The following is a 47,015-nucleotide window of genomic DNA, read 5'->3' as shown; positions in this document are numbered from 1 at the left end:
TCGACGAAATACCACCGACCGGTACCGGCCCACCCCGAATGAGACCCGACCCGCGCGCGAGCGGCACAAGGCCCACGTCGGAACAGCCGCCCCAGTAGGGAACGCCCCACCCACAGGCGTGGCACTCCCGAACAGGAACTGGTCGGACGGCATCCCATCACGGGATGACTCTTAGGGGCAGTCCTCGCTTGCGGTCGCTGGGCTCGCGTACGACGTGTGCGCGCTGCAACACCACGAACCAGTACATGCTCCTACACACTCACACACGCTCCTGCACATCCGAAAACGAACAGTTCCCCACCCCGGATGAGGTCGCCGGAGCGATATGGGAGGAGGGCGGGGATCGCCCTGACCGGACGACCGTCACACCGCCCGCCCCCTGTCAGACCGCCCCGGCGCCCCATCGATGCACCCCGATCAGCAGGTTCGCCGCCCACGGCCCTTCCTGCTCAGCTGTGCCACTCCACCTTGAAGACCCAGACGTACCGGCCCGCCTTCCGGGCCGCCTCCGGTACGTCGATCACCAGAGAGCCACCCCGTGTGGTCCAGGTCAGTGGCCGGTCGTGGCCGAGCATGGTCACCTTGTCGCCGCTGCGGACCGGCACCGGCGCCTCGACGGTCAGGGTGCTGCCCGGTTCCGCCAGCGAGTGGATGTAGAACGCCTCGTTCTCCCGGACCGTGAAGCGCAGATCCTCGCCGAGCTGCGCCATGCGCGACCAGTAGGTCGTGTCGTAGACCGCCTCGCCGTTGGTCCGCAGCCAGCGGCCGGTCTCGCGGAGCCGGGTCTGCATGATCTCCGGAATGGTGCCGTCGGCGCGCGGGCCGATGTCGAGGAGGAAGTTGCCGTTCTTCGACACGATGTCGACCAGACTCTGCACGACCTCCTCGGCCGTCATGTAGCGATCGTCGGGGGTCGCCTTGTTGTAGCCGTAGCTGAAGGGATCGAGGCCCCGGCTCGCCTCCCACTTGGCGACGACGGTGTTGTCGTACGTCGTGTACTCGGGGGTCGTGAAGTCGTGGAAGGCGATGCCCGAGCGGTCGTTGACGGCCACCTCGTACGGCTTGGGCCGGTTCTTGCCGTGGTTGAAGAACTCGGCGAGGACGGTAAGGCTGTCGTTGGCGCCGCCGATGTCGCACCAAAGGACGGCCGGGTCGTAGCCGTGGATCAGCTCCAGCATCTGCCGGGCCTGGTAGTCCTTCACATAGTCCTTGCCCGCGGTGTATCCGGTGTACGGGAGCGGCTTCAGGGAGTACGGATTGCGCGGGCCGTGGCCCGTCCACGGGTTGTCGGGGTTGAACCACTCCGGCATCGAGAAGTACAGGCCGCGGTGCAGCTCGGGCGTGTACTTCCGGGACGCGTCGAATAGCTCGCGGACCAGGTCACGTCGCGGGCCCATCTTCACGGCGTTGCGGTCGGAGACCTTGGTGTCCCACAGGGCGAAGCCCTCGTGGTGCTTCGACGTCAGCACGTGGTACTGCGCCCCCGCGTCCCGGAACAGCTCCACCCAGGCCCGCGGGTCGAACCTCTCCGCCGTGAACATGGGGATGAAGTCGTCGTAGGCGAAGTCCTTGCCGTAGGTCTGCGCGTGGTACGCGTACACCGCGTTGTCCGGGCTCTGCATGTGGTTCCAGTACCACTCGGCGTACTGCGCGCCGACCGGCGACCAGGCGGGCACGGAGTAGACGCCCCAGTGGATGAAGATGCCGAACTTCGCGCGGTGGAACCAGTACGGCGCCTGGTGGCCGGCGAGCGACGCGTCGGTGGGCCGGTAGTCGGGCACCCCGAGGGTCAGTTCACGGGTGGCGGAGGTGACGCGCTGCCCTCGGCCGTGGACGGTCACCGTGCCGCTGTGTGCCGTGCCCGGCGTGGTGCTGGCGCGGTTGCGGATGCCGATGCGGACCCGGGCCTGTTCGCCGGGATCGAGGCGCCTGATCCGGGCCGGCTCGACAGTGCGGGCACCGGGTACGTCCACGCTCACGGCCACGTCGTCGTCGGCAAGGACGGGCAGGGTGCCCGCGTTGACCACCGTCGTCTCGACGCTCTGGGCGCCGCTGGACTCCAGGAGCGAAGGGGTCGAGTGTGCGTCGCGCAGGGCCAGCGCCCGTCCCTGGGCGGCGGGTTGCAGGGAGAGCGCGAAGATGTGCAGCGACGTCCTGCCGGCCTCGGCGGGGTTGGTGACGGGCAGCGTCAGGGCGACCGCCTCGCGCTGCGGGTCCATCCAGACCTCGGCCGTGCCGAGGCCCACAGGGTGCATGTCCTTGGTGCCGTCCGGTGTGTACCGGTACGGGACCGAGAGCGGGCCGCCCCCGCTGTACCAGTCGCTGCCGCCCAGACCGGCGGTCGCGGTGGAGCCGTCCGCGTAGTGCACGGTCGCCGTACCGGAGGCGTTGCCGTAGCTGCCCGCGGTGAGGAACAGCGCCGACAGGTAACGGCCTTTGGGCAGGTCGATGCGCTGGCCGAGGGCCACCACATTGTTCCGGGCGCCCGCGGCGGAGGACGCGAGGACGAAGGAGACGCCGTCCACGTCCACGCTCCCGGTGGGGAGTTCCTCGCCGGGGAAGGTGTAGCCGGAGCCGTCGAAGTCGCCGCCGCGGGCGGAGGCGGTGTCGATGCCATCGTTGTCGAAGTGGGCGTCGAGGGGGACGGGGACGGGTGCGGGGACGTGCACCCACTCGGGCCCGGGGCCTGCGGCTCCGCCGGACCGCGCGGCGGCGGGCGGGGCCGAGAGGGCGACGGTGGCGCCGGCGGCAGCCAGTGCGGCGGCACCGAGAACCTGACGTCTTGGATATGTGCTCATGAGCGCCTCCAATTCATCGGATGTCTGATGATTGAGCTGCCGCGGAAGACTGTCAATGGGGCCTGCAGCGACGGGATTTGAGGCAGTGATCGGATGTTCCCGCGTGGCGTGCCGACCGCGACGGCGACAGGCCTCGCCAGACTCTCGACGCGGTACCGCCCGGCAGTGCACAGTGCTCCTCGAACTCGCCAGTAAGTTCCCCCATCCACCACGCCGAGGACCGACAGGGAGCGCCCGTGACCACCTGGGCCGGCCGGACCGCCGCCGAGATCGCCGCCGCCGTACGCGAGAAGCGCGCCACGCCGCACGAGGTGGTGGCCGAACACCTGGCCCGGATCGAGCGGCTCGACGGCCGGGTCGGCGCCTTCCGCCGGCTGCGCGCGCAGGCCGCGCTCGCCGAGGCCGACGAGGTGGCCGCCCGCACCGATCTGGCCCAACTGCCCCTGGCCGGCGTGCCGGTGGCCGTCAAGGACAATCTGGCCGTACGCGGCGAGTCCACCCGCAACGGCTCGGCCGCGACCCCGGACACACCCGCGGACGACGACCACGTCACGGTGGCCCGGCTGCGCGCGGCGGGCGCGGTCGTCGTGGGCCTGACCAACGTGCCCGAACTGTGCGTGTTCGGCACCACGGAAGGGGTGCACGGGACCGCCCGCAACCCCTGGGACACCTCCCGTACGGCGGGCGGCTCCTCCGGCGGCAGCGCTGCGGCGGTGGCTGCCGGCATGGTGCCGATCGCGCTCGGCAACGACGGGATGGGCTCGCTGCGCATCCCGGCCGCCAACTGCGGACTCGTCACCCTCAAACCCGGCCACGGCACGGTCCCGGCGGGCATCGGCAACGGAGACTGGTTCGGCATGTCCGAGAACGGCCCGCTGGCGACGACGGTCGAGGACGCGCGGCTGATGTTCGAGATCCTGGCGGGCACGCAGGACACGGGCAAGCCGCGGAACGGTACGCACACGATCGCGCTCTCGCTCCGCAGTCCCCTGCCCGGCGTGACCGTGAGCCGGCCCTACGCGGACGCGACACGCGCGGCGGCCTCGCTGCTTGCGAAGGCGGGGCACGAGGTCCGGCCGGCCGACCCGCCGTACCCCTGGTGGCTCGGCACGACGTCACTGGCGCACTGGACGGCGGGGACCGCGGTCGACGCGGAGGACCTCGACGTACGGCGGCTGGCCCGGCGTACCCGGGTGCACGCGGCGGTGGGCCGCCGCTTCGTGGAGCGCGTGCGATCCGGCGACCGCCGCGAGCAGCTGCGCCGTGCCCTGGAGCCGTTCTTCGCTGCTCACGATGTGCTGCTCACTCCCGCACTCGCCCGCCGGGGTCCGGCAGCGGAGCCCTGGCACGAGCGGGGCTGGCTGCGCAACGTGCTGGCCAACACGCACTACTCCCCCATGACGCCTCCCTGGAACCTCACGGGCTGGCCCGCCATGTCGGTCCCCTTCGGCGCACTTCCGAGCGGCGCGCCCTGCGCCGTACAGCTGGTCGGGCAGCCGGGGTCGGAAGCGACACTCCTTGATGTGGCCGCACAGTTGGAGACGCTGCACCCCTGGCAGCGTACGGCGCCGCTGAGTTAGACCGGGTGCCCCGGGCCGGGCGCTGCCGGACTCACAAGGCCGCGCATCCCGCAGGCGTCCCAAGTGACGTTGCGCCGAGCCGCGGCTGTGGCGCCGGCGGGCCATCTCCTCTTCACCCGTTCCTCCCTGCATCGCGCAGTGCCGGCCGGCCTCGCATCGGCGCCGGAGACGGCGCGGGCCCCACCATCGCTGTTTCCGATCGCCGCCGGTGGGGACTCGGCCGGAAAGCTGGACGGACCGATGGCGGCGCAGCCCCGCCGCCATCGGATGCGGAAGGAAGATGAAGGTTCGTGAGTGCATACCTGAGTGAGAAACCCGTCGACCACCCGACCGAGTCGGGCTGGGCGCAGTCCCGCGACCAGCAGGAGGGCAGCCCTCGCACCTGCGTTTCGGCTGTCGGGGACGCGCCGGCACCCGAGATCTGCCGTGGCCCGGACTGGAACATCGTCAGGGGCGAGGACTGACGGACCACCGGGGGGTGTCGAACCGGTGCGCCAGGGGACTCGGAGGGCCGGTGCCGATCCCGGCACGCCAGACCTGAGGAGCGGGAGCATCAGGATGCGAGCACTGACCTGGCAGGGCCGGCGGGACGTGCGGGTGGAGACCGTCCCCGACCCCCGGATCGAGAAGCCCGACGACATCATCGTGCGGATCACGTCGAGCGGGATCTGCGGTTCGGACCTTCATCTGTACGAGATTCTGGGCCCCTATCTCGACCCGGGCGACATCCTGGGCCATGAGCCCATGGGCGTCGTCGAGGAAGTCGGACCGCAGGTGCACGCGCTCGCGCCGGGAGACCGTGTGGTCATCCCGTTCAACGTCTCCTGCCGTGACTGCTTCATGTGCGACCAGGGTCTGCACTCGCAGTGCGAGACGACGCAGGTCAAGGAGCGCGGAACGGGCGCCGCGCTGTTCGGGTACACGAAGCTGTACGGACAGGTGCCGGGCGGCCAGGCGGAATTCATGCGGGTGCCGTTCGGCAACAAGCTGCCCATCAAGGTGCCCGAGGGGCCGCCGGACGACCGCTACGTGTACCTGTCCGATGTCCTGCCCACAGCTTGGCAGGCGGTCGAGTACGCGGCGCTGCCGGAGGGCGGGAGCCTGGTCGTCCTGGGACTCGGTCCCATAGGCGACATGTGCACCCGGATCGCCCGGCACCGCGGCGCCGGACCGGTCATCGGGGTGGACCTGGTCGACGAGCGCCTGGAACGCGCGGCGGCGAACGGCGTCACCTGCTTCGATCTCCGGCGGCACGGAGGAAGCGACCTCACCGAGGCCGTACGGGACCTCACCGGCGGGCGGGGCGCGGACGCGGTGATCGACGCGGTCGGTATGGAGGCGCACGGAGCGCCGTTCGCCAAGGCGGCCCAGTGGCTGACCGGCCACCTGCCCGACGCCATGGCGCAGCCCCTGATGGAACACGCCGGTGTGGACCGGCTCGGGGCCCTGCACACGGCCGTCGACCTGGTGCGGCGCGGCGGCACACTGTCCGTCTCGGGGGTGTACGGCGGGGCCGCGAGCCCGATGCCGCTGCTGACGATGTTCGACAAGCAGATCCAGGTGCGCATGGGCCAGGCGAACGTCTGGAACTGGGTGGACCGGATCCTCCCGCTGCTCACGGACGACGATCCGCTCGGCGTGGACGGTTTCAAGACCCACGCCGTACCGCTGGAGGACGGTCCCAAGGCCTACGCGATGTTCCAGGCCAAGGAGGACGGGATGATCAAGACCCTCCTCAAGCCCTGACGACCCGCCTCGTGCGCGCCCGTCCCCGATCGCGCGCGAACCCACTACCGAGCTGGAGCACCCATGCCCACCACGCTGTCGGATCACGACCTCAGAGAGATCGCCGACCGGCTCACCGCCGAGGCGGACACGCTGCGCGTGGAGCTCTCGGCGGCCGAGGCGAAGATGCCCGCGCTGTACACGGACTGTGACCTCGACGCAGCCGACGTGGGCGCGCGGGTGACCGCGTTCGAGGCTCTGCGCGCGGACGCCGACCGTGCCCGGACCATGCTGGAGCGGGTGCTCGCCGCCCTGCACCAGGTGGGCACGCCCGGCTTCGGCCGGTGCACGGCCTGTGGTGCCGTGATCGACCGGGACCGGCTGCTGGCGGTACCACACACGCAGGTGTGCATCGACTGCGCCAGGGCCGGGGCGGGGGCGCGGGCCGAAGGGTCCTGAGCCCGCCGACGGGCAGCCGAGGCGATCGCGCCGTCACTTCTATGGAGGAGTGGCGGCGCCATCGGCTTCCCCGGGCCTTGGCCTTGGCCAGGGCCCGGTCCGCCGGTCGGCACGAGACGGCCTATCAGACCTCTCGTGGCTCCAGGGGGCGGGTGGCCGGGCCTTGCAGGACACGTCCGTCGAGTCCGAAGCGCGAGCCGTGGCAGGGGCACTCCCAGGCCTGTTCCGCACGGTTGAAGGCGACCAGACACCCCAGGTGGGTGCAGCGCGCCGACAGCGCGTGCAGCCTTCCGCCCTCGTCGCGGGAGACGGCACACACATGGGCACCGATGCGCGTGACCGCGCCCTCGCCCGGCGCGATGTCGTCGGCCGACGGTCCGGTCAGCGGCGGCAGCCGGTCCGCCACGAAGTGCTGGGCGACCTGTGCCTGGTGCCTGAGGAAGGCGGGCGCCTCCCGTACGACCGAGCCCACACGCCGCGGGTCGTAGAGCTTCGTCCACGGCGGCTCCCGTCCGTCGATCAAGGCGGACAGCAGCAGTCCCGCCATGATGCCCCCGCTGAGCCCCCAGCCACCGAAGCCGGTGGCCACATAGGTGTGGCGGCTCGCCGCGTGCAGGGGCCCCACCAGGGGCACCGTGTCCGTCGAGTCGTTGTCCTGGGTGGCCCAGCGGTAGGTGAAGTCGAGCGGCCCGAAGTGCTCGGTCGCCCAGTCGGCCAGTCGTGCGAAGTGCTCCTCGCTGTCCGTCGTTCCGGGTGTGAAGTGTTCGCCGGTGAGGATCAGCAGGCGTGAGCCGTCCCGGTACGGGGCGGTCCGGAGCGAGCGCGTGTTCTCCTCAGGCGTGAGGTACATGCCCCGGGGGGCGCTCCCGGTGTCGATCGGCGCTGTCAGCACGACCTCGCGGCGCGGGGAGAGGCGTGCGAAGAGCATCGCGCGGTCGAAGACCGGATAGTGCGTGGCCACCACCACGTCCCGCGCGGTCACCATGTGCCCGGCCTCGGTGCGCAGGCGGCAGGGTTCGCCCTCGTGCAGAGCGACCACACGGGTCCCTTCGTACAACTGTCCGCCGTGGCGCTCTAGCGCCTCGGCGAGTGCGAGCAGGTATGTGCGCGGATGGAACTGCGCCTGATCGGCCGCCCTGACGGCGCCCGCCACGGGGAAAGGCAGTTCGGTTTCGGTGACGAAGTCGGCGGCCAGCCCCGCCTCGCGCGCGGCCTCCGCCTCGGCGCGCAGCTGCGGAACGCGTTCCTGATCGAGCGCATAGGTGAAGGCCGGCGCGTCCTCCCAGTCGCAATCGATGCCGAGCTCGTCGACGAGTTCGGCCGCTCTGCCGATCGCCTCCGTCTGGGACCGGCCGTACAGTGCCGCGCCTTCGATGCCGCGGGTGCGGCGCAGGCGCTGGTACACGAGGGAGTGCAGGGCGGTGAGCTTCGCCGTGGTGTGGCCGGTGACGCCGGCGGCGAGACCGCCGGCCTCCAGCACGGCGACGCTGCGGCCGGCCCGCGCCACTTCCCAGGCGGTGCTGAGGCCCGCCATACCGCCTCCGACCACGGCCACGTCGACGGTGATGTCCTCCGTGAGGGCCGGTCGCGGCGTTCCGGGCGCCGTCTCGATCCAGTACGACGCCTGCCTGCCGGTGTACTCACTCATGGGGGCCGGGTTCCCCGAAGCGGATCTCCGATGCGCGGACCGCGTCAGGGCACCGCCAGTCGGGTGAACAGCACGTCGACGCACTCGCGGGCGCCACGGCGTGTCCGACGCGCGAGGCACCTCCCGCTCGGTACGCGTGTCGCCCTCAGAGCGCCCGGTACATGATGTGCAGCCCCACCCTGCCGAACCGGGGATGCTCGTAGGCCTCGGGAACGGTGCCGAGGATCGTGAAGCTGAGGGACTCCCACAGTCGTACCGCGGGGTTCGTCTCCACAACCGCGTTGAACACCATGCCGCGGTAGCCCTCGGCCCTCGCGACGGTCAGGACGTGTTCGGCGAGGGCACGCCCGACGCCGCGTCCCGCGCGGTCCGGGTCGACCATGAAGCCCGCGTTGGCGATGCGGGCGGCGGGGCCGGCGTAGTTGGGCGTGACGTAGGCGGAGCCCACGACCGCCCCGCTGTCGTCCTCCGCCACGTACACGTCCTTGCCCGGCGCCATCCACAGAGTGCGGGCCGCGTCCTCGGTGGTGTCCGGGTCCCAGGTGTAGGTCTCGCCCGAAGCGACGATCCGGTGCCAGAAAGGCCAGATCCGCGGCCAGTCGTCGGCCGCGGCTTGTCTGATCAGCATGGGCGCGAGTCTGGCACGCCCATGCTGTCAGCGATCACGACGGATCCAGCGAGCTCAGTCCACGCTCGGCAGGATGTGCGGTTCGGCCAGGTCGTCCTCGTAACCGGCCAGTCTGATGGGGGCCGAGCGGGCCCACACGTCCAGGCTGCCGAGCTTCTTCTCTGTTCGCCTGCCCCCGCGCTCCCCGCGTTCCTTGGGGCGCTGATCGTGATTCGTCTTCTCCGGTGTCACCGCGCACTCCTTATGTGTCGGGTAACCCTTGGGACGTACCGGCCCAGTCGGCCTGTGCTCTCGGCGTCCGCTCGGGTCTGAGTCAAGAACTGTTCGGACGCGGTGGCGCCGGCTACTCGTACGAGAGCAGGCCATGGTGATCGGCTTGTCCCGGGGCGGACCGTGGGGTGTGGGTAGCACCCCAATGGCTGTCCGCACCGTCCAGATTAACCAAATGAGCGGACGTCCGCTCGATGGGGCTGAAACAACCAGGTAACTGTCTTGGGTCATCCGGCACTCATTCGGCCGTGTTCTCGGGCGATTGGATGGCAATCGCCCCTTTTGCAATCCACCCATTCGGCGCAATTCTCGAACTGCTCACCGGTACGGCAAGTGTACGGACCGTGCTCAGTTCAAGTCCCGTTGGCCGCGTCGCAAGCTCGCCATGATCTGCTGCAGTCCGGCAACGGCTTTTCTCGCGGGAGGACTGACGCATGGAGCTGCGCAGCGTCGAGGAGCTGATGGATCTGCTGCACGCCTGCCGGGGTGCGTGGGACACGCCGGATCGCAGTGGCGACCCGGTCGATCTTCACGACCACGCCCTGCAGACCGCCGCACTGCTGCGCCGGAGTCACCCCGCCGACAAGGAACTCCAGGTGGCGGGTCTGGTGCACGACATAGGCCACCTCCTGCGGCCGGGCGACGACGCCGGGCACGCGGACCACGCGGCCGACGCGGTACGGACGCTGCTCGGCGAGCGTGTCTCCCGCCTGGTACGCCTGCATGTGGCCGCCAAGCGCTATCTGGCCACGGTCTCGCCGGGGCGCGGGCTGTCCCCGCAGAGTGCACTCACCATGGCCAGGCAGGGCGGGCCCATGTCGCGTGCGGAGGCGATGGCGTTCGAACACGACCCGCTGGCGGAGGACGCGGTCACCCTGCGTCAGGCGGACGACGCGGCCAAGGTGACGGGCCTGGACGCCGGGGTGATGGAGGACTGGCGGACGGTACTGGAGCTGGTGGCGGCCAGGCACGCCCGGCTGGGGGCCGTGGACTGAGCACGAGCACGGCCCGTTTGACGGCTGTGGACTGAGAAGCGCGCCGACACGCCGCGTGCTGGGCTCCCGAGCCCAGGCAGGCACGTCCGTGGAGCGCGCGGCGGCCCGGGGCGAGTCACCCCACCGGACAGGGTGCGACACGCTGCCGTCGGCCCAATCGGCCGCGTGGAGCGTCCGGCCGTTCACACTGTGCGAGGTGCGCCGCCGACACGGAATCGCCCTGGCATATGGCCGCGTGATCGGCAGGTGGATTACGGGCCATGCCGGCTGGTGTCTGGGCGCGTCCCTGGTCCTGCATCTTCTGGCCACCGTCCTCTTCTCCCCCGAACCGCTGGATCTGCGGGTCTACCGGGAGGCCTCGCCCCTGGTGCTCTCCGGCGGTCTGTACGACTACCGGCTGCACACAAGTCCGCCGATCCCCGTGCTGCCCTTCACCTATCCGCCGTTCGCGGCCCTGGTGTTCCTGCCGCTCGCGCTCCCGCCCTGGGCGGCTTTGGTCGTCCTGTGGCAGGCGGCCTCGGTGGCGGCTGTGGGCGTGATCTGCCTCTGCGCCGACCGGCTCCTGCACCCGGACCGCGACAGCTCCGCGAGGTCCCGTGTCCTGGTGTGGACGGCGGCGGGCCTGTGGCTGGAACCCGTGCGGCACACCCTGGACCAGGGCCAGGTCAATCTACTGCTGGCCGCCCTGGTCCTGGCGGCGCTGGCGGTGTCCCGCACCGCGAGGACCCGGGGAACGGTTCTCGGCCTGGCGACCGCGGTGAAACTGACTCCGGTCTTCGGCGGCCTCTACCTGCTGGCGACGCGACAATGGCGGGCGGCCCTCTGGGCACTCGTCGCCGCGGGCGGCGCCACGGCCCTGGGCTGGGTGATCGCCCCACGGGAGTCGGCCCGCTACTGGTTCCGTCTGGCGAAGGAAACCCAGCGCATCGGCCCGGCGTGGTCCGTGCGCAACCAGTCGCTGCGGGGCGCACTCGACCGGCTCCTCGGGCACGACACCGCGGCCTCCGGCGCATGGTGGGCGGTCCTCGCGCTGGTGACCGTGCTCACGGCGTGCGTCCTGTGGAAGGCCGGGCGACGCGGGGACCTGCTCGGCGTCCTGGTCACCGCCGAGTTGTACGGGCTACTCGTGTCCCCCATCTCGTGGAGCCACCACTGGGTCTGGTGCCTGCCGGCCATGATGTGGCTCACCCACGGACCCGCCCGGCGCCGGCCCCTCAGCCGCGTGGCGCTGGCGGCGTGGACCGTCGCCACCGCCACACGACTGGTTCCGCTGCTGATCCGCGTGGAGGACCGCCTGCCGCAGCACAGCCCGTACCCGGCACTTCTGGCCTGGCCGGGCACGGCCTACGCCGCGTGCGCGCTGCTGACCATCCTCGCCGTCGCCACCACCCGCGAAGAGGCCTCCGGCAGACGGGCGGATCAGCGGGAGCCCGCGGCCTTCGGTGCGTAGAACCGGTCGCGGACGCGCCGCAGCCAGCCCTCGGCCGCCGACTCGTCGGGCCGCAGCGGCAGCGCGCTGCGCGTGTCGTCGAAGGCGTTCTCGTAGTACCGGAGCAGAGACCGCGCGGCCGCGGCGTCCGCGGCGACGCGCTCACCGAAGTCGTGGTACGCCTGCGGGTTCTCGACGCGAATGGTCAGACGTCCGGTCGCGTACAGTTCCAGACCCTGGTGGCACAGCCGCTTCAGGTGACGGGCGTGTTTGGCGGTGCGTCTGCGCGTCTCCGCCGAGACGGGTCCGGCGCCGCGCGCCTCGAGCCTCCTGAATTGCTGCCCGGCGTAGCCGAGATAGGCGTCCCGGACCCGCTGGGCGCACAGCAACGACGTACGGATGCCGGTCAGCTCGTCACCGAGCGGGGTGCGCACCTCGTACAACTCGGCAGGCAGCCAGACCAGTTCCATCACAGTCGGATTGCCACCGAGAGCGAGCCGGCACCACTTCGCCGCCTCGTGGAAGGTGCGGTCGGGGGCCGTGCCGACATGGGACTCCTTCGGCCGGTGCAGGCCGTGCAACTGTTCCGTGGGTGCGGCGAACACGCCGAGCCGGTCCACGTCGGACCCCGCATGGGCGAGTCCGTACGCGGTCGAGCCGACGATGCCGGACAGCAGGACGTTGGGGACGGTCACGTTCGGCCGCCTTCCTCGGTTCGAGCGATCGCGACGGCTCCGGGCCGGGCCCGGAGGCGCGAGCCGCCCCCTCCGGCATCCGGACGAACTCCGCGGAACGCGGCTCATGCGCGAGAGGCTATGCGCCGACGGTCGGGCGGTGCCAATGATTTTCGCACTCACATACGCCATCGCCGCCGGTCGACGGCGGAACCAGCGGCAGAACGTCGTACGTCCCGGAGACCTCTCCGGGACGTACGACGTTTACGACCGGCTGCGGTCACCCGCGCCACATCACATATGACGTCACGCGCACCACCTCACTCGTGACCGCGACCTCGACCTGATTCCCTCACGGGAACAGCGCGATCCCCACGGCGATCAACAGGACGATGCAGGCGATCAGGCCTACCGTGGCCCAGGTCCCGCGGTGCTTCACCGGGGCGGGCCGGCTCCCGCCGCGCGGCCGGTCCTCCGGCAGTGCGGCATTCACCGGACGGTCGGACGAATAGAACTGCTCGTCGCTCGGATACACGTTGCGCGGGTCTCCGGCGGCGCGTGGATCGATCTCGTGCGGCATGGCCATGAGAACTCACTCCTTGCGCGGTGCTCACGAGAGTCCGAGTTCCCGCCCGGCGCCGGGTCATGCCCCACGGATGGCGCATCGCCGCCCTCGGGAGCCCGCCCGGTGTCACCACTTGCCGGGCGCGTAGTCCTTCAGGAAGACGCCGTACAGGTCCTCGCCCTGCTCGCCGCGCACAATCGGATCGTATACCCGTGCCGCTCCGTCGACGAGATCGAGCGGAGCGTGGAAACCCTCGTCTGCCAGGCGCATCTTGTCAGGATGCGGGCGCTCGTCGGTGATCCATCCGGTGTCGACGGCGGTCATCAGGATCCGGTCCCGCTCGAACATCTCCGCGGCGCTGGTGCGCGTGAGCATGTTCAGGGCGGCCTTGGCCATGTTGGTGTGCGGGTGACCGGCGCCCTTGTAACCGCGACTGAAGACGCCCTCCATCGCGGAGACGTTCACGATGTACGTGCGCCGGGCAGGGGAGGCGGCCAGTGCCGTCCGCAGACGGCTGATCAGGATGAAGGGCGCCGTCGAGTTGCACAGCTGCACCTCCAGCAGCTCGACCGGCGTGACCTCCTCCACCGGCTGGATCCAGGTGTTGGTGTCGTGCAGATCGGGGACGAGGCCGCCGGCGTCGATCGCCGTACCGGCCGCGATCCGCTCCAGGGAGGCGGAGCCGGAGACCAGGGCGAGGTCGGTCACGTCCTGCGCGGTCAGCGCACCGCCCCCGGCCACCGGCAGAGCGGCCACGGCCCCGGAGCCGAACGTGCCGATGACCTCGGCGGACGGCAGCTCACCCGCCGGCAGCGGCGCGGACTCGGCGGACACCAGCTCGCTGTAGGCCTGCGGTGAGCGGCGTACGGTCTGGGCGGCGTTGTTGATCAGGATGTCCAGCGGGCCGTCGGCGGCCACCGAGTCGGCCAGCGCCACCACCTGGGCCGGGTCGCGCAGGTCGATGCCGACGATCTTCAGCCGGTGGATCCAGTGGTCACTGTCGGGCTGGGCCTTGAACCGGCGGATCGCGTCGTTCGGGAAACGCGTGGTGATCGTGGTGTGGGCGCCGTCCCGCAGCAGCCGCAACGCGATGTACATGCCGATCTTGGCGCGGCCACCGGTGAGCAGGGCGCGCTTGCCGGTGAGGTCGGCGCGGGCGTCGCGACGGGCCCGGTTCTCCGCGGCGCACTGCTGGCAGAGCTGGTGGTAGAAGTAGTCCACCTCGACGTAGCGCTGCTTGCAGACGTAGCAGGAGCGCGGGCGCTTGAGTATCCCGGCGATCTGGCCCGCCTCGGTGACCGACGACGGCAGGATGCCCTCGGTCTCGTCGTCGATGCGCTGCGCGGAGCCGGTCGCCGTGGCCTCGGTGACCTCCTTGTCGTGGGCCGTCTTGGCGGCCCGGCGCTCCTGGCGGCGGCGCTGCTTGACCATGCGGTAGATGTGCGAGGTGGCCCGGCGCACCTTGATCGCGTCGGGGTGGTCGACGTCGATGCCGTCGAGTTCCTCCAGGACGCCGAGACAGACGGCCAGGCGTTCCGGGTCGATGCCGGGCCCGTACGACATCTCGTCCATGACCTCCGGGCCGACGCCCGTCAGGCCGTCCTCTGTCACCGTCATCGCGCTGCCGTTCCTCGCTCACCTGCGCAGCGCTCCGACCGCGCTCGCCTCCGAACAGAGAATTTTACGGAGCGCCGGGCCGGGTCTCCAAACCCGCGAAGATCAGCACAATTGCGAGCGGACCCGCGAGGCCGCGCGGGACGCCCGGCCGGAAACCCCGGACGGGACGGTTCCGGCCCTGCGGACGCCCCACTCGACCCTCTCCACCAGGGGCCGGGCAGCCCCGAGGGCGGCCGTGCAGCGCACGGCCGCCCTCGGTCCGGCCACGGACGGCCCGCTCAGGCGCGGCAGGCCGCCAGCAGCGTCTCCATCTCCTCCGGCACCGCCTGGGCGAGCCGCTCCAGGTCCGGTACCGCCCGGGCGTCGGCGACGAGCCCGTAGTGGACGCGGCCCCGGTACGTGGAGACAGCCACCGCCAGCGACTGGCCGCTGGCCAGCGGGGCCAGCGGGTACACCTCGGTGAGCGGGTTGCCGCCGAGCTTCAGTCCGAGGCTGGGCAGCGGCACGCTGGTGACCAGGATGTCGAACCAGAGCCGGGCGGCCTGGCTGACCAGTGGTCCGCCCAGCCTGTGGCCGAGGGCCGGTACGTGGTCGGCGAGCAGCGCCACGGCACCCGCGCCCCGGTTGGGCCCGGCGTCCTTGTTGCGGTCCATGGCCGTGCGCACCGTCCGCAGCCGTGCCAGCGGGTCCGGGTCGGCCACTGGAAGCCGTATCAGATAGCCGGAGAGCCGGTTGCCCTGTGGGTGCGCGCTGCGCGGACGGCGGTTGGAGACGGGGATCAGGGCGCGAGGCTCGACGCCCGCGCTGCCGTCGCCGCGCTCGTCCAGCCAGCGGCGCAGCGCGCCCGCCACGACCGCGATGAGGACGTCGTTGACGGTGCCCCCCGCCGACTTGCGCACCCGGTGCACATCGTCGAGCTCGATGACGACGCCGGCGGTACGGCGGGTGCCGCTCGGCTCGGAGGTGAGCGCGGACGACGAGCGCATCCCGAAGGTGGACAGGGCGACGGAGGCACCGATGTCCAGAGCGCGGCCCATGTCGGCGAGGGTGCCGCGCAGGAGGGCCGGGAGTCTGCGCACGTCGGGCAGAAGCCGGCGGGGGGGCTCCTGGCGGCGCGGCCGGGGAGCCGGCAGATCCATCGGGTCCATGACCGCGGCGGCCAGTGTCAGGGCGCGCAGTCCGTCGGCGAGCGCGTGGTGGAACTTGAACAGCACGGCGAAGGAGGTGCCGTCCTCCCCTGGTAGCACATGCGCCTCCCACGGCGGCCGGCCGCGCTCCAACGGGCGTTCCATGAGCCGTCCGGCGGCCGCATGGAAGTCGTCGGTGGGAGCGTGCAGCCGCACATGGTCGAGCGGGTCGAAGTCGGGGGCCGGTTCGCGTGTCGCCCCGCCCAGGGCGAGCGCGAGGCGTGCGGCGGCGAGGTCGCGCTTCATGCGTACGTCCGGCAGCCAGACGTCGCGGATCCGCATGCGCAGGCCCGGTACCGCGGCGGCGCGGGCGGCCAGCAGATCTGCGGCGTGGGCGCCCGCGGTGGGCGAGTTGCACGCGAACACACCGAGGGCACCGAGGTGCATCGGGTGCCGCGTGGACTCGATGTTCCAGAAGGCAAGGTCGAGTGGTGCGAGCAGGTCGGAAGTCAATGGCTTGCCTCGCGTCGACGACGGGGGAGCAAGAAAGTCAACCGCCCAGGGGCGATTACGGTCAAGTACGATCAAGCTACGTACAGTTAACGGCAGATTAAGTTCCGCCCTAGTGAGAAGGACGGGACTCAAGCGACGCAAGAGGTCACATCAGTGCAGGTGGCGCCGCGTCAGGTGACGTACCCCACCCGGACGGCCGAGCCCCGACGATGAACTCCAGCCGGCTCGGACGGAGCAACGTGTCGGTGGTGACGTACGTCTGTTTGTACGCCGTTCCGTTGACACGCACGCCATGGACGTACCGCTGGGTGTCCGAGGTGCCGGGCGCGGTGATGGTCAGACCGCCGCCCGGGTAGTACGCCCGGTCCAAGACCAGGTCGACCCGGTCGAAGACCGGCGTGGTCAGTCCCCAGGTGCGGTAGCCGGGCTGCACCGGGAAGATCCCGATCGACGAGAAGACGTGCCAGGCGGACATCGTGCCGAGGTCGTCGTTACCGGTCATACCGGTCGGCCCGTCCGTGAACAGGGTGAGCGCCGCGTGCACCACGTCCGTCGTCTTCCACGGCTGGCCGGTGGAGAGATAGGTGTACGGGGCGATGAGGTCGGGCTCGTTCTGCGGGTTGTACTTGTCCGCATTGTAGTAGGCGTACGGCCCGTTCACCCACACCTTGCGCGCGGTCCCCGCGGGGTCCTTGAGCAGTTGGTCGTAGGCGAAGAAGGCGTCGAGCCGGTCGTTGGCCGCACGCTCGCCCCCGATGAGGCTCACCATGCCGCGCAGGTCCTGCGGCACGAGCCACTGGTACTGCCAGGCGCTGCCCTCGTGGAACCCCTCGCTCCTGGCCGGGTCGGAGGGTCCGGCGAAGGCCCCGGAGGCGTCCCGGGCGCGGAAGAAGCCGGTGGAGGGGTCGAAGATGTTGCGGTAGTTGCGCGACCGGGCGGCATAGCGCGCGGCGTCCGCGCGATGCCCGAGATCTCGTGCCATCTGGGCGAGCATCGCGTCGGAGAGCGCGTACTCCAGGGTCACCGATCCGCCGTGGTGGTAGTCCGAGTCGCCGGGCTTGGTGTACGGGCGGCCCTTGATGTACGGCGCGAAACCGTGGGCGATGTACTCCCGGTTCGCCTCCCGCCCCACGTACATGGTGTCGGCGGGCGGGACGCCGTCGGCGTTCTTCTTCAGCGCGCGGTAGGCCCGCTGCTCGTATCCCTTGAGCAGTCCCTGCTGGTAGGCGTTGGTGAGGAACGGGGTGACCGGGTCACCGCTCATGATGTTCGTCTCCACCGTGCCGAAGCCCCACTTGGGCAGCCAGCCGCCCTCCTCGTCGATCTTGAGCACGGAGATCGCCATGTCGCGCGCCTCACGCGGCGCGAGCAGGGACAGGAGCTGGGACTGGGTCCGGTAGGTGTCCCACAGGGACCAGTTCTGGTAGTACGTGAACCCCTGGGTCCGGTGGATCTTCTGGTCCCAGCCGGTGTAGCGGCCGTCGGCATCGCTGCCGACGTTCGGGGCGAGGAAGGACCGGTACAGGGACGAGTAGAAGGGGATCCGAAGAGCGGCGTTGCCGCCCTGCACCCGGACGTCGTCGAGTCGGTCCTCCCAGGCGCGCCGAGCGGCCTCCCGCACCTGGGCGAACGAACGCGCGGGTGCGGAACGGAGGTTGACCTCGGCCCCGCGCGGATCGACGTAGGACAGAGCGGTGGTCGCCTCCACGATGCGGTCGTGCCTCGCGTCGAAGGTGACGTAGGCGCCGTTGCGCCCGGGGCCCGACGACTTGGTCGCATCGGGGGTGATCGAGTCCTGGTACCACGTGCCGTGCGCGGTGAAGGGCCGGTTGAAACGGGTGACCGTGTAGACCGTGTAGGGCCGGGTGGACCGGCAGAAGCCGGTGCCCGTGATCGTGGTGCGCACGGTGCGGTCGTCGAGGATCTCGACCTTGGACGAGACGTTCTTGTGCAACGCCTGGCCCGCGTTGAGCAGGACATTGGCCTTGCCGGTCACCGGGAACGTGTAGCGCTGGACGCCGGTGCGATCGGTCGCCGTCAGTTCGGCCCGGATGCCTCCTCCGAGTCCGACCCGGTAGTAGCCGGGACTCGCCTGCTCGTCGTCATGACTGAACGTGGCCGCGTACTTGGCGTAGTCCGTCTCAGTGACGCCACCCGTCGTCGGCAGTACGGGCAGGTCACCTCCGATGGCGCAGCCGACACCGGAGAGGTGGATCAGGGAGAAGCCGCGGATCCGGTTCTGGGTGTAGTCGTAGCCGGTGCGGTGCCCCGTGTCCGGCGAGAGCTGCACCATGCCGAACGGCACGGCGGCGCCAGGGAAGGTGTTGCCTTCGTTCTGTGTGCCGATGAAGGGGTTGACCAGGTCGGTGAGCCTCCCGCTGGACGGCTGGGCGGCCTGGGCGGCCGGCGGGACGAACACGGCCGAGACAACCAGCGCACCCGCGGCACACAGGCGCAGACGCCAGGTCCATCTCATCTGGGAAGACCTCCGGAGGTTCGACATCGATGTCCCACATGGTGGTGGCGCGCTGTCGGTTTCCGGGGGAACCGGGGGGTTTATCCCTGGACGCGTCGCCCGGCACAGGGCCCCGGATGCGCGGGCCGCAGGCACCCGGCGTCCGGCGCGAGGAAGCGTGCCGGCCGGGAAGTCCTCTGCGCCCGGCCGGAGTTCACCGCCGGCGGCTCCGGGTCCCGTCACCTCCGCACCCACGACGGTTGCGCCAGGCCGGGCCGCACCCACGGCGGGCCGGCCGTCGCGATGGGCCGCCCCTTCCACGACCGAGCCGCTGTGCGGACCGGTCGGCCCGGGCTCATTGGCGACGATAGACGGCACGACGTGCGCCCCGCCTGCCGGGGAACCGGCCATGTGCGTCATTCGGGTGGCCGTGCCGGATCCCGGGAGTCCGCCGTCGCGGAGGCGGCGCCTTCGTGATCTACGGTTGGCTGCCGCAGGACCGGCCCTGGCCGGCACCTGCCCTGGGGTCCAGCGGGAAGGAGCCGGCAAGGACGCTTCCACAGGTCCGAGCCCGGCGGCTACCGGGCCGAACACCGGGCGGGACGCTCCGCGCCGTCAGTGCCTGCCTGCTCGCCATGGGGTCCGTCCGCGCGCAGCACGTGCCCGCGGCCGCCACCGGTCCGCACACCGCCGGCCTGTGCGCGACCGAGCCGAGTCGGAAATGCCGCACAGGGAGCTGGGTTGCTGCAAGGTGAGGTTGGTCCGGTAGGCGAGTACGAGCAGCAGGGCCCGTTCGGTAAATGGCAGCGCCCAGGGCGGCCCCGGCCCGTGTCGGGCTTTTGCTCCCACGGTTGCTCCATGAGTCGGTGCATCTGGGGCCCCGACAACCCGGTCCAGGCCCGGAGGTCAGCAGTGGTGCAGTGGGCGAGACGCAGGCGCATCACCGAGAGCATGGGGAGTCCCGCTGACCGGCTGCAGGAGCGTTGTCAGTGGCGGCAGTTAGCTTTGCTGCGATTGCCGAGCCGGAGCCCGCCGGACAGATCTCCGCACGCCGCGAGCCCAGAAGGAGGTGGGAAAGTCCGTGAACACGAGTCTGGTTGATGCGGCGCCCGCTTCCGCGGCTACGCCCCTTCGCCGCTTCCGCGGGAAGAACAAAGGTGAATGCTGGAAGCGGGGCCAGGATGACGAACTGGCCGTGATCCGCCTGCCTTTGGACGTGCACCGTCTTGACGACCTGCAGCGTGTGGCGAACCTGTACTCGGCGATGTGGGCGGTCAAGTGTGCCCTGCAGCGCGATGCCCGCGCTGCGGTCGACGCGTACTGGGCTGGCGACGTGCGCCGGGGAACGGACACGAAAGCCTGGCGACAGGCGTTGGGCTTGTCCCGTGAGGGGATGGAGCGCCGCGGCTACCGGCACATGGAGAGGTCCAAGCACCTGGGCCACCATGTGACGAAAGCTTTGGTGATGCATCAGGCCGACGAGGTGTGGGAGAGCGTAGCCCGCCACCTTTTTCCTGATGCGACCGGACGCAGGTTCGGCCGGCCGAAGACCGGGGCTTGGTGGGACTACACCCGAATTCCCGGACGTGCCCGCTCGCACACCACCGCGCGGAAGTGGGAGACGTTCCGCCTCCACGGCACCCTCGCCGGGCACCTCGCTGCCTACCAGCACCGAGGTCTCGGCTCAGCAGTTACAACGCCGGAGCAGGCCGCCGCGCTGCCGTCTGGCACGCGTGTCCTCCAGCAGCCCCGCCGCCTACCCATACCCGCCCGGCCCCTCGGCCGCGTGCCGACCGGCGAGGACACGTCGAAAGGCGCGCCGAAGACCCGTGCGGCAACTTGGTGGGACCACACCGGCCCCCTTGCCGTCGTCTTCACCGGCGGCGCCGACTCCCAGCGCGGCGATCTCATAGTCCCGGTCCGCCTGCTTTCCGGCGCCGGCCGCTGGCCTCGCCTTGTGCACTTTCTCAACAACCCGGAGACCTGGCGCAAGGTCGATCTCGTTCGCCGCCGCGACACCTGCGCACCCGGGGGCTGGGCGTATGAAGCCCATCTGGTGGTGCTCACCGCCGGATACGCATCGCCGGGCACCCGCGCGCGCCGCAAGACCGCGGCCGAACTCGGCCGGGTCGGTGGGATCGACGGCAACGTCTCCAACCTGTCCGTCGTCTCCTTCCCCGGCACGTTCGACCCCGGCGACGGGCCACTCGTCGCGACCCGGGTCGCACCCACCGCCGGTGAGCTCGCCGTACTCGAGAAAGCCCGACGCAAGGAACGGGGCCGTAAACGCGCTCTCGACCGGTCCCGCCGGGCAACGAACCCCCGCCAATACGGCATGTCGCAGCGACAGCAGACCCGAACCGAACGCCGCCACGCTGCGGGACTGCCTGAACGCAACGTTCAGGTCCCCGGCGGTGCTCGGGCCGCAAACAAGGCCGGTGTGCCCAGGCAGGCGTACCGGCGTGATGACCTGTCGGCGGGCTACCGCCTCAACCGGGCCCGCCTCGCACAAGCCGCGGCAACCGCAGCCGCGGCAAAAGACCACCGCGCCCGCCGCATCGCCGAGCACATCATCGACGACCACGGAGCCAATCTCGTCGTCGAAGACTGCGACATCCGCGCCTGGTACCGACTGTGGGGCAAAGTCCTGCAGGCCACCACCCCCGGCCGTCTGATCACCGCCTTCGGCCGGGAGTGCGAGAAGGCCGGCGGACGGATGCTGCGCGCGTCGACGTTCACCACGAAGCTGTCCCAGACCTGCCTGTGCGGTGCCCAGGTCAGGAAGACACTCGCCGACCGAGTCCATCGATGCCGCGTGTGCGGACTTGTCGCCGACCGCGACATGGTCTCCGGTGCACTGGCCGCACATGTCCGGCTCACCGACCCTGACGACCCCAGCACTGCGGGCCTGGATACCGTCCAGGCCCGCACCACACAGATGCTATTCGCACAAGGGCTGCAAGAAGCCCTGTCGAGTCAACCGCAGCGCGGTGCCCGCCCCCGCAAGGGCCGCACCCACGCGGCAGCCCGCCGTCCGGGAACCCCCGGACGCCAGGCCTCTGCTCGGCAAAACACCACCGACCGGTACCGGCCCACCCCGAATGAGACCCGACCCGCGAACAAGCGGCACAAGGCCCACGTCGGAACAGCCGTCCCAGTAGGCAACGCCCCACCCAGCGGCGTCACCCCCGAACAGGAACTGGTCGGACGGCATCCCATCACGGGATGACTCTTAGGGAACCCGCTGCCCCTTGCCCAGCGCGATCACCCCGTCCTTGGACACCGTGTACAGCTCCGCGTCCCGCTCCGGATTGACACCGATCGTCGCGCCCGGCGGCACCTCGACGTTCTTGTCGAGGACGGCGCCGCGCACGATCGCCCCACGCCCGACATGCACGTTGTCGTGCAGCACCGACCCCTGGACGACGGCGCCCGGGTCCACCACGACGCCCGGCGACAGCACCGAACGCGTCACCTGGCCCCGGATCAGGCATCCGGCACTGATGATCGACTCGCTGGCGATCCCGCCCGCGTTGAAACGGGCGGGCGAGAGCTGACCGGAGTGGGTGTAGATCGGCCAGCTGCGGTTGTAGAGGTTGAAGGCGGGGCGCTCTGCGATCAGGTCCATGTGCGCCTCGTAGTACGCGTCCAGGGTGCCGACGTCCCGCCAGTAGCCCTGGTCGCGGCTGGTCTCGCCGGGCACGTGGTTGGCGCTGAAGTCGTAGAACTGGGCCTCGCCGCGGTGGGTGAGCGCGGGCAGGATCGAACCGCCCATGTCATGCACGGAGCTCGGGTCCTCGGCGTCCCGCTGGAGTGCCTCGATCAGCGCCTTGGTGGTGAAGATGTAGTTGCCCATCGAGGCGTAGACGCACTCGGGGTCGTCGGGCAGACCGGGGGGATCGGCGGGCTTCTCCAGGAACCGTTCCACGCTCTGGCCGTCCGTGCCGGGGCTGATCACGCCGAAGGACGAGGACTCGGCCCGCGGCACCCGTATCCCCGCGACGGTCACGCCGGCGCCGCTGTCGATGTGCTGGGCGAGCATCTGCCGGGGGTCCATCCGGTAGACGTGGTCGGCGCCGAACACCGCGACGTACTCGGGCTGTTCGTCGTAGATCAGGTTCAGCGACTGCAGGATCGCGTCGGCGCTGCCCAGGTACCAGCGCGGGCCCAGCCGCTGCTGGGCCGGGACGGGGGTGATGTAGTTGCCGAGCAGACTGGACATCCGCCACGTGGTGGTGATGTGCCGGTCCAGCGAGTGCGACTTGTACTGCGTGAGCACGCAGATGCGCAGGATGTCGCCGTTGACGAGGTTGGACAGGACGAAGTCGACAAGGCGGTAGGTACCGCCGAAAGTCACGGCCGGTTTCGCGCGGTCAGCGGTCAGCGGCATCAGCCGCTTCCCCTCCCCGCCGGCCAGTACGATTCCCAGCACCGAAGGTCCACCGCGCCGCATGCCGCCGCCCCTCTACGCCCGGTTGTTCCGCTCTCTGTTCACTTACTGCCCTGTTCGAGGACTTCCTCGTACAGGCGAACCGTGCGGCGGGCCACCGTGTCCCAGCCGAACTTCCGGACCGCGCGCTCGCGTCCGGCCTCACCCATGCGCTTGGCGGCCACCGGGTCGGCGAGGACGGAGTCGAGGGCGCGTGCCAGATGCTCCTCGAAGTCGTCGTCCACGTCGACCAGCAGACCGGTGCGGCCGTCGTCCACGACCTCCGGAATGCCGCCGGTGCGCGAGGCCACCACGGCCGTGCCGCACGCCATGGCCTCCAGGTTGACTATGCCGAGCGGTTCGTACACCGACGGGCAGGCGAACACGGCGGCGTGGGTGAGGAGCTGGATCACCTCGGGACGCGGCAGCATCTTCGGGATCCAGTGGACGCCCTCGCGGCTCCGGCTCAGATCCTCGAACAGGTCGCGGAACTCGCGGTCGATCTCGGCCGTGTCCGGCGCACCCGCGCACAGCACGACCTGGACCTCGGGGTCGATGTTCCGCACCGCGCGCAGCAGTTGGGGCACGCCCTTCTGGCGGGTGATACGGCCGACGAACAGGACGTAGGGGCGGCTCGCGTCGATGCCGAGGCGGGTGAGGACGTCGGTCCCGTGGTCCGGCTGGTACAGCGCGGTGTCGATGCCGTTGTGCACCACGTGGACCCTCGCCGGGTCGAGGGCCGGGTAGCAGCCGAGGATGTCCTCGCGCATGGCGCCGGAGACGGCGATGACGGCGTCGGCGGCCTCGATCGCGGTGCGCTCGGCCCAGCTGGAGAGGGCGTATCCGCCGCCGAGTTGCTCGGCTTTCCAGGGGCGGAGGGGTTCCAGCGAGTGGGCGGTCATCACATGCGGGATGCCGTACAGCAGCTTGCCGAGGTGGCCGGCGAGATTGGCGTACCAGGTGTGGGAGTGGACCAGTTGGCGGTCGTCGAGGACGGCGGCCATGGAGAGGTCGACGGAGAAGGTGCGCAGGGCGTCGTTCGCGGTGTCCAGGGCGGGCCACGGTCTGTGGCGTATGACACCGCCCGCCCCGCCCTCGCCCCAGCAGTGCACGTCCAGGTGCGTGAGGGCGCGCAGCTCCCGGGCGAGGAACTCGACGTGAACGCCCGCGCCGCCGTACACGTCCGGCGGGTACTCCCGGGTCAGCAGGGCCACACGCACCCGGAACCCCCTGTCTCAGCGGCTGGTTCCCACATGGTCACCCACATACCCCGGTTGCGGAAGACCATCCGTATCTCAGTCTCGGCCCGGTGGGCGGTCGAAGCAGCAGTCGCCGCACACCGAGCCGCCCGGCAGCCGGTAGTACAGGCAGCAGCTGCGTCGGCGTCCGGTGGCGGGATCGAGGGTCCCGGCCAGGTCGGGATGGGCGAACAGCCCGGCGGCCAGCGCGCGGGCCCGCTCCCCCACCTCGGTACGGCCGTGCGCCCGCGCCCACTGGACGATCATGCGCGCGCTGCCTGCGAGGGCGGAGCCCGCGTTGCCCCACAGCAGCCCTGCGGGCAGGCGGTGGCGTGAACTCAGGGCGGCCACGAGCGGGACGAGGTGCTCCTCGCGTACCACCGCGTCCAGCGCCTCGGCAGGCAGCGGGCGCACCTCGCTCAGCCACAGGTCCTCGGGCGCGCTGCCGTCCGGATCCCAGTGGAGCAGCCGGGGATCGAGGTCGGGCACCCGCCCGTACAGCGCGGCGCAGCCGAGGGCGACGGAGCAGAGCCGGGCCGCCAGTCCCAGGTGGGCGATGGAGGCGGCGACCCGGGCTTCCGGCGCGCGCAGGCTCCGGGCGACCTTGCGGGTGCGAAAAGTCAACGGATCCCCGTAAACATCGGCTGCGGCATCGATTGCGGCGGGTGCGTACGCCTGTGCGAGGGTGGGCAGCGGGCCACGCGGCGGTTCCCCGGTGCGCAGTACGAAGAAGCCACCGAGTCCGCCCAGCGCGCCGAGTTGGGGGTCGAAGTCCACGAAAGTCAGTAGTACCAAGCTGTCCAGGGGCTTCAACCAGGGGGGATCCCGGCATTGTCACCCCTCTTGGGGAGGAGTGGAACCCGGTCGTACTCCATCGGCAGTACGACCCGATGCGTGCTCAGGTACGACGACGGGAAGAGCCGCGCACGGCATCGTGTCCATCATGGAAGCCGACTGTTCGCTGCGCCGGGCTCCCCGCCCCGGCCCCGCGCGAAGGAGGCGCTCGTGAGCGCCCTCGCGTTGTCCGTAGTGCTGTCGTTCGTCTCCGCCGTGGCATACGCGGGCGGGGCGATCGTGCAGGAGCGGGTCGCCGAGTCCTCGCCCGGCCAGGCGTACGCACCGCTGCGCCGGGCCGCCTGGTGGGGCGCCATCCTGCTGAACGGTCTCGGTGGGCTGCTGCACGTGGTGGCGCTCGCCTACGGTCCTCTGAGCCTGGTCCAGCCGCTGGGCGCGCTGACCATCGTCTTCGCGTTGCCGATGGCGGCGCTTTTCGTCGGCCGCCGGGCCGGGACGACCGCCTGGCGGGGCGCCGTCATGGCGACCGTGGGCCTGGCCGGTCTGCTGGCTCTGGTCGGTACCTCCGACGCCCGGTCCTTGGACAGCCCCCAGCGCGTGCTGGTGGGCCTGGTCACCGCCGGCGGCGTGGTGGCGCTGATGGCCGCCGCCCGCGCCGCGCAGCGGCATCCGGCGGTGCGCAGTGTGCTGCTCGCGGTCGCCTCGGGCGTCGCGTTCGGCATGTCGTCGGTGTTCACGAAGACGGTCGCGGTGGACTGGACGAGCGGGGTGCTGCTCGCGGATCTGCCGAGCCTGGCGACGATAGGCGTGTTCGCGACGGCCGGCCTGCTGCTGTCGCAGGCCTCCTACCGGGGTGCGGGCCTCGCGGCACCGCTCGCCACGCTGACCGTGGTGAACCCGGTGGTCGCCGCCGCGGTCGGCATCACCTTGTTCGGGGAGGCGTTCCGCTACGGCACGACGGGCACCGTGCTCGCACTCGCCTGCGGGGTCGGCGCCGCGGGCGGCCTGATCCTGCTGACCACCGAGCGGATCGGCAGCGAACAGCGCGCGGCGATGGCCTGCGAGCTCGTGCCGGGAACCGGCGCGGAACCGGAACCGCGCCGGGAAGCGCTCGTCCCGGTGCCCGCGCAGGCTCCCGCCCCGGCCGAGGAGGAGGCGTTCGTACCGGCGCCGGTCCACGAGGGCCCGCACGAGGACCCGGTGGCGGCGGACGGCGGCCCGGCCGTCCCGTACAGTGCCTTCTACGGCGGGCCGTTCGTACCCCTGCCCGTGCTCGACCGGCACCGGGTCCGCATCAAATCCTGACGCCGCCCGCCCGGAGGTAGGCGACCGGATCGATGTCGCTGCCGAACCCGGGACCCCTCCGCACCTCGAAGTGGAGATGCGGACCCGTGCTGTTGCCCGTGGACCCGGAGCGGCCGATGCGCTGACCCGCAAGCACGCTCTGCCCGTCCTTCACGGAGATCGCCGACAGATGGGCGTACTGCGTATAGCGGCCGTCGGCGTGCCGGACGACCACCTGGTAGCCGAAGGAGCCGCCCCAGCCCGCGCTGACGACCTGGCCCGCCGCCACCACCTTCACCGACGTACCGGTGGGCACGGGGAAGTCGACGCCCGTGTGGTAGCCCTTCGACCATGCCGTCCCCGCGGCGTGGTAGGGCGTACCCATGGCGGCATGGACCGGGGCCACCATGTCGTGGGGCGTGGTGCTCCGCCCGGAACCGGTCTTCCCGGTGGAGGACTTGTGGGCCCGCGGGTGCGTCGCCTCCCTGTCGGCCCGCGGGTGCGTCGCCTCTTTGTGCGACGGGGCCTTGGCGCCCAGGCTCAGCCGCTGTCCGGGCAGGATCAGGTCCGGGTCGGCGCCGACCGTTCCCCGGTTGGCCGCGTACAGCCGATGCCACCCGCCTTGGACGTGGTGGGTGTCGGCGATATCGGAGAGCGTGTCGCCGCGCACCACGGTGTACATCTCGGCGGTGCCCGCCCGGGACTGGGGCGTCGTCTGCGGTGTCACGTCGCGGAGGGCGCGCTCGGTGGTCCGCGTCGAGGAGGCCGAGGTGCCGGTTCCTTGAGCGGCGCCGGTGGGAGTGCCCCCGCTCGAAGGAAGTTGAGAGTGGGTGAGACCGGCGTGTCCGGAGCAGACCGGCCAGGCGCCGGGGCCCTGACCCTCGAGCACCTTCTCGGCCACGGCGATCTGCTGGTCCTTGGTGGCGAGGTCCGCGCGCCGGGCGTACGCCGTGCCGCCGTAGGCCTCCCAGGTGGACTGGGTGAACTGCAGGCCGCCGTAGTAGCCGTTACCGGTGTTGACGCTCCAGTTGCCGCTCGACTCGCAGGCGGCGACCTTGTTCCAGGTGTCCACGTCGGCCGCGTGCGCCACGCCGACGCCGATGAGCGGGATCGCCATGCCGGCGCCGCCCGCCGTGACGGTGAACGAGGCCCGGTTGATCCTTGTCGGCTGATACCGGCGATGCCGGCCGCGTGCGGCCATGGAGACCCCCTCGACATGCGTCAGGAGGAGAAAAAGTAAGAGCGGCGAACAGGCCATGACAAGACGGCTATCGGCCGCTTCGTCCCGCCAACTGACTGGGAATCGGCCCCTTTTGCGGATGCGGCGAACCGTGGGGACGGACGGACGTCGGCCCGCAGCGGGGACACGCGGATGTGCGGCGGCCGTACCGGCACGTCAGGATGGTCACCGGGCAATACTGACGACCACACCAGGCACCACACCCCCCCGAGGATGTGTTCGGGACCGAACCGGCACCCCCGATTCCAGGACCTCTAGGAGCCAACCGCTATGAGCACTTCAGCCCAGATCGGCGTCACGGGCCTCGCGGTCATGGGCCGCAATCTCGCCCGCAACTTCGCGCGCAACGGCTACACGGTCGCTCTGCACAACCGGACCGCGTCGAGGACGCACGACCTCGTGAAGGAATTCGGGCACGAGGGCGACTTCGTGCCGACCGAGACCGCGGAGGACTTCGTGGCGGCGTTGGAGCGGCCGCGGCGCTTGATGATCATGGTGAAGGCGGGCACGCCGACCGATGCGGTGATCCAGGAGTTCGCCCCGCTCCTGGAGCCCGGTGACATGATCATCGACGGCGGCAACGCGCACTTCGCCGACACCCGCCGCCGTGAGAAGCAGCTGCGCGAGCAGGGCATCCACTTCGTCGGCACCGGTATCTCGGGCGGCGAGGAGGGCGCGCTGCACGGACCGAGCATCATGCCGGGCGGATCGAAGGAGTCGTACGCCTCCCTCGGCCCGATGCTGGAGAAGATCGCCGCGAAGGCGAAGGACGGCGCACCGTGCGTCACGCACATCGGCCCGGACGGCGCGGGCCACTTCGTGAAGATGGTCCACAACGGCATCGAGTACGCCGACATGCAGCTGATCGGCGAGGCGTACCAGCTGCTGCGCGACGTCGCCGGCTACTCCCCCGCCGAGATCGCGGAGATCTTCCGCACCTGGAACACCGGCCGCCTCGACTCGTACCTGATCGAGATCACCGCCGAGGTGCTGTCGCACGTGGACGCGGCGACGGGTAAGCCGTTCGTGGACGTGGTCCTCGACGAGGCCGAGCAGAAGGGCACCGGCCGCTGGACCGTGCAGATCGCGCTCGACCTCGGCGTACCGGTCTCCGGGATCGCGGAGGCGGTGTTCGCCCGCTCGCTGTCCGGCCACAAGGCGCTGCGCGAGGCCTCGCGGGGCCTGGTGGGGCCGAAGGCCGCGCCGCTCGGCAAGGACGAGGCGGCGGCCTTCGCGGACCGCGTGGAGCAGGCGTTGTACGCATCGAAGATCGTCTCGTACACCCAGGGCTTCCACGAGATCACCGCGGGCAGCGACGAGTACGACTGGGACATCGACCTCGGCAAGGTGGCCTCCATCTGGCGCGGCGGCTGCATCATCCGCGCGGCCTTCCTGGACCGCATCCGCGCCGCCTACGACGCGCGCCCCGACCTGCCGAGCCTGCTGTCCGACGAGACCTTCGCGCAGGAGATCGCGGCGGCGCAGGACGACTGGCGCGAGGTCCTCGTCGCCGCGACCCGCCAGGGAGTCCCCGCGCCCGGTTTCTCCGCGGCGCTCGCCTACTACGACGCCCTGCGCGCCGAGCGGCTGCCCGCCGCGCTGACCCAGGGGCAGCGGGACTTCTTCGGGGCGCACACCTACCGGCGGACGGACCGCGCGGGCTCGTTCCACACGCTGTGGGGCGGGGACCGGTCCGAGGTCGAGGCGTAACGGCCGTACACCACCCGTGACGGTGACCCGGAGCGCGGGTCACCGCCGCGTCGGCCGAGGCGTGCTCACTTCAGGGGCGGCCCCGGTTCGGGCTGGGGCACGGGGTCCGGGCCCGGCGGTTCGGGGATGGGGGAAGGCGGCGGCTCGGGGGTGGGCCGCTCAGGGCCGGGCACCGGTTCGGGTCCCGGCTGCGGGCGGTCGGGGCCGGGCCCCGGCGGTGCCGGGGGCACGGGGTGCGGTCCGGGAGGCACGGGTTCGGGTCCGGGCGGTTCGGGTCCCGGGCCCGGCGGAACCGGTTCCGGTGTGGGGCCCGGGTCAGGGGTCGGCTCCGGTCCCGGAGTCGGTCCCGGTCCGGGAGTCGGGCCCGGCTGTACGGGATCGGGGAGCGGGCGGGTCATCGTGTCCTCCAGCCATTCGGTACATCGGCCCTGGACTTGTCCCCCGGGTACCCGGGCCCCCCGCAGGCACTCACCCCGTCGCGGGACGGGAGGACGGCCGGGTGGGGTACCTCGCGGCGACGGCGGCGGCCGCCGCCAGGCCCGGCTCGGGGCTCGACAGAACCGGGACGGCCGTGGTGGTCAGCCGGCGCGCCGGGGCCATGGACGCCTGGGCGAGGACGATGGCGTCGGCGTCGCTGACCGTGTCGGCGGCGTCGGCCACCCTGCGAAGGTATCCCTCGATGTCACCCGTCTCGAAGCGGTGCCAGGCGCGCTCCACGAGCAGTGGGCGCACCTCGACCGCCCTGTCCGCCGCCTCCTCATGGATCAGGGCGGACGTCGGCCCCAAGGTGCTCTCCACGGCGGCGATCACGGTGATGCGGAGGCCGGCCGCAACCGCCGCTGCGGCCATGGGCCGGTCCACCCGCAGCACGGGCACACCCACGTCCACGCCCTCGGCGACCCCGCCGATGGTCGAGCAGGTGCACAGTACGGCGCGGGCACCGGCCGCGACGACCCGTCCGAGCAGCTCCCGGATGTCGCCGGCCACGGCGTCGGGGCCCTGTGCCCGCGCCCGGGCCAGCAGGTCCTCCGCCACGAGGTGCGTCAGCGCGAGCCCCGGATGGGACCGGTCGCGCAGTTCCTCGAAGACCGGGACGTGCACGGGCGAGGTGTGCAGCAGGGCGAGTGTGCCGTGGGTACCGCTGTCGCTCACGGTCGGTTCCCCTCCGCCGGTCAGGCCGTGACGGCCTGCGGGCTCCGCTCCTGGTCCGAGCCCGGCACCGGCGCGGACGGGTCCGTGCCGAGTGCCACGATCCGGTTGTCGCCGTCCACGTGCACGACCCGGGGCCGCAGGCTCCTCGCCTCGGCGTCGGACACCTGGGCGTAGCTGATGACGATCACCAGATCGCCGGGGTGCACGAGATGGGCCGCGGCCCCGTTGATGCCGATGACGCCGGAGCCGCGCTCACCCTCGATGACGTAGGTCTCCAGCCGGGCGCCGTTGGTGATGTCGACGATGTGGACGAGCTCCCCCGGCAGCAGATCGGCGGCGTCGAGCAGGTCGGCGTCGATGGTCACGGATCCGACGTAGTGCAGGTCGGCCTGGGTGACGGTGGCACGGTGGATCTTGGACTTGAACATGGTGCGCAGCATGCAGTGCTCCTAGTGGTGGCTCTCTGCCTGCTCTGTGCAGGTCAAAGGCGTGCATTCACTCTACAGCGGCGGATTTGAGTGCCTGCCTTGCGGCACTCACCGCTGGAGCCGTCCCCATTCAGGCACATTCACCAGTCAGGGCAGCGTCCACCACCGGACCGTGACGAGGTAGAACACGACAGCCCAGAAAGCCATCGCCGCAGCGACGACACCGAGGCCACGGAGGTTGGTTCTTGCCGCCGGTTCGTTCGGGGGTGGCCGCAGCCATCGCCCGAGCAGCGGGTTTACGTAGTAGGGCATGGTCAGGAAGCTCATGATGAAACTCGACAGCAGGTTGCCCACGAGCAGGCCGATCCAGAGCGGCATGTGCAGCGGGGACAGAGCGAGCGTCAGCAGCACGACAGTCGGGTACAGGCCGACCCAGATGGCGAGGGAGGTCCTGGTCTCGGAGGGCGGCGGCGGTGCCTCCTTGCCGTTGCCCTCGAAGGCGAACCAGCTGCCGAACGAGTTGTCGATCGTGTGCAGCTTGAAGTCGCTGAACTTCTCACCCTCGGCAAGGACCTCCTGCCGTTCGGGCGACGTCAGCCAGGCGTCGAGGTGCTCGGCGCTGTCGTAGCGGTACAGCGTGGTCCATTCCTCCTGAAGCCCCTCGATGGGACGGAAGAGCTCGGTCCCGCGAAACCCCTCGAACTTGCTCTCCTCCTGGACCATGTGGTGCTGCCAGTCGAGGAAGTCGTCGACCTGGTTCGGGGGGACGCGATGGGTGACCACCACGGTGACCAGCGGATCCAGTGACTGGCTGCCGCTGCTGACCACCTGCTGGGTCGCCGGACCGTCGAAGTACTTGGCGCCGACGTCGAGATATGTCTGCCTGGTCCCGCTGTTGATCCACGCCTGAAGATGCGCCACCGAGTCGAACCGGTACACGACGACCCAGTCGGGTTGCAGCGGTGTCGGCGGGGAGATCTCGGCGCCGAGGAAACCGGGGTAGTAGGCGGCCGCCGCGTTGAGGTCCTCCTGCCACGACTCGAACTCCCGTTCCAGCCCGGGCAGGACCTTCTGGCCGATGATCGCCGTCGCCGCGGCGGCTAGGTTCTTTTCGGTGTTCATGCGGCTCAACCTGTCGACACCGACTGTTCCGCAGGGAGTCGGCCGTAAATGCGTTCAGGAGTCAGCGGCAACGCACGGTAGCGGACGCCCGTCGCGTCATGCACCGCGTTCGCGAGGGCGGGGGCGACCGGGTTGATACAGCACTCGGCCATCCCCTTGGCCCGCATGGGCCCCGTCGAATCCGCCGAGCTCACCAGGAGGACCTCGGTACGGGGGATGTCGGCGTAGGCGGGGATGCGGTAGTTCCGGAGGTTCGGATTGACCATGACGCCGCTGTCGTCGACGTGATGGTTCTCGGTCAGCGCGAAGCCGATCCCCTGCGCGACACCGCCCTCCACCTGTCCCCGGACCTGCGCCGGGTTGATGATCACTCCGGCGTCCGCCGCATGCACGCTGTACAGGATCCGTATCTCACCCGTCACGCGGTGCACGGCGACCCGGAACCCCTGCGTGTTGGAGGTGACGCTCCGGGGCGAGCCGTACGCCTTGCGTGCGGCGGTGAATCGGATTCCACGCGCCCGGGCCAGCGCGACGAGTCCGCCCAGCGACACCCGCCGGTCCCCGCAGAGGACACCGTCGTCGTCCATCACGCACATCACGACGTGGACGCCCGTGTGCGCCGCGGCGAATTCCAGGATGCGGTCGCGCACGGCGTTGGCTGCCCGCAGGACCGCGTTGCCCGCCACGAAGAGGCCGGCGCTCGCGAAGGCACCGGTGTCGAATCCCGTGCGGTCGGTGTCGGACTGCACCAGACGGATCCGCGAGGGCGTCGTGCCCAGCTGGTCGGCTGCGATCTGGACATGCGCCGTGGAGGTTCCCTCCCCGAACTCGGCGGTTCCGACGGCCAGTTCGTAGATGAGGTCGTCGCCCAGGGTGACCCAGGCCTCGGAGAGGTGTTCCGTCGGGGGCGCGGTCTCGTGCAGGGAACTCGCCACGCCGGCTCCGACGAGCCACTCGGGGCCGGGAGGCGCCCGGTCGGCCGTACGGGCCAGGGCGTCGCCCACCAGGTCGATGCACTTGGCGAGTCCGGCCTCAGTGAAGACCACGTCGTCAGGGCCGTCGTGCAGAGCCACCAGGGGCTCACCGGGCCGAACGATGTTGCGCCGGCGCAGTTCCAGCGGGTCGATGTGCAGGGCGCGGGCCAGTTCGTCCATCGCCGACTCCACCGCGAACGCCGGCTGCGTCATCCCGTAACCTCGCAGCGCCCCGCTCGGCACAGTGTTCGTGTAGACGGAGTACGCGTCGTACTTCTTGTGGGGGCAGCGGTAGATCATGACGGCGGCTCCGCCCGCGTACAGCGTTTCGCCACCGTGGTTCCCGTAGGCGCCGGTGTTCGACACGTTGCGTACCTGGAAGGCGGTGAGCGTTCCGTCGGCCTTCGCGCCGAGCTTGACGGTCAGGGTCATCGGATGCCGCGGCGAGGCCGTGGTGAACTCCCCTCACGGGTGTACTCGAGGCAGGTGGGCCGTCCGGTGTCCAGGGTGGCGAGTGCGACCAGATCCTCGGCGATCACCTCCTGCTTGCCGCCGAATCCGCCGCCGACGCGCCTGCAGAACACCCTCACCTGATCCGGGCGCAGCGCGAACAGGTACTCCAGTTTGACCTTGGCGATCGACGGTGACTGCGAACTGGTGCGGACGTTCAGCCGACCGTCCTCCATCCAGGCGATGGAACCGTGGGTCTCCAGATGCGCGTGCTGCACCCGCGGTGAGAAGTACGTGCCTTCGTGGACCACGTCGGCTCCAGCGAATCCTGCGTCGACGTCGCCGATGTGCGAGTGAAGTTCGAGCAGGATGTTGTGGACGGGGTCGCGGACGAACGGATCGTCGGAGCCGTGCAGCTGGGGTGCCCCGTCGGCCATCGCCGCCTCCGGGTCGAACACCGCCGGCAGCACCTCGTAGTCGACCGCGAGACACCGGCAGCCCTCCTCCGCCGCCCCGACCGTGTCGGCCAGGACCGCGGCGACGCGCTGGCCGGCGAAGCGGACCGTGTCATCGAGGATGTAGGTGTCGTCCGGGTCGACCAGGTGGTCGGTGTGGATCGCCGTGGTGAACTGTCTGCGGGGTACGTCTTCCCAGGTGTAGACCCGGTGCACGCCGGGCACCGCGAGGGCGGCGCTCTTGTCGATCGAGAGGATCCGGGCGTGCGCGTGGGGTGAGTGCAGCACCTTGAGGTGCAGCATGCCGTCGATGTGCGTGTCCATGGTGAACTCGGCGTGACCCGTCACCACGTCGTGGCCCGCGGGAGCGCCGATGCTCGTCCCGACGGCCTTGCCCGGTGCTGCCGTCTCCACCGCACTGACGCCCTTCACGGCGTCCTCGATCGCCCGGTATCCGGTGCAACGGCAGAGGTTGCCCTTCAACGCCCGTGGCAGATCGGCCTTCTGGTCCTCGGTGAAGGTCGCCGACGTCATGATCATCCCTGCGGTGCAGAAACCGCACTGGAACCCCGGGGCGTCCTCGAACTGCCGCTGCATGGGATGCGGGGCGCCGGGTCGTCCAAGTCCCTCGATCGTGGTCACTTCCCGGCCGTCCGCGCGGAACGCGGGGGTGATGCAGCTGTGTACCGGTGCGCCGTCCAGCCACACCGTGCAGGCGCCGCAGTCGCCCGCGTCGCACCCCTTCTTGACGCCGAAGTGGCCGAGTTCGCGTAGGAACGTGCGCAGGCACTGGCCGGGGGCTGGCTGCCGGTCGAATTCCTTGCCGTTCACGATGTAGCTCATGCCAGGTCCCCAGCCGTGAGTTCCCGGCAGATCTCTTCGGCGAAGTGCCGTGTCAGATGCCGACGGTGGTCAGGGGTTCCGTTGGGATCGGCGAACCAGACGTCGGCCGGCACGGCGTCGATGCTCTGCCGCAGGGTGTGGACATCGGGCAGGGAGTCGAAGGCGATGCGGACCGGCCGTGTGGTACCGGCCGTGACGGTGAGCACCAGGTCACTCGCTCCCAGTCGTTGCGTGCCGACGAGGAACACCGTCGAACGGCCGAGCCGGGTCAGCGCGAAGCGACGGTGCGCGGTGTGTTTGCGCAGCGCGTGCTCCGGAATGGTGATGCGCCGGAGGATCTCCCCGGGGGCGAGAACGTTGCGGTGGTCGCCGGTGACGAAATCGAGGGCGTCGACGAAGCGCACGGAGCCATCGGGCGCCCACAGTTCGTACTGGGCCTCCAACGCGACCGTCAGCGTGATCATCGGGCCGGCGGGCAAGGACATGCAGATATTTCCGCCGACGGTCGCCGCGTTCCAGACCTTGAACGAGGACAGGAATGCCTCACAGCTTTTCCGGAAAAGAATTCCGGCGGTCCAGCCCTCCGGCCATGGGAAGGCGTACAGGTCGCGAACAGTGCATGTGGCGCTGATCTCCAGGCCCTTGTCCGTGGGAACAAGGGGCTCCCATCGCAACGCCGTCAGGTCGATCAGCCGTCGCAGGTCTGGCTGCTCCGTGGAATAGAGCCATGTTCCGCCTGCGAGCCAGGCGTCACCATCGCGCCAGTCCATGCCTGGCCGCTCGGACGGTCGCCGGACTACTTCGGTGATGGTGTTGAGGTCCATGAAAGCCGACCCACGGGAAACGGAATGTGGGAAGACAACTGTCCCCTGGCACTGCTGGAGTAGATTTCTGCTGATCGAGCAGGTGTCGGCCGCCATCCCGCACCGTTCGGGGCGGCTGAGCCGCGAGGGACCGGCGGGCCCAGACACTTTCGCTTCAGCTTATCGCAGCATGTGGACGAGGGCCCGGCCGAGGACATCTCAAAGTAGCCGACCCACCCCGGACCGTCACCCTATGCGTCGGGCGGACACCTCGCAGGTCAATCCCGGTGCCACTCCTCCCTGCCTTGCGGTGCTTCAGCTCCTAGTGGCGGCTCTCCGCAGGGCAAAGGCGTGCATTCACTCTTCTGTTCGCGCACGGGCGAGCGAAGGCGTCTCCCCAGGGGACGTCGGGCGACCGGGGCGCTGTGCGACCTGCCGTGGCCGTCCACAACGCCCAGCGGCTGCTCGAAGGCAGGCGGCACCCGCCTGGTCGTCCACGCCCGCATCGACGCCGCGATCGCCGGCGCCTTCGCCGCCGCCTCGGGCGCGCTCGCCCTGCCGGACGCGGTCCGTGCGGTACGGGGTCCGGGGGCACGCCATGGAGTCGGCGTACCCGCACGGATACGGCATGGGCGTGGCACTCGGCCTCGACGAGCAGTCCGTGAACCGTCTCGCCGAACAGGCCGCCCGGCACGCCGAGCCGGTGTACGCCGCCAACGTCAACGCCCCCGGCAGATCGCGGTCTCCGGCGCCGACGCGGCCGTCGACCGCCTCCTGGCTCTCGCGCTCGCGCATGGAGCCGTCAAGGCCGCGCGCCTCGCGGTCGACATTCCTTCCCACTGCCCCCTGATGTCGGGCCCCGAACGGGAGTTGGCCGCCGTCCTGCCCGGTCTCCGGCTGTCGCGCCCCCGCATCCCCCTGGCTGGCAACCGTGGCGGCCGCACGCTGCGCACCGCATCCGCCGTACGCGAGGACCGTGTGCAGTCGGTCGTCCACCCTGTCCGCTGGCACGACGCGACCAGCGTCCTCTACGAGCGGGGCGCCCGCCTTTTCGTCCGGATGTGGCCCGAAGACTCGCTGGCCCGTCTCGCCCAGGCGGCTTTTCCCGACGTCCGTAGCACGAGCATGCGCGCCGGCACTCCCGGAGCACATCCTTCAATTCGTCCGCAGGGAACGGCAGACGTCGACGACCTGACCTCGATCGGGCGGGTTCAGAACAGCCTCGCGACGGCTGAAGGTCATGGTCGAGTCAATGCGGTGCGGCCAGGGCCGCGTCCAACGAGAGTGTGCCTTGTACCCCTCAGGCGGCGGTGTCGTGCACCCAGATGTGGGTGCAGTTGGGGCACTGCAGATGGACCACGTGTCCGGCGTTGGACAGCAGATAGCGCCAATGCACTCGGCAGGTCCGGCCCGCCAGGCAGTTCTCGCAGTTCTCGTGGTCCCGGCATCGCGGGCACGGGAGCCAGGCCCGGCGCGCCTTGTCGGCGTGGGGATCAATCGGCAGCACGGCCGTCACCGAGGCCGGCGGGCAGCACTCCGGCTGCCACCAGGCGGTCGTAGATCTCCCGCTGGTGCTCGTCGAGGCCGGAGTAGAGCATGCGATACGCCGCGTCCTCGTCGGCCATGGCCGTGATCGGGTCCCAGTGGGGCCCCATCGCCGTGTAGAACTCCGCCCGCCGGCGCGCTTCGTCAGCGGTGAGATCCATCTCGAATATGTGATGGTCGTGGGTGTTCTCGTGGGCCATGAGCGGGCTTTCCTGGAGGAAATGGAAGACTATCCGGTCCTTCCTACCAGGGTTTGTCCGATTTCCGGACAGATCTGGAGCGAGATCCTGGTCACGTGACCGGGGAGCCTTCTCCCAGGATCATCACGGTCGGTCAGGGCTCGACTACGCTCCGTCGGTCGCACTCGCTGCCAGGGATTCCCGCACCTGTAGGTGGTAGACCCGGAAGGCCCGCCCGATGACGGGCTGGGCGACGTTCCGGACCTTGACCCCGCCGCTCGTCATGCCGTGTTCCGTGCCCGCGTGCGCGTGTCCGTGCACCGCCAGGTCCGCGCCGGCGGTGTCGATCGCCTCCGCCAGCAGATAGCTGCCGAGGAACGGGTAGATCTCCAGAGGTTCGCCGGCCAGGGTCTCCGGCACGGGGGAATAGTGGGTGAGGGCGATACGAACCTCACAGCGCTGTTCGTCCAGTTCCTCCAGGGCCTGCCGCAGGGCGTCGGCGCTGCGGCGTGAGCACCGTACGAACTCCTTCATCAGCGGCTCGCCGAACTCCCCGGCGCTGCGACCGACGAAGCCGCCGCCGAACCCCTTGGTACCTGCCACGCCGACGCGCGTGCCGGCGCAGGTCAGGGTGGTGGCGCTGCCCTCAAGGACCCGTGCGCCACCGGTGCCCTCCAAGATCGCCGCGACTTCCTCCGGGCGCTCGTCGTGGTGGTCGTGGTTGCCGAGGACCGCCACGACCGGGACCGGCAGGTCCCGGACCTCCCTCGCCACCACCCCGGCCTCCTCCGGGGTTCCGTGGCGGGTGAGGTCCCCGGCCAGCAGCAGGAGGTCCGCGCACTCCGCCAGGCTCTCGAAGGCGGGACGAAGCGCCCCCTGGCTGTCGGGCCCCATGTGGATGTCCCCGACGGCTGCCACCCGGATCATGCGAGTTCCTCCGCCTGGTCGGGCGCCGAGTTCTCGGCGACCACGAGGTCGCAACGGACCGGGACTCCGGCCAGTTCCTCGCGGACGGTGCCGAGGACCTCCTCACGGCACTGAACGGAGGCGACGGTGCCGGTCACCATCACCGCCTCGCCGCGGACCTCGATCCGTACGCCCAGCTCACCGGCGTGCCCTTCGGCCAGACGTTCCAGGAGATGAGCAACGCGGTACTCCGTGTTCCGCGCGGCCTGGGCACCGGGTGCGCCCTCTGCGCTGTGCTGGTTCATCCCGTCTCCTTCTGCGGGGCGATGACGTCGAGGCGTTCGAGAAGGAAGAAGAAGGCGGCAGGCATGGGGTCGTCCTCGCACTCCCGGCGCATCCGGTCCCAGTCGACCTTTTCGCGCAGCGCGCGGGCCACGGGGAGAACCGCGCCGAAGTCGCAGTGGTGCTCCGAGAAGGCGGCGATCAGGCTCCAGAGCAGGTCGGTGGGGGCCAGCACCGGCATGCGCACCGAGTCGACCGGGAGTTCCCGCGCGCGTGCGAGCATGTCGGAGGTGACCGGCTTGTGCGCCAGTTCGAAGATGATGTCGATGTCCTGGCCGAAACACTCGGCCTTCATCAGCCAGTCCTCCGGCGGCCGGTACACGGTCAGCCCCGCGTCCCGCAGCGTGGCCGTGACCGCCTCGGCGTCATCGGGCGACACACAGAAGTCGGCGTCGTGCTGCAGGTTCTCGCTGCCGCCGTGCGCATAGACGGCGACGCTCCCGGCCAGCGCGAAGGCATGGCCCTTCCGCTTCAGAAGGACGCCGACCCGCTTGGTCGCCTCAAGAATCGCCCGGCTGTGATCGGGGGGCAGCTGCTCGATCTCCTGCGGCCGCGTCTCGGGCCGCGGCGGCTGCCCGGCCCTCGCCGTCGCCGGGCGCACCTCGGGCTCCTCCGCTCCCCGGGCAGGAGGCGCTGGCTCCCCGTACCGCGTCATGACCACCCCCTCTGCCGAACGAGAGCAGTCCGCCGGCTGCGCGTACCGGACCGGACGGCTGCGTGCACCCGTGTGAGTACCCGGTACCTCCTCGTCGACACGGCTCGGAACCCGGGCGCCGGACAGACCGGGACCGCCGGGTGGTCCCGGGCCGAAGGCGCCTGGCCCTGTCACTCCCAGGAACCTCAGGGAGCTACCTGCGGGAACGGGCCGCCCCGAGGATGGACGTGTCACTCCGGGTCGGAACCGGCACACTGTCCGTCGTTCCCCCCCCGGGGAGCAATGTCGAACGTGCGAACGAGAGGAACACCATGGTCACCACCCTCGCCGGCGGTACGGTCACTCTGGCGGACGGCGTGACGGTCTCCCGCATGGGATACGGCGCGATGCAACTGGCGGGTCCGCACGTCTTCGGGCCGCCCCGGGACCGTGACCAGGCGCTCGCGGTGCTGCGCGCGGCGGTGGAGGCCGACATCACCCATATCGACACCGCCGACTTCTACGGTCCCGTCGTGGTCAACGAGCTCATCAGGGAAGCCCTCGCTCCGTATCCCGCAGGTCTGCACATCGTCACCAAGGTCGGCGCCCGCCGGGGAAGCGACGGCAGCTGGATCCCGTCCCTGGACCCCGCGGATCTGAAGGAACAGGTCCTCGAGAACCTCACCCACCTCGGCCTGGACACCCTGGACGTGGTCAACCTGCGGGTCGGCGGTCACGACACCACCGACGACGAGCCCCTGTCCGAGCAGTTCGGCGCCCTGGCGGAGCTCCAGCAGCAGGGCCTGATCCGCCACCTCGGGCTCAGCGGCGTCTCCGCGGCGCAGCTCGCCGAGGCCCAGGCCATCGCTCCCGTCGTCACCGTGCAGAACCTCTACAACCTGGCCAACCGGCAGGACGACGCCCTGGTGCAGCGGTGCGCGGACCAGAACATCGCCTTCGCCCCGTTCTTCCCGCTGGGCGGCTTCAACCCGCTGCAGTCCGAGACCCTCGACAAGGTCGCCACCCGCCTCGAGGCCTCCCGGCAACAGGTCGCTCTGGCCTGGCTGCTCCAGCGCTCGCCGGGCATCGTCGTCATCCCCGGCACCTCCTCGCTCGCCCACCTGCGCGAGAACATCGCCGCCGCCGGCCTGGTCCTGCCCGCCGACGCCGTCGCCGAACTGGACACCATCGGGGCATAAGGGACTCAGCCGCACGGCACGGTGGAGTACGGCACCGGCTGAGGGGCTCCGCTCCCGCGTCACAGCCGGATGATGACCAGGGCGATGTCGTCCCGGGCGCCGCCGGCCACGCCGAGTTGCGTCAGCAGGACGTCGGCCAAGCGCTCCGGGCCGAGGGTGCAGTAGCGGCCGAGGACGTCGGTCAGCCGGCTCAGCCCCGTCTCTATGTGCTCGCTCCGGCGCTCGATCAGCCCGTCGGTGTAGAGGACGAGGGTGTCGCCGGGCCGGTAGGGCTGGCAGGCCTGAGGGCGGGGCACGTGCTGAGGCCGGGCGCCCAGCGGCGGGTCGGTCGCCTTGTCGAGCAGTTCGCACGTGCCGTCCCGGTGGACGAGGACGGGGGGCGGGTGACCGGCGCTGCTGTAGATGATCAGCTCGCTGCGGGTGTCGACCATCGCCTTGACGGCGGTGGTGTTCAGCGCGCCTTCCACCGACCGGGCGTACAGGCCGAGCACCTCCAGTGCCTGGGCGGGCCCCTCCAGCGCGCGGATCGCGGCGCTCAGCGCACTGCGGAGCATCCCCATGACGGCCGCGGCCTCCAGACCGTGGCCGACGACGTCGCCGACCGCCACCGCGAACCGGGTCTCGGACAGATCGATGATGTCGTACCAGTCGCCGCACACGTTCAGCGAGCCGGTGGCGGGCAGATAGCGCACCGCGACGTTCTCGTGCCGGGCCAGGTCCGGTGCCTGGAGCATGGCCTCCTGCAGTGCGACAGCCACTTTGCGCTCACGGGTGTGCGCCTGCCGCAGCTCCTCGTTCAGCAGCTGCAGCTCGCGCGCCCGCGCGTAGAGCTCGGCCTCCAGGGCCTCGCGCTCGGTGAGGTGCTTGGACAGTCGCCAGTCGCTTCTGCCGTGGGTCAGGATGTACGCGGTCACGTCCTCGACGCGGTGGATGATCCACGCCACCTTCCCCTCGGGATCGAGGATCGGTGTGTTGACCGGTGACCACCATCGCTCGTCGAATGCGCCGGGTCTGCCCATGATGGGGATGTCGTACTTCTGCAGCGCCATCGTGTCAGGCTGTTTGGAGTTCAGGACACGGTGCAGCGAGGCGTTCAGGTTGCGCACACCGTCGGCATCCGGGTCGTCGGGGTTCTCCGGGAAGGCCTCGAAGATGTGCTGCCCGATCAGGTCGTCCCGGGTCCGGCTGGTCGCGTTCAGATAGGCCTGGTTGACCTCAACGATGATCAGGTCGGGGGCCAGCACGAGATAGGGACTCGGTGTGGCGGCGAACAGTGCCGCGTAGTCCATCGTTGACATCGTCACCGTCTCCCTTGTGCGCCGCGCCGCGCCACCCCCTTCACGCTACGATCCGCGCAGCTCAGGCGCCCCCCCGGAGAGAACGGCACGGTGGGCACACGCGGGCACATCAGGAACGGGGACCTGCCGTCTACGCGACGGCCTCCGTCTCCGCTCCGCCCTCCGCCTCCCAGTGCGCCGGCTTCGCGAACTGGGTCCGGTACAGCTCCGCGTACCGCCCGCCCCTGGCCAGCAGCTCCTCGTGGGTGCCCCGCTCCAGGATCCGGCCCGACTCGACGACGAGGATCACGTCGGCTGCCCGCACGGTGGACAGGCGGTGGGCGATGACGACGGCGGTACGGCCCTCCAGCGCCTCCGTGAGGGCCTCCTGCACGGCCGCCTCGGAGGTGTTGTCCAGATGGGCGGTGGCCTCGTCGAGGATGACGACCCGCTGGCGGGCCAGGAGCAGACGGGCGATGGTCAGGCGCTGGCGCTCGCCGCCGGACAGTCGGTAGCCGCGCTCCCCGACGACCGTGTCGAGCCCGTCGGGCAGGGCGCGTACGAGGTCGTCGAGGCGGGCCCGGAGCAGCACGTCCCACAGGTCGTCCTCGCTCGCCCCGGGGTCGGCCAGCAGCAGGTTGGCCCGCACCGTGTCGTGGAACAGGTGGCCGTCCTGGGTGACCATGCCGAGGGTCTCGCGCAGCGATGCGGCGCTCAGATCGCGGACGTCGACGCCGCCGATGCGGACGGTGCCCTCGTCGACGTCGTACAGCCGCGGGAGCAGAGCCGCGATGGTGGACTTGCCGGCACCGGAGGACCCCACGAGGGCGACCGTCTGGCCGGGCTCGGCGCGGAAGGAGACACCCTGCAGGATCTCGGCGCCGCCGCGCGTGTCCAGGACCGCCACCTCCTCGAGCGAGGCCAGGGAGACCTTGTCGGCGGCCGGGTACCCGAAGCGGACGTCCTCGAATTCCACCGCCACCGGGCCGCCGGGAACCTGCCGCGGTCTCGGCCGCTCCTCGATCAGCGGCTTCAGGTCCAGTACTTCGAAGACGCGCTCGAAGCTGACGAGCGCGCTCATGATCTCGACGCGGGCCCCCGCGAGGGAGGTGAGGGGTGCGTAGAGCCGGGTGAGCAGCAGGGCGAGCGAGACGACGGAGCCCGCCTCAAGGCTGCCGCGCAGGGCGAACCAGCCGCCGAGCCCGTAGACCAGGGCGAGCGCCAGGGCGGAGACCAGCGTGAGCGCGGTGATGAACGCCGACTGGGACATGGCCGTCCGCACCCCGATGTCCCGCACCCGGCGGGCCCGCGCGGCGAACTCTTCGGACTCCTCCTCTGGGCGCCCGAAGAGTTTGACGAGCGTGGCACCGGGTGCGGAGAAGCGTTCGGTCATCCGGGTGCCCATCGCGGCGTTGAGGTCGGCGGCCTCCCGTTGCAGCAGCGCCATCCGGCGGCCCATCCGCCGCGCGGGGAACAGGAAGACCGGCAGCAGCACCAGGGCGAGCAGTGTGATCTGCCAGGACAGGGTCAGCATCACGACCAGCGTGAGCAGCAGCGTGACCACATTGCCGACGACTCCCGACAGGGTGTTGCTGAAGGCGCGCTGCGCGCCGATGACGTCGTTGTTGAGACGACTGACCAGCGCGCCCGTACGGGTACGTGTGAAGAACGCGACCGGCATGCGCTGCACATGATCGAACACAGCCGTCCGCAGATCGAGGATGAGGCCTTCCCCGAGCGTGGCCGACAGCCTGCGGCCGAGGAGCCCGAGCGCCGCCTCGGCGACCGCGATGAGGGCGATGAACAGCGACAGCCGTACGACGGTTCCCGGGTCGCCGTGCGACACGATCGCGTCGACGACACGGCCGGCGAGCAGCGGGGTCGCCACGGCGAGCAGTGCCGTCACCACGCTGACCAGGACGAACTGCACGATGCGGGGGCGGTGGGGGCGCGCGAACGCGCCGATTCGGCGCAGCGTGGCGCGGTCGAGGGGGCGGCGCTCCCGCTGCGCGCTCATGACGCTGTGCAACTGGTGCCAGGCGGTGGTCTCCATGCTCATAAGACAGACGTTAGGACCTCGAGCAACCTTGAGGTCAAGAGAAGGCGGACGGGCTTCACGCGCAGGGAGACCGGGACGAATGCCCCTGCGACACGGGCACCCGGGAACCCGGTCGCTCCCGTGCCTTGCCCCGCACGTCAGCCGCCGTCCGCACGCCCGCAACCTCACGTTGGTGCGGCACGGAAAACCTCTCCCGGTGTGAGTGCCGTACGTCTCCCTCAGCGACTCGCCAGACGTGTCCCGGTCCGCCAGATCCTGTGCCTGCTTCCGCTGGCCCTCGTGGCCGTGGTCGCGGTACAGCACTGGTCCGTGCTTGTGGAGGGCTTCAAGCAACTGGCGTCCGCCGAGTGGCCCTGGCTGGTGGCCGCCGCCGGCGCCACCTGTCTGACCTGGGTGGCGGCCGCCTTCACCCGCCAGGGCGCGGTCATGCAGCGGCTGCCCGCACGCCGACTGCTCGCCACCCAGTTCGCGGCGGGCGCGGCCAACCATCTGCTGCCGACCGGTCTGGGAGCGGGTGCGGTCAACCTCCGTTTCATGACGGTGTGCGGGGTGCCGCTGGCCAGTTCGTCGGCGGCGATCGCGCTGTACCTGCTCGCCGAGTCGATCACCCGGACCGGTCTGCTGGTGGCCCTGCTGCTCGCCTTCCCGCACGCCCTCCACCTCGGCACCCTCCTGCCCGCCCCGGCGGTGGGCCCGGTGCTGATCGGTGCGGTCGCGGCGGTGTGCGTGGCGCTCGCGGTGGTGCTGCTCGTGCGGCGGCTGCGCACGGCCGTGTTCTCCTTCCTGCGTGCGGCACTCGGCGAGGCCCGCACGGTGCACACGCGTCCCTCCCGCGCGATCGCCCTGTGGGGCGGGTCGCTGGCCTTCCCGGCACTCCAGGCGGCCGGACTGGCCGCGGTGGGGCGGGCCTTGGACCTGCCGGTGCCGCCCGCGCACATGGCCGTCGCATATCTGGCGGCGACCATCGCGGTCGCCGCCGTGCCCACGCCCGGCGGCATCGGCTCGGTGGAGGCGGCGCTGATCGTCACCCTGGTCGCGGCCGGCGCCCCGGTGGCCCTGGCGACGGCGGTGGTCCTGGCGTACCGGATCATCACGGTGTGGGTGCCGCTGGTGCCGGGGGCGCTCACGCTCGGGGCACTGGTGCGGCTGAAGGTGATCTGACCGGGGACAGCGGCCGTACTCCCGAGTAACCTCTGCTGGGCCAGCCCTCCGCCGTGTGAAAGGGGCAGCCCGATGCCGGTCCGGACCGAACGTCAGGGGTACGTCACCACGGTCGTCCTCTCCCGCCCCGAAGCCCGCAACGCCGTGGACGGGCCGACCGCCGCCGCGCTGGCCGCCGCCTTCAGGGAGTTCGAGGCGGACGCGTCCGCGCGGGTGGCGGTGCTGTGGGGCGAGGGCGGGACGTTCTGCGCGGGCGCCGATCTGAAGGCCGTGGGCACCGAGCGCGGCAATCGCGTGGCCGAGGACGGCGACGGCCCCATGGGGCCGACCCGGCTGCGGCTGTCCAAGCCCGTCATCGCGGCGGTCACCGGACACGCGGTGGCCGGCGGTCTGGAGTTGGCGCTCTGGTGCGATCTGCGCGTCGCCGAGGAGGACGCGGTGTTCGGGGTCTTCTGCCGTCGCTGGGGTGTGCCGCTCATCGACGGCGGGACGGTGCGGCTGCCACGGCTGATCGGTGCCGGCCGGGCCATGGACATGATCCTCACCGGCCGTCCGGTACCCGCCCGGGAGGCCCACGAGATGGGCCTCGCCAACCGCGTCGTGCCGACGGGACAGGCACGCGCCGCGGCCGAGGAACTCGCCGCCGAGATCGCCCGCTTCCCACAGGCCTGCCTGCGCGGGGACCGCGCCTCCGTCCTCGACCAGCAGGGACAGGACGAGACGACGGCGATGCGGGGCGAACTCCGCTACGGCATGGGGGTGCTGGCCGAGGGCCTGGAGGGCGCCGCCCGCTTCACGGCGGGGGCCGGACGGCACGGGTCGTTCACGGACATGTGACCGCGACGGACGACTGCCGCACGACGTGAATGAGCGCACGTCAAGGGCGGCTTCCGAGCGGCCCGGTGACGGCCGGGCTCCTGGATACGGCAGGATGACCTTTCGCTGCGGAACGGTGCACACCGCTTCGCGGCGCGATCGTGCATCCCGTGGGCACACGGCCGTGCGTCCCTGATGCACGGCCGTGTGCCGTCCGTATTCGAGCAGGTGGCAAGGTGACGACTCCTCACATCCGACCCGGCGGCCCTCTTCCCCTCACGGGAGGTGACCGGTGAACCGCGCGCTCACCCTGGACGATCTGGTCGTCGCCGGAATAGCCGTGGCGGCGGGCCTGGTGGCCGGATTCCTGCTGCGCATACTGCTGCGCTGGCTGGGCGGGCATGCGAGCCGTACCAAGTGGAGCGGCGACGACGTCATCGTGGACGCCCTGCGGACGCTGGTGCCGTGGGCGGCGATCGCCGCCGGCGCGGCCGCCGCGGCCGCGGTGCTGCCGCTCACGCGGACGGTGCAGCACCACGTCAACCAGACGCTGAGCGTGCTGCTCATCTTCGTCGCGACGGTGACGGCCGCGAGGGTTATCGCCGGCCTGGTGCGGACGGTCACCCAGTCCCGGTCCGGCGTCGCCGGATCGGCCTCGATCTTCGTCAACATCACCCGTGTCGTGGTGCTGGCGATGGGCTTCCTGGTGATGCTGCAGACCCTGGGCATCTCCATAGCGCCGCTGCTCACCGCCCTCGGTGTCGGCGGTCTGGCCGTCGCCCTCGCCCTCCAGGACACCCTGGCGAACCTCTTCGCGGGCATCCACATCCTCGCCTCCAAGACCGTTCAGCCCGGCGACTACATCCGGCTGAGCAGCGGCGAGGAGGGCTATGTCGTCGACATCAACTGGCGGCAGACGACCGTCCGCCAGCTCTCCAACAACCTGGTCGTCATCCCCAACGGGGAGCTCGCCAAGACCAACATGATCAACTACACCCGCCCCGAGCAGCAGTTGACCGTGCTGGTGCAGGTGGGGGTCGGCTACGACAGCGACCTGGAGCATGTGGAGAAGGTCACCACCGAGGTCGTGGCCGAAGTGATGACGGAGATCACCGGAGCGGTCCCGGACCATGAACCGGCCATCCGCTTCCACACGTTCGGCGACTCCCGGATCGGCTTCACGGTGATCCTCGGTGTCGGCGAGTTCAGCGACCAGTACCGCATCAAGCACGAGTTCATCAAGCGCCTGCACAAGCGGTACCGGGCCGAGGGCATCCGCATCCCCGCACCGGCCCGGACGGTGGCGCTCCAGCAGGGCTCGGCGGTCATACCGCATCAGCGCGGCGCCGACGACGCGGCCGTCGAGCACGGCGGTCCGCTCGCTCTGTGACACCGGGCCCGTGACGGGCCCCGCGCCGGGCCGCCGTCCGCCCGCCCAGCACGCCCCGGCCCGGCCGATCGCCGGGCCGGGGCGGCTGCCCAGGCGCTCGG

The 47,015-nt window shown here is 70.8% G+C and carries 37 protein-coding genes and 3 pseudogenes; 14 read left to right on the top strand and 26 right to left on the bottom strand.

Annotated elements, in window-relative coordinates; translation table 11 throughout:
* Positions 1-449 precede the first annotated feature (449 nt).
* Complete coding sequence (locus ACWDA7_RS26325) at positions 450-2,798, bottom strand: alpha-L-fucosidase (RefSeq protein WP_450606811.1); 2,349 nt, start codon at positions 2,796-2,798, stop codon at positions 450-452.
* A 236-nt stretch (positions 2,799-3,034) separates the two neighbouring features.
* On the opposite strand from ACWDA7_RS26325, the gene ACWDA7_RS26320 reads away from it, so the two are divergent.
* The 4 genes from ACWDA7_RS26320 to ACWDA7_RS26305 all read left to right on the top strand — a co-directional run bounded on the left by ACWDA7_RS26320 (position 3,035) and on the right by ACWDA7_RS26305 (position 6,562).
* The gene (locus tag ACWDA7_RS26320) at positions 3,035-4,378 is read left to right on the top strand and encodes an amidase (RefSeq protein WP_450606809.1); all 1,344 of its coding nucleotides are present in this window, start codon (positions 3,035-3,037) and stop codon (positions 4,376-4,378) included.
* A 290-nt stretch (positions 4,379-4,668) separates the two neighbouring features.
* Complete coding sequence (locus tag ACWDA7_RS26315) at positions 4,669-4,842, top strand: hypothetical protein (RefSeq protein ID WP_450606807.1); 174 nt, start codon at positions 4,669-4,671, stop codon at positions 4,840-4,842.
* Between the two features lie 94 nt (positions 4,843-4,936).
* Complete coding sequence (locus ACWDA7_RS26310) at positions 4,937-6,124, top strand: alcohol dehydrogenase catalytic domain-containing protein (protein WP_450606805.1); 1,188 nt, start codon at positions 4,937-4,939, stop codon at positions 6,122-6,124.
* A gap of 63 nt (positions 6,125-6,187) precedes the next feature.
* Positions 6,188-6,562: a TraR/DksA family transcriptional regulator gene (locus ACWDA7_RS26305; RefSeq protein ID WP_450606803.1), complete on the top strand. Its 375-nt coding sequence runs from the start codon at positions 6,188-6,190 to the stop codon at positions 6,560-6,562.
* Positions 6,563-6,686: 124 nt separating this feature from the next.
* Here ACWDA7_RS26305 and ACWDA7_RS26300 read toward each other — a convergent pair whose 3' ends face one another.
* The 3 genes from ACWDA7_RS26300 to ACWDA7_RS26290 all read right to left on the bottom strand — a co-directional run bounded on the left by ACWDA7_RS26300 (position 6,687) and on the right by ACWDA7_RS26290 (position 9,069).
* A complete protein-coding gene (locus tag ACWDA7_RS26300; protein WP_450606802.1) occupies positions 6,687-8,210 on the bottom strand; it encodes an FAD-dependent oxidoreductase in 1,524 nt (507 codons plus the stop codon).
* 145 nt (positions 8,211-8,355) lie between these two features.
* Positions 8,356-8,838, bottom strand: a complete 483-nt coding sequence (locus ACWDA7_RS26295) for an N-acetyltransferase family protein (protein ID WP_450606800.1) — start codon at positions 8,836-8,838, stop codon at positions 8,356-8,358.
* A 54-nt stretch (positions 8,839-8,892) separates the two neighbouring features.
* On the bottom strand, positions 8,893-9,069 hold the full coding sequence (locus ACWDA7_RS26290) for a hypothetical protein (protein ID WP_450606798.1): 177 nt from the start codon (positions 9,067-9,069) through the stop codon (positions 8,893-8,895).
* A 473-nt stretch (positions 9,070-9,542) separates the two neighbouring features.
* On the opposite strand from ACWDA7_RS26290, the gene ACWDA7_RS26285 reads away from it, so the two are divergent.
* Together ACWDA7_RS26285 and ACWDA7_RS26280 are read left to right on the top strand one after the other, a co-directional pair.
* Positions 9,543-10,103 carry an inositol oxygenase family protein gene (locus ACWDA7_RS26285; protein WP_450606796.1) on the top strand — a complete coding sequence of 187 codons (561 nt, stop codon included), beginning with the start codon at positions 9,543-9,545 and terminating at the stop codon, positions 10,101-10,103.
* Positions 10,104-10,299: 196 nt separating this feature from the next.
* Entirely contained in the window at positions 10,300-11,553 is a 1,254-nt protein-coding gene (locus tag ACWDA7_RS26280; protein WP_450606794.1) for a glycosyltransferase 87 family protein, read from the top strand.
* On the opposite strand, the gene ACWDA7_RS26275 is transcribed toward ACWDA7_RS26280, so the two are convergent.
* From ACWDA7_RS26275 to ACWDA7_RS26255, 5 genes are all read right to left on the bottom strand, one after another.
* A complete protein-coding gene (locus ACWDA7_RS26275; protein ID WP_450606792.1) occupies positions 11,523-12,227 on the bottom strand; it encodes a nucleotidyltransferase domain-containing protein in 705 nt (234 codons plus the stop codon). The two genes, ACWDA7_RS26280 and ACWDA7_RS26275, sit on opposite strands and share 31 nt — an antisense overlap.
* Positions 12,228-12,558: 331 nt before the next feature.
* Positions 12,559-12,792 carry a hypothetical protein gene (locus tag ACWDA7_RS26270; RefSeq protein ID WP_359391453.1) on the bottom strand — a complete coding sequence of 78 codons (234 nt, stop codon included), beginning with the start codon at positions 12,790-12,792 and terminating at the stop codon, positions 12,559-12,561.
* A 105-nt stretch (positions 12,793-12,897) separates the two neighbouring features.
* A complete protein-coding gene (locus ACWDA7_RS26265; protein ID WP_450606790.1) occupies positions 12,898-14,388 on the bottom strand; it encodes an SDR family NAD(P)-dependent oxidoreductase in 1,491 nt (496 codons plus the stop codon).
* Between the two features lie 278 nt (positions 14,389-14,666).
* Positions 14,667-16,028, bottom strand: a complete 1,362-nt coding sequence (locus tag ACWDA7_RS26260) for a wax ester/triacylglycerol synthase family O-acyltransferase (protein ID WP_450606789.1) — start codon at positions 16,026-16,028, stop codon at positions 14,667-14,669.
* A gap of 145 nt (positions 16,029-16,173) precedes the next feature.
* Positions 16,174-18,504, bottom strand: coding sequence for a GH92 family glycosyl hydrolase (locus ACWDA7_RS26255; protein WP_450606787.1), 2,331 nt, complete (start codon positions 18,502-18,504; stop codon positions 16,174-16,176).
* 1,060 nt (positions 18,505-19,564) lie between these two features.
* On the opposite strand from ACWDA7_RS26255, the gene ACWDA7_RS26250 reads away from it, so the two are divergent.
* Positions 19,565-21,712 (top strand): transposase, encoded by a 2,148-nt coding sequence (locus ACWDA7_RS26250; RefSeq protein WP_450606785.1) that lies wholly within the window; start codon positions 19,565-19,567, stop codon positions 21,710-21,712.
* Between the two features lie 3 nt (positions 21,713-21,715).
* On the opposite strand, the gene glgC is transcribed toward ACWDA7_RS26250, so the two are convergent.
* The 3 genes from glgC to ACWDA7_RS26235 form a co-directional block, all read right to left on the bottom strand.
* On the bottom strand, positions 21,716-22,936 hold the full coding sequence (gene glgC / locus ACWDA7_RS26245; RefSeq protein ID WP_450606783.1) for a glucose-1-phosphate adenylyltransferase: 1,221 nt from the start codon (positions 22,934-22,936) through the stop codon (positions 21,716-21,718).
* Between the two features lie 38 nt (positions 22,937-22,974).
* The gene (glgA, locus tag ACWDA7_RS26240; protein WP_450606781.1) at positions 22,975-24,132 is read right to left on the bottom strand and encodes a glycogen synthase; all 1,158 of its coding nucleotides are present in this window, start codon (positions 24,130-24,132) and stop codon (positions 22,975-22,977) included.
* 75 nt (positions 24,133-24,207) lie between these two features.
* Entirely contained in the window at positions 24,208-24,945 is a 738-nt protein-coding gene (locus ACWDA7_RS26235; protein WP_450606780.1) for a (2Fe-2S)-binding protein, read from the bottom strand.
* Between the two features lie 210 nt (positions 24,946-25,155).
* Between ACWDA7_RS26235 and ACWDA7_RS26230 the strand changes: the two genes are divergently transcribed.
* Positions 25,156-26,250 (top strand): DMT family transporter, encoded by a 1,095-nt coding sequence (locus tag ACWDA7_RS26230; RefSeq protein ID WP_450606778.1) that lies wholly within the window; start codon positions 25,156-25,158, stop codon positions 26,248-26,250.
* Here ACWDA7_RS26230 and ACWDA7_RS26225 read toward each other — a convergent pair.
* Positions 26,240-26,959 (bottom strand): annotated as a pseudogene (locus ACWDA7_RS26225) (M23 family metallopeptidase); the annotation flags it as partial. The gene ACWDA7_RS26230 and the pseudogene ACWDA7_RS26225 sit on opposite strands and share 11 nt — an antisense overlap.
* Before the next feature lie 180 nt (positions 26,960-27,139).
* Positions 27,140-27,346 (bottom strand): annotated as a pseudogene (locus ACWDA7_RS26220) (transglycosylase family protein); the annotation flags it as partial.
* 393 nt (positions 27,347-27,739) lie between these two features.
* Between ACWDA7_RS26220 and gndA the strand changes: the two are divergent.
* Positions 27,740-29,179 (top strand): NADP-dependent phosphogluconate dehydrogenase, encoded by a 1,440-nt coding sequence (gene gndA, locus ACWDA7_RS26215; protein WP_450606776.1) that lies wholly within the window; start codon positions 27,740-27,742, stop codon positions 29,177-29,179.
* A gap of 468 nt (positions 29,180-29,647) precedes the next feature.
* Here the strand turns inward: gndA and ACWDA7_RS26210 are convergent, their stop codons facing one another.
* The 5 genes and pseudogenes from ACWDA7_RS26210 to ACWDA7_RS26190 form a co-directional block, all read right to left on the bottom strand.
* The gene (locus ACWDA7_RS26210; RefSeq protein WP_450606774.1) at positions 29,648-30,331 is read right to left on the bottom strand and encodes an arylsulfatase; all 684 of its coding nucleotides are present in this window, start codon (positions 30,329-30,331) and stop codon (positions 29,648-29,650) included.
* Positions 30,332-30,351: 20 nt separating this feature from the next.
* The gene (gene panD, locus ACWDA7_RS26205) at positions 30,352-30,771 is read right to left on the bottom strand and encodes an aspartate 1-decarboxylase (RefSeq protein WP_359391441.1); all 420 of its coding nucleotides are present in this window, start codon (positions 30,769-30,771) and stop codon (positions 30,352-30,354) included.
* A gap of 135 nt (positions 30,772-30,906) precedes the next feature.
* The gene (locus tag ACWDA7_RS26200) at positions 30,907-31,881 is read right to left on the bottom strand and encodes an antibiotic biosynthesis monooxygenase (protein ID WP_450606772.1); all 975 of its coding nucleotides are present in this window, start codon (positions 31,879-31,881) and stop codon (positions 30,907-30,909) included.
* 5 nt (positions 31,882-31,886) lie between these two features.
* Positions 31,887-34,603, bottom strand: a pseudogene (locus ACWDA7_RS26195) (molybdopterin-dependent oxidoreductase).
* Complete coding sequence (locus ACWDA7_RS26190) at positions 34,600-35,427, bottom strand: FAD binding domain-containing protein (protein WP_450606770.1); 828 nt, start codon at positions 35,425-35,427, stop codon at positions 34,600-34,602. The pseudogene ACWDA7_RS26195 and the gene ACWDA7_RS26190 overlap by 4 nt, the downstream one beginning before the upstream one ends.
* Before the next feature lie 550 nt (positions 35,428-35,977).
* On the opposite strand from ACWDA7_RS26190, the gene ACWDA7_RS26185 reads away from it, so the two are divergent.
* A complete protein-coding gene (locus ACWDA7_RS26185; protein ID WP_450606768.1) occupies positions 35,978-36,256 on the top strand; it encodes a hypothetical protein in 279 nt (92 codons plus the stop codon).
* A 450-nt stretch (positions 36,257-36,706) separates the two neighbouring features.
* On the opposite strand, the gene ACWDA7_RS26180 is transcribed toward ACWDA7_RS26185, so the two are convergent.
* The 5 genes from ACWDA7_RS26180 to ACWDA7_RS26160 form a co-directional block, all read right to left on the bottom strand.
* On the bottom strand, positions 36,707-36,913 hold the full coding sequence (locus tag ACWDA7_RS26180) for a hypothetical protein (protein WP_450606767.1): 207 nt from the start codon (positions 36,911-36,913) through the stop codon (positions 36,707-36,709).
* A complete protein-coding gene (locus ACWDA7_RS26175) occupies positions 36,900-37,151 on the bottom strand; it encodes a DUF6400 family protein (RefSeq protein WP_450606765.1) in 252 nt (83 codons plus the stop codon). The genes ACWDA7_RS26180 and ACWDA7_RS26175 overlap by 14 nt, the downstream gene beginning before the upstream one ends.
* A 144-nt stretch (positions 37,152-37,295) precedes the next feature.
* Complete coding sequence (locus ACWDA7_RS26170; RefSeq protein WP_450606763.1) at positions 37,296-38,057, bottom strand: metallophosphoesterase family protein; 762 nt, start codon at positions 38,055-38,057, stop codon at positions 37,296-37,298.
* Positions 38,054-38,341: a hypothetical protein gene (locus ACWDA7_RS26165; protein WP_450606761.1), complete on the bottom strand. Its 288-nt coding sequence runs from the start codon at positions 38,339-38,341 to the stop codon at positions 38,054-38,056. Before ACWDA7_RS26165 ends, ACWDA7_RS26170 begins: the two co-directional genes overlap by 4 nt.
* On the bottom strand, positions 38,338-39,033 hold the full coding sequence (locus ACWDA7_RS26160) for a nucleotidyltransferase family protein (protein ID WP_450606759.1): 696 nt from the start codon (positions 39,031-39,033) through the stop codon (positions 38,338-38,340). Before ACWDA7_RS26160 ends, ACWDA7_RS26165 begins: the two co-directional genes overlap by 4 nt.
* Before the next feature lie 311 nt (positions 39,034-39,344).
* Between ACWDA7_RS26160 and ACWDA7_RS26155 the strand changes: the two genes are divergently transcribed.
* Positions 39,345-40,211 (top strand): oxidoreductase, encoded by an 867-nt coding sequence (locus ACWDA7_RS26155; RefSeq protein WP_450606757.1) that lies wholly within the window; start codon positions 39,345-39,347, stop codon positions 40,209-40,211.
* A 59-nt stretch (positions 40,212-40,270) separates the two neighbouring features.
* Here ACWDA7_RS26155 and ACWDA7_RS26150 read toward each other — a convergent pair whose 3' ends face one another.
* On the bottom strand, positions 40,271-41,509 hold the full coding sequence (locus tag ACWDA7_RS26150) for a SpoIIE family protein phosphatase (protein WP_450606756.1): 1,239 nt from the start codon (positions 41,507-41,509) through the stop codon (positions 40,271-40,273).
* A 130-nt stretch (positions 41,510-41,639) separates the two neighbouring features.
* Positions 41,640-43,541 (bottom strand): ABC transporter ATP-binding protein, encoded by a 1,902-nt coding sequence (locus ACWDA7_RS26145; protein WP_450606813.1) that lies wholly within the window; start codon positions 43,539-43,541, stop codon positions 41,640-41,642.
* A 204-nt stretch (positions 43,542-43,745) separates the two neighbouring features.
* On the opposite strand from ACWDA7_RS26145, the gene ACWDA7_RS26140 reads away from it, so the two are divergent.
* From ACWDA7_RS26140 to ACWDA7_RS26130, 3 genes are all read left to right on the top strand, one after another.
* The gene (locus ACWDA7_RS26140; protein ID WP_450606754.1) at positions 43,746-44,708 is read left to right on the top strand and encodes a lysylphosphatidylglycerol synthase transmembrane domain-containing protein; all 963 of its coding nucleotides are present in this window, start codon (positions 43,746-43,748) and stop codon (positions 44,706-44,708) included.
* 72 nt (positions 44,709-44,780) lie between these two features.
* On the top strand, positions 44,781-45,545 hold the full coding sequence (locus ACWDA7_RS26135; RefSeq protein WP_450606752.1) for a crotonase/enoyl-CoA hydratase family protein: 765 nt from the start codon (positions 44,781-44,783) through the stop codon (positions 45,543-45,545).
* Between the two features lie 271 nt (positions 45,546-45,816).
* The gene (locus ACWDA7_RS26130) at positions 45,817-46,914 is read left to right on the top strand and encodes a mechanosensitive ion channel family protein (protein ID WP_450606750.1); all 1,098 of its coding nucleotides are present in this window, start codon (positions 45,817-45,819) and stop codon (positions 46,912-46,914) included.
* The last annotated feature ends 101 nt before the right edge of the window (positions 46,915-47,015 follow it).

The organism is Streptomyces sp. NPDC001156 (assembly GCF_053598275.1).
The sequence above is the reverse complement of the archived record's forward strand: the minus strand, read 5'-3'. Positions and strand labels throughout refer to the sequence as shown.

What these genes read in the sequence shown, in the direction of transcription:
- gndA (WP_450606776.1), top strand. Translation starts at nt 27,740, where the DNA reads ATGAGCACTTCAGCCCAGATCGGCGTCACGGGCCTCGCGGTCATGGGC.
- panD (WP_359391441.1), bottom strand. Translation starts at nt 30,771, where the DNA reads ATGCTGCGCACCATGTTCAAGTCCAAGATCCACCGTGCCACCGTCACC.
- ACWDA7_RS26270 (WP_359391453.1), bottom strand. Translation starts at nt 12,792, where the DNA reads ATGGCCATGCCGCACGAGATCGATCCACGCGCCGCCGGAGACCCGCGC.
- ACWDA7_RS26150 (WP_450606756.1), bottom strand. Translation starts at nt 41,509, where the DNA reads ATGTCAACGATGGACTACGCGGCACTGTTCGCCGCCACACCGAGTCCC.
- ACWDA7_RS26325 (WP_450606811.1), bottom strand. Translation starts at nt 2,798, where the DNA reads ATGAGCACATATCCAAGACGTCAGGTTCTCGGTGCCGCCGCACTGGCT.
- ACWDA7_RS26310 (WP_450606805.1), top strand. Translation starts at nt 4,937, where the DNA reads ATGCGAGCACTGACCTGGCAGGGCCGGCGGGACGTGCGGGTGGAGACC.
- ACWDA7_RS26305 (WP_450606803.1), top strand. Translation starts at nt 6,188, where the DNA reads ATGCCCACCACGCTGTCGGATCACGACCTCAGAGAGATCGCCGACCGG.
- ACWDA7_RS26300 (WP_450606802.1), bottom strand. Translation starts at nt 8,210, where the DNA reads ATGAGTGAGTACACCGGCAGGCAGGCGTCGTACTGGATCGAGACGGCG.
- ACWDA7_RS26135 (WP_450606752.1), top strand. Translation starts at nt 44,781, where the DNA reads ATGCCGGTCCGGACCGAACGTCAGGGGTACGTCACCACGGTCGTCCTC.
- ACWDA7_RS26170 (WP_450606763.1), bottom strand. Translation starts at nt 38,057, where the DNA reads ATGATCCGGGTGGCAGCCGTCGGGGACATCCACATGGGGCCCGACAGC.
- ACWDA7_RS26200 (WP_450606772.1), bottom strand. Translation starts at nt 31,881, where the DNA reads ATGAACACCGAAAAGAACCTAGCCGCCGCGGCGACGGCGATCATCGGC.
- ACWDA7_RS26265 (WP_450606790.1), bottom strand. Translation starts at nt 14,388, where the DNA reads ATGACGGTGACAGAGGACGGCCTGACGGGCGTCGGCCCGGAGGTCATG.
- ACWDA7_RS26295 (WP_450606800.1), bottom strand. Translation starts at nt 8,838, where the DNA reads ATGCTGATCAGACAAGCCGCGGCCGACGACTGGCCGCGGATCTGGCCT.
- ACWDA7_RS26285 (WP_450606796.1), top strand. Translation starts at nt 9,543, where the DNA reads ATGGAGCTGCGCAGCGTCGAGGAGCTGATGGATCTGCTGCACGCCTGC.
- ACWDA7_RS26190 (WP_450606770.1), bottom strand. Translation starts at nt 35,427, where the DNA reads ATGGACCTCAACACCATCACCGAAGTAGTCCGGCGACCGTCCGAGCGG.
- glgC (WP_450606783.1), bottom strand. Translation starts at nt 22,936, where the DNA reads ATGCGGCGCGGTGGACCTTCGGTGCTGGGAATCGTACTGGCCGGCGGG.
- ACWDA7_RS26155 (WP_450606757.1), top strand. Translation starts at nt 39,345, where the DNA reads ATGGTCACCACCCTCGCCGGCGGTACGGTCACTCTGGCGGACGGCGTG.
- ACWDA7_RS26175 (WP_450606765.1), bottom strand. Translation starts at nt 37,151, where the DNA reads ATGGCCCACGAGAACACCCACGACCATCACATATTCGAGATGGATCTC.
- ACWDA7_RS26160 (WP_450606759.1), bottom strand. Translation starts at nt 39,033, where the DNA reads ATGACGCGGTACGGGGAGCCAGCGCCTCCTGCCCGGGGAGCGGAGGAG.
- ACWDA7_RS26255 (WP_450606787.1), bottom strand. Translation starts at nt 18,504, where the DNA reads ATGAGATGGACCTGGCGTCTGCGCCTGTGTGCCGCGGGTGCGCTGGTT.
- ACWDA7_RS26145 (WP_450606813.1), bottom strand. Translation starts at nt 43,541, where the DNA reads ATGGAGACCACCGCCTGGCACCAGTTGCACAGCGTCATGAGCGCGCAG.
- ACWDA7_RS26165 (WP_450606761.1), bottom strand. Translation starts at nt 38,341, where the DNA reads ATGAACCAGCACAGCGCAGAGGGCGCACCCGGTGCCCAGGCCGCGCGG.